The organism is Brucella pituitosa (assembly GCF_003049685.1).
GTDB lineage: Bacteria > Pseudomonadota > Alphaproteobacteria > Rhizobiales > Rhizobiaceae > Brucella > Brucella pituitosa.
Map to the genome: position 1 here is coordinate 56,845 of NZ_PYSY02000010.1, position 54,179 is coordinate 111,023.

Sequence of the window (54,179 nt, forward strand, 5' to 3'; positions counted from 1 at the left end):
CGATTAACATCCCGCCGATAAGTGACGATAGATAAGTGATCATTCTACGCCCTCCACGCAAAAGATGTCATAAAGGGCAGCGACCAGTTGCGCTGCCTTGTCTTCTGTGAGCCGATAGAAAATCTTTTTTCCATCCCGTCGCGTCTCGACTATCCCGGAGTTGCGCAACACAGTTAGGTGCTGCGACAGGTGCGGTTGATGAACCTCGATTTTTTCTTCCAGCTCCCCAACGGAATACTCGCTTTCCACCAGGCTGCAGACGATCATCAGACGCGCTGGATGGGACAGTGTCTTGAGCAGGTCTGCCACTTCGCCCGCGCGCAGAGATAGTTCAATGGAAGATCGCCCCGCTTTCATTATTGCCATCCTGTCCACGATCATTCCCATGCGGCCCCTTCCAACGCGTCCAGTGGAAACTTCAGATAGCGCTTACCGTTGGCTTCTGGCTCAGGCAGTCGCCCACCACGTATGTTCACCTGCAGCGCATGCAGGATGAGCTTTGGCATTGGCAGCGTCTTGTCGCGCTTGGTCCGTAAGGCAACGAACGCTTCTTCCGATACGCCCGCCAGGTGCGGATTGTGCTTCCTTTGAACAGCCCCTGTGCTTTCCCACCGAGGCTCACGACCGCACGGCTGGTAATCATGTCCGGTGAATAGCCGCGTCTCATCGGGAAGTGCTATGATATTCTGGATTGACTCCCACAATGCTCGCGCATCGCCGCCGGGAAAATCGGCCCGCGCCGTACCGCTGTCTGGCATAAAAACTGTGTCATGCACAAAGGCGGCATCGCCCACCACGTAAGTGATGGAGGCGAGCGTATGCCCCGGCGAGAACAGAACCCTGGCATCAATGGAACCGATCTTGAACGTCTCGCCATCGGCAAACAGCCGATCCCATTGTGAGCCATCGGTGGCAAGCTCGGGCCAATTATATATCCCCTTCCACAGCTTCTGGACGTCGGTTACATGCTCACCTATCGCTGTCTTGGCGCCGGTTTTCTGCTTGAGGTACTGAGCTGCGGAAAAGTGGTCGGCGTGTGGATGGGTGTCGAGAATCCATTCGACTGTCAGTCCACTATCACGAACGTATTCGAGAATTGTGTCTGCATTGATCGTAGCCGTTGACCCCGACTTTTCATCAAAGTCGAGAACGGGATCTACAATTGCGCACATACCGGTCATCGGATCGGACACCACGTACTGAACACTGGAGGTTCGCTTATCGAAAAAGCCTTTTACCCGCGGGCGACGGTCAGCGAAGCGTTTAAGCCATACTGCAGCGACACTGGTATCAAAGCCGAGCTGATGTCCGAAGTGTACAATATCGTCAACAGACATGCGTCCGTCCAATACTTCACCGATGAGATGAAGGGTGAGCGAACACGTACCTGTTTTGCAATGCGCAAGCACGGGACCCTCCGATTTTCTGACCACCGTCTGAAACGCATGCACATCGGCTTCCGTGATCGTATTCATCGTGACCGGAATATATGCATAAGAAAGATCACGTTTGTGAGCCACATCTCGTTCAGCCTGGTTTCCGGGCTGGTCTGCGCTTTCATTATCGGGACGGTTGTTGATTAGCGTTTTGAAGCCGCTTCGATCGAGTATACTGAGTTCTTGCGCGTTTGGCTGCGAAGATACCGACAGCTTCTCAGATATTCTGGTGACGGGCATTTATGCCTCCAACGTGACATTATATAATATATTATAATGTATAATGTTAACGTTTTCAAGCCTCCCTCGAAAATGCAGATTTTCAAAACCTGCGGAGAAACTATAACGAAAACGGCAAAAAGCCCGATCGCCGGAGAAGAATTCTATACTTCTAATTTTCAGGCCACTGGCAAAGGGTCTCGATAGAGGTATCATGATATGTATCCAATGTCCGGAGGTACCTCAATGAGCCGATTGCATACAGAGAACCACCTCGTATCCCGGATCGGTTGGCTGCGTGCGGCAGTTTTGGGCGCCAATGACGGTATTGTCTCAACGGCCAGCCTCATTATGGGCGTCGCATCCGCTTCAACGGGAACGACGCAGATATTGATCGCTGGCATCGCAGGCCTTGTCGCAGGCGCGATGTCCATGGCGGCGGGTGAGTATGTTTCTGTCAGCTCTCAATCCGATACAGAGTTGGCAGATCTTGCCAGAGAGCGCAAGGAACTCGAAACTCAGCCCGAAGCAGAGCTCGATGAATTGATGCAAGCCTATATTGATCGCGGCCTGACCCCGGAACTGGCGCGGCAGGTGGCAATACAGCTGACTTCGCACAATGCTCTGGAAGCACACGCTCGCGACGAACTGGGAATAGTTGAGCACTTGGAAGCACGACCTGTACAAGCAGCGCTGACCTCAGCGACCACCTTCTCGATCGGGGCCGCCCTACCCTTATTGATGACGGTCATCGCGCCTCCCTCCATCTTGCTTTACGCGGTTGCTATCTCTTCCTTGCTGTTTCTTGCGTTTCTAGGCGCAATCGGCGCCAAGGCGGGAGGAGCTAATATGCTTAAGGCAACCGTTCGCGTCACCTTTTGGGGGGCGTTGGCGATGGCAATCACGGCTAGTATTGGGGCCCTAGTCGGCACAGCGGTCTGACCGTCGATCTGAGTTTATAGGGAATACATATGTAAAGAAGAATTACTGTAGTCGGTCAGAGGCAGGGCTCTATAATTTGCTCATTCCTATAGGTCGGGGAGACTATGAAGATGCGGTTCTCGGTTGAAGATCGATCAAAAACAATCCTGCTGGTTTTTGCCTTGTGCGGACTTGTGATGGGGCTCGGCCTGCACTTTTCCGGCTACTCGTCGGGAGCACGGATAATCTGGGCAATTGCCACTTTGCCAGTGCTGGCATCTTTGCTCGTCGAGATTCTCCGGAGTTTATGCCGAAAGGAGTTTGGGCTGGATATCGTCGCCGCGATGTCTATGTCGGCCGCACTGGCATTTGGGGAAATGCTGGCGGCTTCGATTGTCGCCCTCATGTATACTGGCGGAGCCTTTCTTGAGAGCTTTGCCGAGGGACGAGCACGCCGTGAGATGCATGCTTTGCTGTCCCGCGCACCGCGAACAACAATGCGATATGTCGATGATCATCTCGAAGAGATTGCCGTTGAAACTATTCGTCCCGGTGACCGCCTTCTGATCCGTCAGGGAGATGTCATCCCCGTCGACGGAAGTATCACTTCCGTAAAAGCTTTCGTAAACATGTCTGCTTTGACGGGAGAGTCACTTCCGATTTCGCTTGCGTCGGGAGCAGAAGTGCTAAGCGGTTCAATGAATGCCGGCGATGCTTTCGATATCCTTGCTAAGCACGAAGCGAAGGATAGTACCTACGCTGGCATCGTTCGCCTCGTGGAAGAGGCACAGCATTCCAAGGCTCCAATGTCCAGACTGGCAGACCAGTGGTCTGTCGGCTTTCTGATCGTGACCGTCATAATCGCCTTCGGAGCATGGTGGTTCACGGGAGACCCGATAAGGTCGGTCGCCGTTCTCGTCGTGGCGACACCATGTCCTCTCATCCTGGCCGTGCCCGTCGCCCTTGTTGCGGGACTGTCGCGTTCCGCTCATTTCGGCGTGCTGGTAAAGGGTGCTCGTCCATTGGAGAACATGGCTCGTATCAACACGTTGGTGCTGGACAAGACTGGAACACTGACAGATGGCCGCCCACAAATTACTTCAATCAACGCGCAGCCAGGATTGAGTGAAAATGACCTACTGCGTTTCGCCGCCTCCCTTGACCAGGTGTCCAAACACCCAATGGCACAGGCTCTCGTGGTGGCCGCTCAGGAACGGGGTATAGAGATTGTAATACCGACCGACGTGAGCGAACTGGCCGGGGATGGTGTGACTGGCTTCGTCGATGGCAAAAGCGTCATTGTCGGCGGACACAGCTTCGTTGAGAGACAAGCCAACGCAAAGCTTATCGAAATCCCCAATGCTGAAGCTGGCGCAGTCCTGGTTGCAGTCGCAATAGACGGCAGGCTTGCGGGCTATATCATTATGGCCGATCCCTTGCGAGCCGATGTGATCGATACGTTACGCGGTATACGCAAGGACGGCGTAAAGCGAATAGTGCTGGCGACAGGTGATCGTGCTGCAGTGGCCAAACGCATCGCCAAGGGTTTGGGGCTTGATGCCATCTACTCCGAACTTTCACCCGATCAAAAGGTGCTGACCGTGCTCAGCGAGCGTAAGAACGGCCCCGTGATGATGGTTGGAGATGGGGTCAACGACGCGCCCGCACTTGCAGCGGCTGATGTTGGCGTTGCCATGGGTGCGAGGGGAGCGGCAGCCTCGGCAGAAGCGGCCGATGTCGTTCTCCTCGTAGATAGAATAGATAGACTTCGCGCTGGGATTGAAATTGCCAAGCGATCAAGGCGCATTGCTGTCGAAAGTGTAGTGGTTGGGATTGGTCTTTCTGTAGTCGCCATGATCGCAGCAGCGTTCGGTTATCTAAAACCTGTTCAGGGTGCATTGCTCCAGGAGCTGATTGACGTCGCTGTCATCCTCAATGCGCTTCGGGCGTTGAGAATCTCACCCAACATCGGCTAAAGGGCGTCATGGTACGCCAGAATGTGAACTGGTGAATAAGTCACCTACAGCTTCGCACCGAATTGTTGTTCCCCCAGCACGCAATAAGAACAGAGCATTGAAGCGTAACCGCCTTGCCAGTATCGCGCCGGTCTTCGGACCAAGTACCATTAGCGCTGTGGCCCATGCATCCGCTTCGGCACAGGTACGTGTCACGACGGTGACTGACGCCGGAGGCTCCATCAAGGGAGCACCGCGACGTGGGTCCATGGTGTGCGACAGGCGGTAATCGTTGACATTAATCCAATGCCGATAATCGCCCGACGTGGCGACCGCCGCATCCTGAAGAGCCAAAACCGAGTGGGTTGCGCGACGACCATAGTCAGGAGCTTCAACTGCAATCGACCAAGGACTCCCATCTGGCCGCAACCCGAGCGCCCGCATCTCCCCATCAACTCCGACGAGGCCGGACGAAATCCCGAAAGACCGCAATATCTCCGTCAGACGATCCACACCATATCCCTTGGCAATTCCATTGAGATCAAGCGTGATGGGAGCTAACTTTCGCACCATTCCCCCCTCGACGTCCAGTTCCAGAACGTCATGGGCTGGTCGGCGCTCGCGCTCAAGCGCTGCTCGTATCTGCTCAGGGGCCGCCTCTGACGCCCCGAAACCCCAGGCGCTTACGGCATCGCCCATGCCGAAATCAAACGCGCCGCCCGATGCACGGCCAATGTCGAGCGCAAGGCGCAAAACGTCCAGCAGTTGCTGCGGCACCTTTATCCAGTGTCCCACCGGCGCGGCGTTCACCTGCGTTAGATTACTATCCGGCTTCCATGTTGACATCTGCATGTCCACCGCGTCCACTGCCGCCTGAAGTGCGGCCCGAACGGATTGTGGATCGAACCCCGCTGCTTGGTAAAACAACGCTGACCAACGTGTACCCATGGTAGGCCCGCTCAAAGCGTGACGTTGCATCTCAGTAGACGTCTTCGACATAACGTCCCTCCGCCCTGAGTTTGGCTAATGTCAGCCCAGTGGGGCCCAGAATATCGGCAAGAACCAACGAGACTCCGTTGGCCATATCGCGTCCGCCACATACCATGATCCGCGCCCCCTCCTGAATCAGCCGAGTGACTTCATCGGCATCCTCCCGAAGAACATGCTGCACATAGCGCGGCATTTTCCCGCGTGAACAACAGGAGCTAATCTGCGCAACTTGCCCCTTCTGCTTCCATTCACGGAGTTCGTCGCCATAGAAAAAATCGCTATTCGTCTGGCGCATTCCAAAGAACAGATGGATCAGGCGATGCCGCGTATTGGCACGGATGAAACCCGTCAAAGGTGCGATTCCTGTTCCGGCGCCGATCAAAATCAGGGGCGTATGTGTCCGATCCTCCGCATGGAAACCTGGATTGCGACGCAGGCAAGCGCTGATCGTGTCCCCGGGCTCCAGTTCCAGGAGCTGGCAAGAGCATAGCCCACCCGGATGTTTTCTCACGACGATCTCTATAAAGCCGTCGTTGCGTCCAGAAGCCAGCGAGTAGAACCGGGGAACGGTCGATCCCGAAGGTACGATGGCGAGGAGATCGCCGGCCACAAAGCGCCCCAGTCTGCAGCCAAGGACTTGCTGCCAGAAGGAAAGCCTTGGCAAGGCAAAGCGCAGGATTGCTGCGGGTGCCTGTACTGCGGCGCCATAATCACGGCGCGACACAAGCGTGAGCGGGACGGCGGTGGGTTGAACGACCTGATGCGTGAGTTCAAGATTTATTGTCATCGCAGTACCGAGTGTCCGTCCCCATCGGGCAAAAAGCCTGCGGCGACTGACGGTCCACCGTGTCAAAGGGTATGAGCATTTTCCATCCGGCGGCATGCGCCGTCTCCGTCACCGCCCGCGCGAAAGCGCAGTAGGCAGGAAAGCTACTGTCGCCGAACCCAAGCACAGCCAGCGGAATTGCCGGATCCGCTGCCTGAGGTGAGAGCCGTTCAAGGAACCCCCTTGGCCGAAGCGGGCGCATCGCCGTCGCCATAGGTAGCGGCCAGGATGAGGATGCGCTGCGCCTGCCCGTAACGGGCCGGGTCGAAAGCCGACATCGGCGCGGCATGGACGGCCTGACCGGCGTCGGACAGCGCCGCATGCAGCGTAGCGGCAAAGCCCCATGTGCTACCGCCTTCACTGCCGACGAGAATGATCGTCTCCGCCTTTCCTGCGGAAACATTGCAGCGAATACGTGGCCGTCCGCGACGCCCGGCGAACCAGAGAACAACGCCCGTGCCCGCCATGACTGGCACACCAAGAGCCGCCAGGCCAAGGATCAGCGCCAGAACAGAAGCCCCCCGTCCCGTATGGAGCATATAAATGGTTTCCGACAGACGTTGCCATCCGGTCAGGCCGCTCCAGCCGAGAAGCGCGCCCGTGCCCTGATCGATATAGCCGGTGCCCCGGTCGGTCTTAAGGGTGAGAATGTCCATCGGGTTGGATGGATCGGCGAATGACAGGCTGCGCATTTCCGCAACCGGTATCTGCCGCAGCGGTTCCATCGTCGCCGGAACCGCTCCAGTCTGGCCGCTTGCCTCAGTCTGCATGACCGGCGAAACCGCACTATCAGGCAACAGATCGAAGGTGGAGGCCGTCATCCACAAAGCCGTGGCCGAGGAAAGCAGCAGGCCTGCGACGGCCAGTCGGGCGACCTCGACATGCAGGCGCCCGGAGAGCGGGCCACGCAGGCGCGAAAAACCAGTGCTGCCAACCCCCCGGCCCGACGTGCGACAAGCGCCACCCCGGACAGGCTCAGTACCAACATGGCGGCAGCGCCCGCAGCCATGACCATGCGACCGCTATCATCAAGAAAGAGCGAACGATGCAGGTTTGTCAGCCAGCGTTCGACTGGATTCGGATCGGCAGAAGCGATACCCTGACCGGTAATGGGATCGATGACCGCCGCCTGAGGCGCACCATTATCGAACCAATAGGCCGTCATCCGGCCAGACGGCGCCCGCCGGATTTGCTCCACCTGCGGATAGACCGCTTGAACACGCGCCGCCAGATCGGCGATCGTACGTGTCACATCTGCCTGCGGAGATGAGATACTTTCGACAGCGGGAAAAATTGACAGGGCTGCACCGCTGATACTGAGCACAATCAGTAGCAACGCGGCGAGAAGTCCCGGCCAACGATGGATAATGCGGAACATAGCAATCACCGTTTATAGAGAATAATCGGCTGTTGCGATGTAACGGTGTCCTTTGACTGGAACTTTCGCACCGCCGGACGTCAACGGGATAACCACCTCATTGGGACTGTCGCGCATGTCTTCCACGGCAGCATCGACATGCAATGTGTAGCCCGCATCAAAAAATGCGTCGGCCAGATCAACTGTGATTTCAAGCGTCCGACCCGCACCGACGCTCGCGCCGGTGATACCGTTGATCTCGCTCGTATTGCCACCCGTTGCACGATACCATCCGGACAGATGTTCGTAATATTTGGATTTGCCGCCAGCCATCCAAAGGCTACCGGCATATTTACCCTCAGCATCCATGACGTAATAAGCGAGATACGCGCCGTCACCGCCATAACTGTTCAGCGTCGTTGTCAGCGTTACGGGCCGCGCCATCGCGATATCCGGAAGCGTAAGCGCCGTGGTCATTGCCAATGCTGCAAAAAGTACTTTCATGCCAGTCTGCCTCTTTCAAAGAAACGGCACGCGGACCTCGATCGATCCGCGCTTATGCCCGCTACTCTCGCAAGAAGAGCTGAACACCACCTGACACCGATACGGTTTCTGCTTCAGCGCTCTGTAAGAAATGAACCGCTCCGATCTGCGATAAACGAAAGCGGCAGACCTGCCGGCAGATCCGCCACGTCGAGCATCAACGATGATCTAGTCGCTATCAGTGCAGCGACATGCGTTTAAGTGTTCCGTCCCGTAGAATGAATTGGTGCCATAATGCTATCAGCGCATGAAGACCGGCCAGATAAAGAATGATGGTGCCGGCATTCTCATGGAAGTCGGCGATCAGTCCTGGAGCGCCCTGCACGGGAGCAGCAATGGCGGGTATGGAAATGCCGAAGAAGGATATGGGAACACCTATCCGCGAGGCGGCATACCAGCCGCTGAGCGGCAAGGCGAGCAGAAACAGATAGAGTACTGCATGACCCACCTTGGCTGCGAGGGCTAGCATCCCTTGCGTCTGAGATGCTGACGGCGCAGCGCCAGAAAGACGCAAGAGAATGCGTGGGAAAACAAGCACGAGCACGGCAAGCCCTAGAGAAAAATGCAACAAAGGCGGATTTTCCGCCATGCGGCGTCCACCCACCGACGTCAACCATGCTCCGAGGATCAACGCTGCAGTGATCCAGTGTATCACAACCATGCTTTTTGAATAACGATCAGGACTGCGAGACATGACAAGTCTTTCCTTGAATGAAGGCGCTCTATAAGCGGAGCGCCGGTTGCTTATTTGGCAGAGAGTTTTCTCGATGCGGCGGCTGCAAGGCATGCCCGGCGCCGCACCTGACGGCTATCCCTCGTTATCCCTTGATTTGCGACGGCGGTCATCGTCATGGTCGGATTCGCCAACCTTGTGTTTTATCTTGACTATAACAAGCGTAGCCGGATCAACTTTAGCCCTGAAAGCCGTTCCGGCTTTGTCGGAGCCGCGGACCTCATAACAGCCGTCGTCGATTTTGATCCGCGCCACGGTCCAACCGCGAGAAGTAGCCATGGCCTGAACCGCGTCCCTAGATTGCCACTTGTCCATCGACACATGGCAGTCATCACCGGCTCGCGCCACGCCACTTCCTGCTACGATCATTAAAAAGCAGATTGCCGCAAGGTAATTTACCATCATATCATTGTTCCTGATCAATGCGCTTCGAAGTGAACAATGCCAGCCATTTCTGACGAACAGCTGAAGCTGGCAAGGATATGACGTCAGAGGAATGACAGATTACAGCTTCAGTTAGAATTTCACATCTGACTGAATCGGGTCGACACGGGGCCGCTTCTTATTGAATAAAGGTGCTGTTGTATGCGGGTTCTGATGATCGAAGACGATACAATCCTGGGCAAGGCCGTTCGCGACCATATCGCCGTCAACCATTCCGTGGATTGGGTGACCCGGCTCGACGAAGCAACCGAGCATGTCAACTCTGCAGTCTACGACCTAATCCTGTTGGACCTGATGCTTCCCGACGGGCTGGGTATCAATTTTTTACGCAACCTTCGCGCCAAAGGCAGTGTCACGCCTGTCATTATCCTCACGGCACTGGACCAGATTACCGACAGGATCGAAGGTCTCGATGCCGGGGCAGACGATTACATGATCAAACCGTTCGATCTGGCGGAACTGTCGTCAAGACTGAATGCCGTTGCGCGACGTTACAGCGGCAATCCCAACCCATTGATCGAAATGGGCGACCTCCAGATCGATCTGGCCGCCAAGACCGTGAGGCAGGACGGGCGCCCCGTTGAACTGACCGGTCGCGAATGGGCACTGCTAGAAAACTTCCTGCAGCGACCTGGTATTGCATTGACCAAGTCGCAACTCGAGGACCGGCTCTATGCCTTTGGCTCAGAAGTCGAGAGCAATACAATTGAGGTCCATGTCAGTCGTCTCCGCAAAAAGCTTGGACATGCGATCATCAAAACGGTTCGCGGCATCGGATACCGGCTTGGAAACAATAGATGATGCAGCCAAAGAGCCTGCAATGGAGACTTTCGCTCTGGCTCGGGCTCGGCGCGGCCCTGTTATGGGTTGTAACAACGATTGTGACTGCACAGCTTCTGCAACACGAACTGAATAAGGCCTTCGATAGTGCCCTTGAAGAAACGGCGCAGCGCATTCTGCCGGTCGCGGCGCTTGAGATATTGGGACGCGATGCCGACGACACCGACCAACGAGTGGCGACCCTCCGCAAGCACGACGAATATTTCACCTATGTGGTGCGTGACGCAGACGGAACCGTGCAGATGCGTTCGCATAATGCGGACGTGACCAATTTTCCGCCCTATTCAAAAATGGGCTTCAGCAGCACACTGACCCATCGGCTCTACTCCGACGCCGCCGTGCAGGGCAGCCTCACGATTACTGTCGCTGAACCCCTCTCCCACCGGCGCGAAACGGCGAAGCACATATTATACACGCTTGCCGTACCTCTCGCCCTAGCCGTCCTCCTTGGCCTGACCGGTGTCTGGCTCATCGTGCGGCTCTCCATGGCGCCGGTGCGCAGTTTTCGCGATCAGATTGAGGTGCGTGGCGGCAGAGATCTGGATGCGGTTGCCGTCGACAGACTTCCCTCAGAGATTGGTAGCATTGCCAAGGCCGTCAACCGGCTGCTGGACCGCTTGAAACTGACACTAGAAGCGGAGCGTAGTCTTGCGGCCAAGTCGGCTCACGAATTGCGCACGCCGGTGGCAGCGGCGCTCGCTCAGTCGCAAAGACTAATCGCCGAGGCGCCCGATGCTACCACGCGCGAACGTGCGCAGGACATGGAAACGGCGCTACGCCGCCTCTCCCGCTTGACAGAAAAGCTGATGCAGCTGGCAAGAGCTGAGGGCGGACGGCTCCTTGCCGAAAAGCCAGTAAATATTGCTGCAATCCTTCGATTAGTTGTAAGCGAGGTCAGCGGATTTACCGATGCTGTCGGTCGCATCGAAATGACTCTCCCCGATTGCCCGGTGCTTAAGAGCATCGATGCGGATGCCTTTGCCATACTGGCGCGAAACCTGATCGAAAACGCACTCAAACACGGTGCACAGGACATGCCTGTTCTCGTAAGTCTTAAAAGCGACGGGGAACTGCGTGTTGTTAATGGCGGCCCAGTCGTGCCGCCCGAAACGCTTGCTCGGTTGAGCGAGCCTTACGAGCGCGGTCAGGCTCTGGTACGTGGTGCGGGACTTGGTCTTGCCATTGCCAAAACAATCGCGGCTGGCATAGGCGGTCGGCTAGAGTTTTTCTCCCCGGCATCAACCAAGAAAGACGGCTTCGAAGCGAGGTTTTCTTCCATTACATGAACGCCGAGACGGTGCACCACTGACCATTGAGAAGCGCCTCGCTGTTTTGATAACCAGTCAAGATTCTCCCCTCGCTTAACGCGAACATCCGAGCTAAAATTGATACTTATATGGCTTTTTTGGGCGGTCCTGCTCGTAATAAGCATTCGGCCTATCTCATGAAAAATGCTGTATCATAATGCTGATGTCACGCCCGATTATGGATCGTTCATCGGAACCATTTGGACAGGTTTCTCGTTATTTCTGTTTCTCTGGCCTTAGCGCTAATATCTACCGAGAATGGTTTGGGTCCCATATGAACCCGAGAGAGCGACAATGAGAAATTTTGAGAAAACTCGTGACCAGATGGTGGAACAGCTGGTCCATCGCGGTGTTCACGACGTGGGCAAGCCGGAAGCAATGGGCACCGCGCATGCGGAAAATTCATTGATGAAGGCTCTATCGAATTTGCATATGAAGACTCACTCCATCAATTCAAATGGCCAGGCGATTTCACAGCAGGAATCTGGACCGCGAAGAAGGGGAGAAAGTCATGATAGAAAATGGTTACAAACTTCAGAGAAGAGGCGACGGCACCTGGTCCGTGATCGATGCCTTCAAGGGCAATCCGGTCACGTTCGAAGGGCGGTTGCAGATCGCATTGAACGAGGACGAGGCGCAGCGGGTCCTCGACTGCCTCAACCGCCAGAATCTCGAACGTCATCCCGAAGACGGCAGCGGTCGCCTGCCGTGATCCAGAGCATTATCGAAACATGAAGTGATCAAACGTGCCTATCTTAAATAATCAGGAAGCGTATTGCTGAGTTTTCGAAAGGAGTATTCCATGCCGCTCTTTAACGAAGCGAGCCGTATCTACAAGCCGGAAGAAGTGACCTTCATGCGCAACTGCTTTTCCCATGCCGCGATCATTCTTGAGGAGAGCGACCGGGAGTATGCTGCAGCCGATCTTTCGTCCGCGATCATCATGCTTTACCAGAACGGCCTGAGAGATCTGAACTACATTGCTGAACTGGCATCGCGGCTTGCCCACAAACGCTATCAAGACCGCCACGCAGAAGCGCCCATTGCCGCGAACCTGAACATTCTGCCGGATTCGGACGGTCCTTCCTGATGCGTCAGCCCTCGCCCAACGACACGCTCCCTTAGGCATTCTTGTCCGCATCAACAAACTTGTTGAAGCGGCTGTCGCCCGCGTCTTCATAGAGGAAAGCCAGATTACGATCATCGAAGATGGCGAAGAAATCATCCCAGTTGATCTCTTCCAGATTCTCGTCTTTCTCCGCGAAGTCGATGCGCAATATACCGACGTCATTACCCGTATCCACCACTGCCGGACGTCCGTTGCGGTCTTCCGCCCCACCGGCGGATTTTGTCGTGGTCCCGTGTGATCTGAGCCATGTCTTATCCTTCCGCTTTGAATTTCTTCGCTTCTTCCAGCAGTTTTTGCCGGTCTCTGCCAAAACACTCAATCAACTGGCGGGCCTGAAGCGGCGAAATATCGGAGTTCTCGGCGAGAAACTTTACTTCTTCATCGTCCGTCAGCGGGGTGGTGGTTTTCTCGTTCATGGTCAACCTCATTTCTGATCTTCTGGCGGGTTGCTCGGCTGGTCCCCGCCCGTACCGGTTTGTGGCCGTTCGTTTTCACCCGGCTGCTGGATTGCGGGCTGATCGACCGAACCCGTCGCGGGCAGTGTCTGTATGCCCTGTTTTTCCGATACGGACCCACCGCCAGTCAGGCTCCACCCAAGGAAGAGAAGCAGCAGAACCGCCAGCGTGGCCAAAGCGAAGCGCGAAAAATATCCGAGTGTTCGCGACGAAGACTGGTCCCGTCTGTCCCGCTCAGGTTTCGATTGCATATTCATCACCATACCCATGAAATTGCGAAATAACCAATGACGACCATTGCGATGATGAACCACCAGACGAGATAGGCCGGGCCTTCCCGCATCTTTGCTTTTCCTCTGGCGGGTAGCGCCTTTTTCTCGGATGCCCACGCACGCAAGCCGGAAGCATGGCTGGAAGCGTTGCTGTCCTCAGTCGCCACAGTGTTGACACGGGTAGGCTGGGAATTGCCACCTGCCTCCGCATCCGTCTCCATCGGCGCTGCCGCAGGATCAAAACCGGGAACCTTGTCGCCGGTCTCACCCCGTTGGATTGCGCCCCTTGCACGAGCGCCAATGCTTTTATCCGGTGAAACTGCTTTCATCATTTTAGCCTCCCTGTTCCAACCACGAGGCAGACCAATTGTTCCGCAAAACCTTGTTGCGGCAATCTGGTTGGTTTTTCGGTCGCCCTTCCCGTTTCGTCCAACGAAACAATCCACGGTTTGAAAAGTTGGGCCACCAGTTCCAACGAATTGAGGCTCTCATGAAACACGACCCGAAAGTCGGCACCACGGACCAGAAACCGAAATGGGAAGGCCCGCCGGAAAACAGGCCTCACGGCTATGAACCTGCCGTTGATAACCCGGCAAAAAAGCGCGACGCTGCTGGGCACAGGCTGTCCGATCCCGACCGCAAGAACCTTTCCGATGCGCAGAGTGAGCCTCAGCATGCGGAACGAAAGGGCGACGACGGATGACGTGCCCAACTGAACGGCCGTTCCTTCACCCCACTGCTTGCTGCATTGTCGGCTGGTCCGGACTTGCCGGGCCGGGCGAAGGATGTTCGGGTATGGGAAGCGGCGGTATCTGTTCCGGTTCGTCGGGGCTGAATGGCCCCTTGTCCGGTTGCGGAATGGTGTCAGGCGGCTGGACGGGAATACCTTCCGGCTCCTTTTCGGGTATTTCCGGTGGGTCGGAGGGCAGCTCGGAGTCTGCGAGCAGGACGAACGGCAACGCCGCTCCCCATTCTTCGATATGGATTTTCATTCGATTTCTCCCTTCAGCGGGTGTCAAGCGTGATCCGGCCTGCCATAAGCCTTGCGCAGTTCATCCTTGGCTGCTTCCAGTACCTGCTTGCGCTTCTCCGGCAAATTCTTGCCGGCGCGGTTGATATAGAAGGTCAGCATGGACATGGCCGAACGGAACGGCTCTGCCTTGCGTTTGTGGCTCTTGTCGGCTGAGCGTTTCAGGGAAGCGGCAATTTTCTTCGGATCGTCCTGCTCGAACACTTGCGGCTCGAGGTCCAGCGCATCGCTTTGCTCGGTCACTTCGGCTGACCACTTCTTTGTCGGGGCCATATCAAAATTCCTCTCTTGCGAGCTTCGATAACTGCCGAAGGCTGCCCATGTTCCTTTTACCCTGTCCGCGACATCGGCTGGTTTCGTTGCCTTGAGGGAACAAACCGCTCGCAAGCCGGTTCGGAAGCACGTTTCAGCCGTCATGGCACCCAACTGGAGGAATCATCATGTTCTACGATGCCGCAAGGATCAAACTGCCCTTTTTCGACAGGGATCGCGTCGGGGCGGGCGAACCATCCCAGCACGAACCGCGCGATCATCAGGCACGGCCGACGCATGAGCAGCCGAACGCGCCGGGCAACCCGCGCCCGCCACAGCCGGACAACCCGCAACAGGACTTCGATTTCGACAGCCCCAACAGCAAGCGCCCGAATGATCTGGCCAACCCCAGCGCGCGTGAACTGCGGCGGGAAAGCCGTGGTACCGAACAGAACTGACCATCCCAGGAGGTGAAGATGCCTGCAAAATCCAAAGCACAGCAACAGGCTGCCGGCGCGGCTTTGGCCGCGAAGCGCGGAGACAAATCGAAAAGCGAACTGCGTGGGGCGTCCAAGGAAATGGCCAAATCCATGAGCGAAAAGGAACTCGAGAAGATGGCCTCCACCAAGCAGAAGGGCAAGCCCGAGCACAAGTCGAAATCCTGACGGGACGTAACGATGACCACTTTGAAATGGCTTGCCGTCGTGATGTTCGCCGTGGCGCTGCAGGGGTTGGGCAGCCTGTTCATCACTTCCGACAAGGGGGACGTTTCGCCGGAGAGCCCCACCCAACCGGCCGGCTCTCCCACGCAGCCCTGACGTTTTGATTTTGCCCAATGGGCGAAACAAAACGGTCGCTGGCGGGTTAGGTGTTCCGTCGTCGGGATTTTCAGCCGAACGACATTGACAGTTTCGGAACTATAGGAGGCCTGCAATGGCCAGCACCAAACAACGCAATCTCGAGGACATTTATTATGCGGAGCGCAAAATCCTGAAAACTCTTCCCAAGATGTCCCGCGCGGCCAATGATGAGAAGCTGAAGAGCGCGTTCGAAAAACACCGGGAACAGACCGAAGGACATGTGGAACGTCTGCAGCAAGGTCGGCCGGCAGAGTCATAAGAACTCCTGAATGAAAGGGGCAGTCGTGTGCTGCCCTTTCTTAACTCAGTTGCGGATTGAAAAGGCTAAGACGATGTTATCCAAGCCAATACCCGAGTAGGCAATGTAACTTTAACCTATGCGCGAACACAGCTGTATCTATGATACTGATATCATGGGGATTTCAAGCATGCTATTTCACGCCAGGTCTGCATGGCAGACTGGCGGAGAAAGCGGTGGTTGGAGCGGGGAAAGTGATGAAGATTGTAAATTGGATCGTGTATGGACGCAAACTTTTGCAAATGGCGCGCTGATTTGAACCGCTTCATCATCCGCTCGCGTCGCCGTATAGGCTGGTGGGAATTCTCTGCCCGATTGTTCAAACTCTTATGCTGACGGTGATCACATTGAGTGAGACCAATCTCCCGCTTGGCGGCACCATAAGAGCCAAGCTTGTCTGTGACCATGACACGGGGAGAAACACCCTGACTTGCTTAGTAATTTACGCATGAAACGCTTGGCAGCCTGGGTATCACGGCGTTTCTGTACCAAAATATCAAGGACAAAGCCGTCCTGATCGACAGCCCGCCACAAAATATGCCGCTCACCTTTGATGGTAATGAAACCTCATCAAGGTGCCATTTACCGCCAAGGCGCGGCGTGCGGCAACGGATCTGATTGGCATAGTCCCGACCAAACTTCTCCGCCTATTCCCGCACCGTCTTATGGGTAACAATAATGCCGCGGTAAGCTAGCATGTCTTCAACCATGCGAAAGCTCAGTGGAAAACGGAAATACAGCCAAACCGCTTCAGCAATAATCTCGGCCGGAAAACGATGGCGGTGATAAAGCGAGGGCGGCTGTCGGTCATAACCAATTCTATAATCGCACAAACTTACGGAAACTTAAGGTTACGATGCCGCGCTCGGTCACCGTCAATGATTTTGGCGGCGGTGCAAAATCACTGCAGGCTTTGGTCGGCTCGGTCGACGTGGTCAGCGGGGCCTATGAACACACCATCCGCATGCAAAATCGCGGTCAGGATATCAAGGCGATCTGCGAACTTGGTCAGTTTCCCGGGATCTGCATCGCGGTGCGCAAGGACCTCGCAGGCGAGATCAAAACCATTGCCGACCTCAAAGGCCAGAATGTCGGGGTGACGGCACCGGGGTCGTCAACCTCGCTGTTCCTGCAATATGCATTGATCAAGAACGGCCTCTCAGCGGATGATGCATCCATTATCGGTGTTGGCGGCGGCGCCAGCGCTGTAGCAGCCGTCAAAAAGGGTGAAATCGCTGCCCTTGTGCACCTCGATCCAGTCATTACCCGTCTGGAGGTCGACGGTGATATCACCATCCTTCTCGATACCCGCACGGAAGCGGGAACCCGCGCCTTGTTCGGTGGCACACCCCGCCGCCGCCATCACCTATGTCCAGCAAAGCTTCATCGACGCCAACCCCGTCACCACCCAGCGCGTGGTCAATGCCTTTGTCAAATCGCTGAACTGGATCCACCAGGCATCCGCTGATGATGTGGCCGACGCCGTGCCGGAGGAATACCTGCTGGGTGACCGCGCCCTCTATAAGACCGGATTTGAGAAATCGCGCGCCATGTATTCCGAAAAAGGCATCATCGCAGCCGATGGTTTTGACAGCATGATGAACATGCTCAAGGCGCTTGATCCCGAACTCGCCGATTCAAAGATCAGCTTCGAGCAGACCTTTGACCCGCGATTTGCGCAAGCGGCCAAGACGTAACAGGGTTAAACCAGCATCATCTGTTCCGGCAAGCCTGTGCTGCCGGAACAGCCCGCAGCACCTTTGATCGAGCTTTGATCGCGAAAGCGACAATTCCGACACGACGGGTCAGCCGATCGAACCAATTGCTCCGACGCGCGTTTAAAAACCGAGAATTTCGCGCGAAGGAACATCAACTTGACGCAACAGGCAGTAACGCAGAAGCGACAATTGCGGCAGTCCCGGCCCTATTGGGAAACAACCCCGAAAATCACCCTGACCACCCGACAAAAGCCCGCGCACCGGCATTACGATGTCATCGTGGTGGGTGCCGGCATCAGTGGCGCGCTGATCGCCCAGGCGCTGATGGACGGCAAACGGAAAATCGCGATCCTCGATCGTCGGCGACCGGTGTTTGGCAGCACAATGGCCAGCACCGCGATGCTGCAGCATGAGATCGATGTTCCACTGTTCAAGCTCAAGAAGCTTTTGACAGCGAAAGCCGCCGAGCGCATCTGGCAACGCTCGGCCGACAGTGTCGATGCCTTGATCAAGCTGACAGGAGAGCTTGATATAAATTGTAGCATGCAGCGCAAAAAGACCCTCTATCTGGCCGGTGACGAGTATGGCGCACGCGCGCTCAAGGAAGAAGTCGAAGCGCGGCAGGCGATTGGCCTTCGTGCGGAACTTCTCGACGCCCACACATTGAAGCAACGCTTTGCGATCGAGCGGACGGCTGCGATTGAAAGCGATATGTCGGCCTCCGCCAATCCCGCCCAATTGACCGCAGGTTTGTTGCGGCACTGCGTGAAAGGCGGTATCGAAATCATTCGCGACACGGAAATCACCGATTTTCTCAGTCTCAACGATCAGATCGCTCTCGCCACCGCGCAAGGCGCGGTGATAAGCGCCGGCGCTGTCGTGTTCTGCACCGGCTATCAATTCCTCAAAGCGCTGGCGCATAAGAATCATCAGATCATCTCGACCTGGGCGATCGCAGGTACCAAGCAACAGCCCACACCCGCCTGGCTGCGTGATTATCTGGTCTGGGAGGCGTCCGATCCCTATCTTTATTTTCGCACGGCCAGCGATGGCAGACTGATCGCCGGTGGCGAGGATGAAGCCTCTGAGGACGCGTTTGAGGACCCACAAAAAGCCGCGGGGAAAAGCCAGACAATTGCCGGCAAAATTAGCGCATTGATCGGCTGTGACATACGCAAGCCCGCTTATCAATGGTCGGCGGCCTTCGGCTCGACGCCCACGGGTACGCCGATGATCGGGGCCATCGATGGCCATCCAAATGTCTATGCTGCGATGGGCTATGGTGGCAACGGCATCACCTTCAGCAAGATCGCTGCGGAAATTCTCGCCAAGGCGATCGGTGGCGGGGAAGATCGCGACGCAGCACTGTTCGCCTTTCTCTAGCCGCAGCACGTCGGCACCGGCAAACTGCGTGCAAGCCGCAGTCCGCAGGCGTGCCCGAAAGCCTGACGGAACAATCCGCAACGCGCGCGTTTATCCTTCTACGAGCCTTTGCAGCCGCTTGGTTTACCCTATCAAGGGTTGCGAAAGAATCAAGCTCCAGGCACGATCGCCTTGACAGTCGTGGCCTGGCGTAACGATCTTATAACCGGAGCAGGAAAACGCATGACGTCCCACCACACCGATCCCCTCACCCAGGATGAAGATATCAAGTTTCTGGCGAAAAACTCCGATCTGTCACCGCTTCAGGCCAAAGCGCTGATCGAAAAATTTGGCCGTGACCGCGAAAAATTGCTCGAGGAGGCCAAGCGGTTCAAAGCGGAAAGCTGATCCTCGCCGGGCTGAGCACCATTTCGCCTCTCACGCTGGAAGGAGGGGATGGCGTCCTGCGCAAACCATAAAGCATCGGCTGAATGAAGCGGGGCAGCGGTGCAACGCCCCGCGCGCCCGGTGTCTTATTTTTTGACGAAGACGGCGCCTCAACAGTCATTGGCTCGGGTTGTTGTGCCCACATGGCGCAGCCATTTCAAGGCGATCCGCTCATCCTGATCAAGCAGTGGTGCGACAACACGCAGGCGGGAGGCCGCTTGCACCATTGCTGTCAGTTGATCCTGCTCCCATTGCTCAAAAACCAACGGATGAATATAGGAGCGTCTGCAGACGACGCGTGTGTTGCAAAGCCGTTGCGCGATTCTGTCGATTTCCGCGTTCAACACCCGTTTCGACGCTGCCGCGCCTTCGGGACGCGGCAAGGCTGACAATCCCTTCACAGCCGAGGCCGTCGCTGCCCAGGTCCGGAAATGCTTTGACGTGAAATCAGCCTTCGTCACATCCCGCAGATAGTCATTGATATCCTGCGAGGTGATCGCATGGCGTTTCCCTTCATCACAGACATACTGGAACAGGTGCTGACCTGGGAGTTCCTGCAACGAGCGAATGATTGTGGCGATCCGTCTGTCGGAAATCTTCAGGTTCCAGTCCTTTCCGGATTTTCCCTTGAAGATCAGCCGCAAGTTGTTGCCATCATTTTTTTAGATGACGGTTGCGCAGGGTCGTCACGCCAAAGCTCTTGTTGGAGCGCGCATAGTCGGGGCTGCCGACGCGCACAAGCAACCGGTCCATCAGCCAGACAATCGTCGCAGTCACTTTTTTCACGACACAATGAGCGCCGCCGCATATCGGCCTCGACCTGCCGGCGCAAGCTGCTCAACACGGTTGCGAAATCACCCAGACTGGAGAACTTCGTCTCGCCCTGCATTGCTGACCATTCGGAATGATAGCGGTATTGTTTGCGCCCACGCAGATCCCTGCCCGTTGCCTGAATATGGCCGTTGGGATGCGCGCAGATCCAGACATCCTGCCAGGCGGGCGGAATGGCCAGCGCCTTGATGCGCTCAATGTCGCCGGCAGAGACGCGGCCTGCGCCAACGCCCTTATAACGGAAACCCGCACCGCAGCGCAGGCGTTGAATGCCGGGCTCACTGTCGCTGACATAGTGCAGGTCGCGCTCAAGCACCGGTGCGGGCTTTTCTGCAGCAGAAGCGTTCAATCGGTCAAGCAAGTGGCACCTCTTAGCGTTAGCGCAGCGAAAGCCTGCAGCCATCAACGCAGAGCGCCCGGCCGGGTTCCCGGTTATGCGACGCTGCGGAACCAAGCCACGATTGGCGAGTTCAATCCTGCAATCGGGCCTGCAATCGGGCCTGCAATCGGGCCTGCAATCGAAAGGGATAAAACGGTGCCCAGTGCGTTTTGGAAAGGCTATCTCAAACTCTCGCTCGTCACCTGTGCAGTTGAACTGCGACCGGCCACCAGTGACAGCGAACGCGTGCGCTTTCACACGCTCAACGAGAAGACCGGAAATCGGGTGATCAGTCGTTACGTCGATCAGCAGAGCCAGAAACCGGTGCGCGATCAGGACCAGGCGAAAGGTTTCGAGAAAGCGGAAGGTGGCTATATCATCCTGGAGGACGACGAGCTTGAAGCCGTCGCGCTGGACAGCACGCGAACCATCGATATCGACAGATTTGTCCCACGCGACACCATTGGCTGGATCTGGTATGACAAGCCACATTTTCTGACCCCCGCCGATAAGGTTGGCGCGGAAGCTTTTGCAGTTATTCGCGAGGCCATGGACAGCGCCGGCGTCTCCGGTCTGGCGCGTCTTGTGATGTATCGCCGCGAGCGTGCCGTTCTGCTCGAGCCACGCGACAAGGGCATTGTGCTCTGGACACTGCGCTACGGCGACGAAGTGCGTGATGAGAAAGACTATTTCAGTGCGATCGAGGCGAACAAGCCCGAAAAGAAAATGCTGACCATGGTGCGCAGCCTCATCAAGAACAAGACGGAAGACTGGAACGAGCAACTGCTGACAGATCCCGTGCAGAAAAACCTCAAGCGGATGATCGCCGCCAAGAAAAAGAAAACGAAACCGCATGCCGCAAGCAAGCGCCAGGCCAATCCGTCAGGCGGGGGCAATGTCATTGATATCATGGAAGCGCTGCGCAGGAGTCTGGAAAAAGACCGCAAGAAATAGCTTTGGGCGCAGCCCTGTCGCAAGACGCGCAAACCCGATTGGCCATCCGTTGAAAAATGCATCGCTTTAACGCGATATGCACTCAGGAGATTGCCCGCTTTCGTCACCTGCCGCAATCCTCCCAACATGCCAGCTATCAGCTGGCGCTTGCGTGGTTAAAGCCGAAGAGCCCGTGACAATTGCCGGTTTCATGTCCATTTCCATCGCCATCAGCGACCGGATTGCCCTGCCGTGATTGCTGGTTCCGGGCACAGTGAAACCCGTCGCCTTGCTTATCCGGACACATGGCTTGGGGCCAATCAGCCGCATCCTAGACATGCCCGACCCCTGCCTGCACAGTTGGGCCCTGCACTGTTGAGCCCTGCAATTGACGGCGTATTTTCAAGCGGCGGCAGCTGCCGGCTGCAATTCTTTTGGTCACCATACTTAAGCGATTTAAATATTATTATTCCCTTTATTATATAGTCTTGAATTTAAAGCATGCAAACCTGCAATAACTTGCCATTTTCGAACGCCACTTCGAAAGATATAAGCGCGTTAATTGGTTCTTTAACAAAATCTTAACCATCCTCTATAATAATAGGCATTATAACCACTCTTTCTATGCGCTAATATTTATATTTCTACTGTCTAATATTGCATTGTCTATTTTCGTATCAGAGTCGGTCCGAGAACTTATTCATGTTGAACAAAGTCTTCGTAGCATGAGGTGAATTGATGCCAATTCGAGAAAGGCGAGTGCATTTCTCGACAGGTTCTCAAGATCCTTTGCCAGTCTTCGACATCTCCCCAGCCACGCAAATGTGGGCTCAACGACCTAGCGCCGTGGCAATATCTCGAAGCCCTTGGCAGTATCGGACCGTTTCACGATCTCGATGGTCAGGCCGGGCATGGCCTTCTTCTGACCCTTGGCAAAGACCGCCCCCCTGATAACCGCCATCAGCAAACAGCTGCTTCAAAAAAGGATAACCCCAAACAGCGTCTTCAGGACCAGCACGCCGCCGTCGCGCTCCTGGATGTCGGCCGGATGGACTAACGCATGCAGCAAAAGCCCTACCGTATCAACGAGGATATGACGCTTCTTGTCTTTGATCTTTTTCTCAGCATCATACCCGAACGGGTCGACACAACGCCCCCTTTTTCCGCGCCTTTGACGCTTTGGCTGTCGATGACCGCTGCAGTTGGACTGGCTTCGCGGCCCATGGCTTCCCCTACATTTCAGGTAGAGTTCCTCGTGAATGCGAGCAAGCGTGCCATCCCAATTCCAGAGATCGAAATAGCCAAACAACGTGCTACGGGACGGCAGATCTTTCGGTACGGCGCGCCATTGGCAACCTGTCGACAGGATGTACATCAGGCCGTTGACAACCTCCCGCAACACAACCGTCCGTTTTCCCCCACCCCGCTTTCCCGCCGGGATCAACGGCTCGACAAGGGTCCATTCCTCATCCGTCAGGTCACTCGGACAACGCATTTGCTGCGATCATAGCGTCCGCGGCTCTCTGTCGTCCGCATTGAGCCTTCCTCACATGAAAAGATGCATTAAGGAATCACAACTCAGAGACAACTGCAAACCCTGTTGCAGCTAATTAATTCTGAATACAAATAAAGGGTCCGGACGGACACTCAGACCTGCGCGTAACAGTGCGTAGTGAAAAGTGGATTTCTCAGACATGCGACTGCGGTCAACCGGAACAATGCCCGCTGAGGCGATCATCTTAGAGGCTTGAATGTCAGCTCCCCTCCCGCGTCGCCGCACGCAGCTTTTGTGTTCTGCAGCCGTTGGTCTTGCAAGCCCGGTCGTGGCAAACCTGCCCGCGATGGCGCAGCCACAAATCACCTATACCGGCTCGGTGACACCCACACCACCGCCCGGGGCGACCGATTGGGACTTCTCTTCCAGTCAGACCCTCGTCGTTGGATTTCAGACTGCGGGCTCACTGAGCATCACAGGCGGTGCCAAAGGCACAGGTGATACGGTCCATGTGGGCGATCAGGGCTTCTTTGGCTCCGCTGATCTCTTGGTGGATGGAGCCGGCTCCAGCCTGCAGATCGCCGACCTCCGCATTGGCAACGAGAATAACAGCACTGGCACGGTGACGATCAGCAATGGTGGTGGGATCACCCTCAATTCAGTCGATCCGTTTTCTGTTACTGTTGGTAACTATTCAAACACCACTGCCGATGTGATTGTTTCCGGCGCTGGATCTTCGCTCACCGCCAATCAACGCATCATCATTGACGGCGACGGCACCGGCCATGTCACAATCTCCGGCCAGGGCTCAGCCTGGAATGGGCAGCATGGCATCTGGGTTGGACAATTCGGTAACGGCAGCGTGGACCTTTATGATGGCGGCACCATCAACGATAACACACTGGAAATAGCGTACAAAGCCGGAACCACGGGTATCGTCAAATTCGGCGGCGCCGCTGGGGCGCCAGCCAGGGCCGGCGGAGTCCTCAATGTCGCGACCATTGAATTCAATCGCGATGGCGGCGGCAGCAACGGAGTCCTAAACTTCAACACAACCGATACTGTTGCCGTCCACGCGGACATCAAGGGCGCAGGGACGATCAACCAGATCGCCGGAACGACGGTCTTCACTGGCAACGGCGATGATTTTACCGGCGTCACCAATATCACCGGGGGCGTGCTGCAGCTTGGCGATGGCGGCAACAGTGGCACCCTCGCTGGCAATATCAATACCGGAACCGATGCCGCCCATGCCGGCATGCTGGCTTTTAATCGTGCCGATAATGTCGAATTTTCAAACCCTGTCTCTGGCGCAGGTGCGGTCCGGCAGATGGGCACAGGCACGACCACGCTCGTGCAGGACAATAATTATGCCGGAGGCACCTGGATCATCGCAGGGACCTTGTCGGTGGCCTCCGACGCCAAGCGCGACCTTGCAACCGGCGCAGTCACATTGGATGGCGGCACGCTGCACGTGACCGGCAGTGCCGTTGGCAGCGCCGCGCGCAGTCTCACGCTCGGGAATCACGGCGGTGGCTTTGATATTGCTGAGACTTCCAACACAGTCACAGTGGCGCAAAGCCTGTCGGGAGCGGGTCAGCTGTGGAAACACGGTCAGGACACTCTGGTGCTTTCGGGCGATAACAGCTTCTCCGGAGGCTTGCATTTTGAATGCCGGTACCGCAAAGGCCGGCATGACCGATCATGCCTTTGGTTCGGGCATTTTGAATGTCGAGGCTGGGGCAACCGCTGATCTTGATCAATTCAACACTTCAACCGGCGGCCTTGCAGGCGCGGGCAGCGTGGCGCTCAATGCCGCAACGCTGACGCTTGCGCAAGACAGCAACACCCTGTTCTCCGGCACCATCAATGGCAGCGGTGGCCTTGTCAAGGATGGCGAGCAGGCGGTTGTCGGCGGCGCCTTCGCCTATACATTGCAGCAAGGTGGCGCCCAGGACGGCTCACAGGGCGCCAATGACGGCAACTGGTATCTGGTCTGCCATGCGCCGGATCCGGATACACCGCCTGTCGATCCGACCTGTCAGGACACCAACAGCTGTCCACCACCACCCAGCACACGCTACAGTAACGGTGCACCGGTGTATGAAGGCTATGAGCAGAACATGATGGCGCTCAACAAGCTGCCAACATTGCAGCAGCGGGTTGGCAATCGCTATTTTGCAGGGACCATCGCTTCTGATGCCGCTGCGACTTCCGGTGTCGGCGCTGGTGCTGGTGCAGGCGCGGAGCAGCCGGGCATCTGGGCACGCGTTGAAGGCGCGCATAACCGACTTGAACCCTCCACCTCGACCGCGCGCATGAAACAGGACATCAACACGCTTGAGATGCAGGCCGGTGTCGACGGACAGTTCTATGAGAATGACCAGGGCCGTCTGCTTGTCGGCATCACCGGCCAATATGGTCATGCCAAAGGCGATGTCTCCTCCATGCATGGCGATGGAACCATCACCACCGATGCATGGAGCTTCGGTGCCACCGCCACCTGATACGGCAATGACGGGTTCTATCTCGATGGTCAGGGCCAGGTGACATGGTTTGACAATGACCTTGTTTCCTCAACCGCCACTCAGTCGCTGGCCAATGGCCGCAAGGCGACCGGCCATGCGGTGAGCCTTGAAAGATGCAAGCAGATCCCTCTTGCAGGCAACTGGTCGCTGACCCCGCAGGCGCAGCTCTCCTGGTCGTCAATCAGTGCCAACAGCTTCCGTGATGCGTGGAATGCCCGGATTGGTGTCGATGATGGTGACAGCCTTGTCGGTCGCCTGGGACTCGCCGCCCAATATGCCACCGCCTGGAAAGATGATCAGGGCCGTGCAAGCCAGGCTTCGCTCTATGGCATTCCCAATCTCTATCAGGAGTTCTTAGGCGGAACCACGGACGATCCGTCGGGTGTTGATTTTAACACCGACAATGACCGGACCTGTGGTGGCATTGGTCTGGACGGTACCTATGCCTGGGCCGACAGCAAATATGCGCTTTATGGCGAAGGCTCGGTCAATACAGGCCTCACCCACTTTGCCGACAGCTACAGCCCCAGGGCCAATGTTGGCTTCAAGGTGAACTGGTAACGTCGCACCTCAATGAAGAAAAAGAGCGGTTACGAACGCCCTTTTTCCATGAGCTGCGGATTTCTCCACAGTGTCAGCTCTGCGCTATTGGCACACTCATGAACGCGAAGCCGCCGCAACTGTCGTTTTGTTGTGGTTATCGGTCGTCATCATCCGCTCTCACTCTGATCAGCTTCTGATCAGCTCAAGCAAAGCTTAAGTTTCACCGCGAAATCACACGATTGGCGAAAAGAAGAAGAAAGCAGCTGATCGTTGCAGCAAGCGGGTTTCAATTCTTTAGCTCGCCTTTTTGGCCCCACCCTGCTTCGCGGGCGTTTTCTTGGCAGCCGGTTTTCGGCCAACCGATTTCTTTTTTCCCACCTGCTCCTTCAGCGCTCTTACGCAGCGCTTCCTTGAGATCAATGACCTGCGCGGATTTCGCTGGCGCCGGTTTCTTGAACGGTTTGCCTGCAATTTTAGCCTTAATCAGATCGGCCAGCGCCGTATCATAATGGTCATCAAAACCGGCCGGATCAAAACTGCCCATCTTGGTATCGATAATATGCCTGGCGAGATCGAGCATTTCCTTGTCGAACTTGAAACTGCCAATGTCTGAAAACGCTTCCTTGGTCGAGCGCACCTCGTAGTCGAAATTCAGCGTGGTCGCGAGAAGCCCCTCACCATATGCGCGGATCAGCAGTTTGCGAGCGCGCCGAAACAACACCGCCTCGGCAATCGCCCCAACTTTTTGCAGTTGCATCGCCTCGCGTAGCAAGTTGTAGGCTTGCTGATTGTCGTCATTCGGCGCCAGGTAATAAGGCCGGTCAAGATAAACATCATCAATCGCGTCGCAGGCAATAAAGCACAGCACATTAAGCGTCTTGTCGCTTTCAGGCACAGCCGCAGCGATTTCGTCGTCGTTAAAACTGACATAGGTCCCCGAGGCGATCTCATATCCCTTGACCTGATCCTCGCGGTCGACCGGTTTGCCGGTGTCGCTGTCGACAAATTCGCGACTGAGCCGATTGCCCGTCTTGCGATTGATCAGATGAAAGGAAACCCGGTCCGATGTTGACGCCGCCGTGTAAAGCGCGACCGGACAGAGCAGTTCGTCGACCTTGATCTGTCCCTTCCAATTTGCGCGCGGTGCCATTGTTATGCTCCATCCTCGTGCGAACTCGCCCTGCCGATCCTTTTCAAAATTTTCTCAAAGGCAAAGCCAAAGCCCAGCAACAAGGGGAGACCCAGCAACACGATCCAGAAAAATAACCATCCCATCGATTTCCTCCCTCCTGCTGTAAGCATTTCGATCAGGCAGCGGCATTGATACCCCGCGCCAGTTTCCATGCTGAACAACCCATCCTGTTGAAAATGGTTCCCTCTCGCTGCAAACCATTCAACGCCCCTCTATTGCCGATATCGCCTGCGGATCAGGACGCATCGGCCGTCGACATCTCTCTGCCACAGGCACCATTGACACCGGTCTCTCCGTCTCGCCGAAACGATGTCTTTTTAGAAAGTTCGCCAGTTGCAGCTGTGGCGTTCCTGCGCGCTTTTTCACACTCTGCATCAACCCGGTCTCGGGTTGTCTCCATCGTGGTCGCTCATTCTTCTCAACAAGCTTGCGGGCGGCCTCCAACATTTCACCTATCTTCGCGCGAAACAAAGCAAGGGAACCAAGGCGTTCGCTGTTCGTTATGAGAAAATTCGCGGTGCATGGAGGCTTTGATGAGAAACGTCGACAGGAAAGATCGTTTGATCCTGGCGCTCGCGGCGCTACTGCGGGCTGAACGCGAAACCCGTGGCGCGCTGGAATCAGCCCTTCAAAACGAAACTGTGAGCATCGAGACATTGCGCGCCATCCTCTCCGATCCGGTCCCGGTGATCACGGAAGACGACATCTCATTTGCCGAGGATTTCGCCCGCTCACGACATCTTCCTCCGTTTCACCTCACAAACAAACCACTCAGCGCAGTGAAGCGAACGCCCTGACGATTAAGCCTATCCCTCTTTGCGCTCTTTGTTCTCCGGCGGGCGGAAATACTGTTGTCGTTTTCCAGAAAAGCGCTAATCTTCCGCCATCTCCTGTTAGATATTGTTTTGGAATTTCTCATCGGAGCGCACTGTGAGCGATAACAAATTTATGCAGGATGGAGCTGCGCCATTGACCTCCAACATGCATGCGGCAAGCCCAACCGCTTCCAACGCATCGGCGGGCGTCCCTGACTGTGTTAGCCTGCTTGGGACAATCAACTGGCCCACAAGTCCTCTTGGCCCGATGGATGGCTGGCCGCCTGCCCTGCGTTGCGCGCTGGATCTCGCCCTTCCCTCCGATGCGCAGATTGTCATTTTTTGGGGTCCTCAGTTCATCGCGCTTTATAATGATGCCTATCGTCCAACCATCGGTCACAAACATCCCGCAGCCTTCGGTCGACCGGCCCAGGAGAACTGGTCGGAATTGTGGGATGATCTTAAACCATTGCTTGAAACCGTGCTGGAAACAGGTCAGACCGTTTCCGCGCAGAACCGCCCTTTTCACATCGAGCGTTTCGGCTATCCCGAAACCGTTTATTTCGATATTTCCTATTCTCCGATCAGCGCTTCTGACAATGGTGCCCTGGGCGTGCTTTGCATCGTCAATGAAACCACCTCGCGCGTCATCGCGCAGCGCAAGCTCACCGAAAACCAGCAGCGGCTGGAGCTGCTCTTCTCTCAAACGGATGCCGGAATTGCCCTGAGCGAGCACACGGGCAGGCTGATCAAGGTCAATCCTCGGCTCTGCGCGCTTTCCGGCCATCGTGAGGAAATCCTGCTGGCTGGCGGGCTGGAGGCTGTGCTTGAACCCGCTGAACTGGACGCTTACCTTACTTCACTCAAAGCGCTGTTCACCAACGGAGAAAGCTTTCTTCATCGATTCAGCCTGCTCGGCGCCAATGGTCGCCACACGCCTGTCAGCTGTGCGGCAAGCCCGGTGCGCGACGACACCGGCCTCATAACCCATGCGGTCTGGACAATTATCGACATCACGGAACAATTGCGCGCGCAGGAACTGGAAAGTCAGCTGGCGGCAATCGTTTCTTCTTCCCATGACGCAATTCTGAGCACTGATCTCGAAATGCGCATTCTGAGCTGGAATCACGGCGCGGAACGTCTTTATGGCTACAGCGCTGACGAGGCTATCGGGCGCAAAGTCACCATGCTGCTCCCATCCGACAGGATGACCGAAGAGGTCGAAATCATCGAAAAAATCTCTCGCGGTCTCGCCATCGCACCCCATGAAACAGTGCGGCTGCACAAGAACGGCGCACGACTGGATGTTCAGTTGACGGTATCGCCGGTCCGGGATGGCAATGGACGCATCATTGGTGCGTCCAAAAGCGCCCATGATATCTGCGACCGAAAAAAGTCCGAACAATTGCAGCAGGCAATTCTGGGCGAGATGAAACATCGTATCAAGAATGTCCTGGCCACCGTCCAGGCTTTGGCACGCCAGACCTTTCGCAATCCCAGTCATAAAAGCGCCTATCAGACCTTCGAAGCCCGACTGGGCGCCATGGCCCGAACCCACGATCTTCTCACCGCCGATGTCTGGCAGGCGACAGAACTCAACAAACTGGTGGAGGAGGCGCTGCTGCCATTCGGTCTTTCCAATTTTGCGATCAATGGCCCGAAGATCGACGTTTCTTCACGCGCGGCCATGGCCTTTTCTCTCGGCCTGCATGAATTGGCGACTAATGCGTCGAAATATGGTGCGCTTTCAGTGCCGGGCGGCTCTGTTGACGTCACCTGGACCCACGACCCAGCATCGCAGCAACTCAATTTTGTCTGGAGAGAAAAAGACGGTCCCAGCATCTCCGCTCCCAAAAGCAGCGGCTTTGGCAGCAAACTCATCGAGCGCGTTCTCGCAGGAGAAATCAGTGGTAGCGTTGAGCTGAATTATCACCCCGACGGTTTGCACTGCCAGCTGAGCACAAAGATCACTCATCTCACCCAATAAACCTAAAAGCCCAATTTAAAATCTTCGGCTGTGCGTTCGGCTTATTATCTGCCGATCGCCGCGTCTTGCCTCGCCCGCCAAAGCGTCAGGCGCTCTGACGACGACCGCACCGCCTGATCCGCAAGGCCCATGTGCGCGCCTCCGATATTTCTTCATAAATTTAACCCGAGGCATGAAACAAAGCTGCCTCCTGGAGGTTCGGTCACCATGCGCATGCAACAGGCATCGCGCAACCACGCGCAATTTAATGGAGGAGCCGGAAAATGGCCAAAGCAAAGCAACGTAATCTTGATGATCTGTTTTATGACACTTTGAAAGATATCTACTATGCCGAACGCAAGATCCTCAAAGCGCTACCAAAAATGGCGCGCGCCGCAAATGATGACAAGCTGAAAGCGGCGTTCGAAACCCACCGGGAACAAACCGAAACCCATGTTGAGCGCCTGCAGCAATGTTTCGAACTGCTCGGCAAGCGCGCGCAGGGCAAAACCTGTGACGCCATCGAAGGCATCATCGCTGAAGGCGAGGAGATCATGGAGGAGTTTTCCGACAGCCCAGCGCTTGACGCGGGTTTGATCTCGGCTGCCCAGGCAGTCGAGCATTACGAGATCACCCGTTATGGCACACTCAAACGCTGGGCTGAAACCCTCGGCCATAAGGATGTCGCCAAGCTTCTTGATGCAACCTTGCAGGAAGAAGGCCAGACGGACAAGGATCTGACCTCGCTCGCCGAAACTTCGGCAAACGTCACCGCTCAGGCCGCCTGACCTCAAGGCTCATTCCAATGCTTGCCCGGGCGCGCGAGCGTCCGGGCCGACCAGAGAGATTGACCGACGCATATTCTTCAAAGGAAGGCGCAATGGCTTGTGTGAGTGGACTTTTTGACAGCTTTGATGAAGCCTATGATGCGATGTCAGCCTTGCGGGAAGCCGGAATAGAGGCAGAGCATGTGAGCCTCATCACCAACAATGTGGTTTTGCAGGGAGACCAGCAAGCAAGAATTTGCGGTGCCCCGCAATCGGTTGAGTGCCTGAACGATGCCGCAGCGCAACCGTCACCGCACGACAGTCACACCCTTGACTCACTTGACGCCCTGGCCATCATGTCGCTGCCGGGAATTGGCGAGGTGGCTGTGATTGGCTGGGTCACCGCCTCTCTTGTTGGCGTGGCTGGATCCACGCACAATGCATCCGAGCCCGCAAGCATCGTTAACACCCTGCAACAACATGACATTTCCGAACGCATGGCTGATACATACAGCGAAGCGCTGCGTCGCGGCAGTACGCTGTTGCTCACGCGTTGTGATGAAGCGGAGGTCAATAAGGTGGAAGCACTGCTCGATGAATGGGGCAGTGTGAAGATCGACGAGCGCCGCGATCTCTATGTGGCGGAGGGTTGGATAGCATTTGATCGTACAATGCCGCCTTTGACCTTTGAAGAGATCGAAAGGGATCGCCGTGCCAGGGGGCTCGACCGATGAAAAAGATTGACCCGACCAAGGCACGTCAAGGGTCTAAAGGCCGTCCGGTGCTGCTTGTTCTAGTGATGAGCCTTGTTCTCGCCCTCATTGTCTGGGCTGCGGTCGAATTCTACGGGCAGATGCGTCCCGGACGTGGCTTTATGGACGATGACGCCAAGCCGCCGGCTTCCGCTCCTTCGCAAACGCCGCCCTCGGCCACCGGCCGCCAATAAGCCTGTTACTCTTTGATGCCTGCCCTTGTTTGCCAGGGTTTCCCATGGCCTTAGCGACACAGATTCTCATTCCGCCTCTGCTCCCGCGATGTCCCGTCAATATTGACGCGGCGGCTGATGTCAGCCGCGCCGAACCGTCCCCACTTCCCGCGCCGCTGATTGCCCGGCTGCATTGTCGGGCTGACCAACCGGATGCTCCCACGGCTTGCCTTCTGTGGACGGCACGCTTGGAGGCTGGCCCTCTTGCCCGCATGTCAGACCCATCGATCGCCAGCTGCGGCCCCAACGCGCGGAAAGCCAATCGTGAACGATGTTACAACGGCAATTTCGGAACATCCAGTGTTGCGCCGGGTTAGACCCTCGTCACGCGCGACAAAACATCATCCTAAAACAGGAAATTGGGAAGGAAAAAACAATGGCACAGAATCATAGCCAGGGCGGCAGCCACGAACAGCACGTCAAGGCCGGCCAGCAGAGCCACAAAAACACCGGCAAGCAGGCCAGCAACCGGGACGATAACAAAGAGAACCCATCGTCTTCGCGTGGCGGCACACATGAGCAGCATGTGAAGGCCGGGCAACAAAGCCATAAAAATTCATAGACCCAAAAGGGCAGCTTCGGCTGCCCGCACCGGGCTGTACCCGGAAAGGCTGGAGCAATGTCTTGCAGAACCCCCGAAAATAGCACAACCGACTGCGTGCTTGAACCCGACGAACTCGTTGCCATGATCCCCGCATTGAGGGCATTCGCGCGCAAATTCTACAATCAAAGAGAAGACGCCGAAGATCTCGTTCAGGAAACACTCGTCAAGGCGATCGCCAACCGCGCGAAATACCTACCCTATGCGCCGCTCAAATCATGGTTGTTTACCATCATGCGCAATACATTCTGTACCCGCATTCGGATCCAGAGCCGCGAAGCACCCGGGATCATGGATTGTGTTTCCCAGGATATGGCGGTCAAAGCGTCCCAGGAATACGCGCTCGAAGCGCATGAGGTTCAACTGGCGCTTGAAACCTTGCCGGTTAAATATAAACGGGTGCTTGCCCTGGTGGTCTTTGAAGGCAAGTCCTATCAACGGACAGCCGAACTCTGTGACTGCTCGGTCGGTACAGTGAAAAGCCGCCTGCATCGTGCCCGCTACAAACTTCACACGATCGTCGACGGTCACCGCTAAAAAACATTTACCAGGTAAAATCTGTTCACGCGCATGACTTGTAATTTTCATCCAATCATGGCCAACTCACTGTAATGGTTCATTCAAAGCTTGGCACGCCGCATTTGTATCGCGGCAAGAATATACTAATTTTTGAGGATAGCTTCCTTCTGACCGAGGACGCAAAAACCAAGCTTGTGGAGCTGGGAGCCTCAATTCTCGGACCCGTCAGCACCCCGGAAACCAGCCTCACTCTGCTGGCAGGCGAAACGGTCGATGCGGTCATACTGGATGTTGCAATCGAACCCGAAGCGGTTCTGCCGGTGATAGCGGCGCTGGAAACCTATCGCATTCCCTTCATCTTCGCGCTCGCGGCCCATCCAGGTCTCGATGGGCAGCGCTTCGCAGGTTTTGTGCTCAGTGCCATGGATGACGATCTTGCGACGATCGCCACCGCATTGTTCGGTCAATCCGACCTGGTTCACTGACCCATGCGATCAGTCAGGGTGCAAGCATGCATTGCTACATGGCATCTTTGAACCTGCGACTTGCTTCAGCACTTGTCTTTCTTTTCTAACAACCCCACCACCATACTACGGCGCACGGACCAGTTTGTCTGCTATCGTACAGAAAAACCACGCCGGATCAGGGTGTTACAGATTGTTCCCCGTCAAACAGAATCGAGGGGGCAATGCCGTGCGGAGCGCGTTCCATGCCCAAAAGTAGGATACATGGACGGCGTCAGACAATTGCAGAACCGACTACTCAACAGCCTGCCCCCCGACATATTTTGCGAGATTTTTACGTCCCTTGAGCCAGTGACCCTGGAGCGCGGCCAGGTCATCGTCGCAGCAGACCAACCGATCGATTATCTCTATTTTCTTTGTAGTGGCATCGGCTCTGTCGTTACAGTGTCCGCAAGCGGACAACTTGCTGAAGCCGGCATGGTCGGTCGCGAAGGGTTTGGCCCAACCTCGCTTGCAGTCGGGGCTTACAAAAGCATCCATCAGATTGTGATGCAGGTTGGAGGACACGGCCACCGGATCGATGCGCGCGCCGCTCGCAGCCACATTAAACGCCATAGCCTGTTTGCCAATCTGCTGGCCCGCTACCTTCAGAGTTTTTCCTCGCAGGTCTCCTATACCGTCTGGGCCAATGTCAATTTGAACATTCATGAGCGCCTTGCCCGCTGGCTTTTGATGAGCCACGACCGCACTGACGGTGACGAGATTATCCTCACCCATGATTTTATCGCCCTGATGCTCGGCGTCAGGCGACCCAGCATCACCACCAGCCTGCATATGCTTGAGGGAAAGAAACTGGTTCGCTCCGAGCGGGGACGGATCACCATTCGTGACAGAAAAGGATTGGAGGAATTTGCCGGTGAAGCCTATGGCAAGCCGGAGGAGGAATATCATGAACTCTTCGGCACAAAGCTCTGACACCCCAAACAAAGCTTTTCCGTTTCGGCGGCGCAAAAACAAACGGAACCGGAAACAGATTCCGCTTGTGCAAGCCTTGGTTGCTCCAAAAGAGAAGTGACATCGTTTCCTCGGGGCTCCGCCGAACCTACGGGGTTGCCTGAGGAACGCGGTTTGTCTCCGCCCAGGCCAGCCTGACGGCTGGAAAAACGCACAGCCCTTCATCGGCGTCATTTCCGTCCACGCAGAGCGGAAACCGAGAAATCTTACGCGGGCAATCCTTGGTGTGCTTTCGCAGCTCCATGCCTTATTATCGGCCGTTACCTGCGAAGAACAACCCATCCCGCGTGGATCGGCCGCGTGCTTATGCGGGCTGGACGCTGGCTTTCGTATTCAGATCCTGCATTAACCGGCGATATTCCTGTTCCGCCCAACCATAGGCTCCGCCGGCATAGGCCTCGAGTGCTTTGCGGTCCCGGATCACGATATTGTGGCGCAAGGAGCGGATCAGTCCCAGACCCTCAAGCACATGAAGCGAAGTCGTGACGCTTGGCCGGCGCACGGCAAGCATGATGGAGAGAAACTCATGGGTTAATGCGATTTCCGAACCTGAAATGCGGTCATCACACATCAACAACCAGCGCGCGAGGCGCTGATTGATCTCGTGGACGGCGTTGGTCACCGCTGTCGAAGCAAGCTGCACTGAAAAGGCTTCGATCGCCCGGATCATCACCCGGGAAAAGCTGCGGCTCGTCTCCATGCGTTCACGAAAACGATCATAGGCAACCGCGTAGCCCTGTCCCGCCACCTGCATGGTGACATCATAGGAGCTGGTCTCAACACCGGCCACCGCTGAAGTCGGGACATATCCATCAAATCCAAACAGCCCGGCTTCCGCCCGGTGCCCTTCGCGCGTGGTGACGATTACCGAGCCAATTCCAGCCGTCAGGAAATAGACGCTCTCTATTTGCTTGCCAGCCTGCGCCAATATGTGCCCGCGCGGAAGTTCGAGAAAACGCGCATGACCGGCAATCGCGTCGTAATCAGCTTGCGAAATGAGCGAGAGAAGCCGGTTTTCCATATTCTGCAGCTGCGGGAATGTCATTTCAATTTGCCTCGTTTTGCCGCCCTCAACGCAAAACAAGCCAGGCAGGCTTTTGTTCCGCCTGGCAACCTTATCGCTTAGAGCGGTTAATGAGGGCCTTTGTACGCTATCGGACGAAAAAAGACCGCGTTGCTTTATCCGTTATGCTTGATTTCTGTCCACCAACGGGTGGCGGATAACAGCGAGGAGTTTGCCGTGCCCCTTTTTAACGAAGCGAGCCGAATATACGCACCCGATGAAATCGATTTCATGCGAAACTGCGTGGCTCTTGCTTCCCTCAAACTATCCGGTCCGCAACTCGATGAAGCCGTTCTGGCCGAGCGGGTGTTGCGGCTTTACGAAAGTGGCCTGCGGGATTCATCCGCTATCTGCGATCTGGCGATCCGCCTGATCAGTCCAGCGCAACAGCCTCAGGACGTTTTCGCCGCCAATGGCAATGCTTCGCAGGAAAAAGACAGGATCCCCGAATAAACACCCGTTACGAGGCTGAATTCAGATCCAACTCCAATTGCATTCGAGCGCGACACAGCCTGCTTTTTATCGTGCCAATAGTACAGCCGCTTTGGGTGGCGGCATGTTGATAGCTCAGACCATTGAAGACAACCATGTCGATGACGTTGCGGTGGCTCTCCGAGAGTTTGGTGTAAGCGCGCCCAACGTCCTGGAGTTCAATCGCCATTTCCTGCGGCGCGTTGATGACCGGACCCCGTTCATCGCCCAAAGCTGTCTCCCGACGCCCGCGTTTGAACCGGCTGCAAAAGCTATTTTTCATGATCGTGAACAACCAGGATTTCAGCGAGCCGTAGGGCTGGTATTTTTCCCGGTTTTTCAGAGCCTTGACCAAAGTCTCCTGAACAAGATCTTCTGCATCGGCAGATTGGCGGCATAAGGACCGCGCGAACTGTGTCAGTGCCGGTAGCAGCTGCATCAACTCATCTTCGAAATTTGGCTGCGATAACATCATCTCTCTCCTGTCCCGCCTTTGATTTAAGGCCCGACTGGGGCTTTGGTTCCGAGAGACAGTCCAACCGTACGATATCGTACAGGGAATATCTCAGCCGCAGTTGCGCTGTGGCTGTTGGGTTCACGACCCGGAACGGCTGCAGGCCGTGAAAAGCGGGAACGAAAACAGAATGGCGGAGTTTGGTGGGTAAACCGGCAACCAACTCAGAGCGAATTTGGCGGATGATTGGAGCCGGCCGCACAATTGAGAAGAAAGCGCGAGATCAAAATGCTGCCTGAAACCGGGATCACCAAAGGGAACCTCCGTGCTGGGAGCATACATCTTTGCGTCGACATGCAAAAATTGTTCGGCCCCGGAGCGCCGTGGCACGTGCCCTGGGCGGAGGCGGTTCTTCCCAACATTGTCAGTCTTTGCGGGATCTGCGGCGAGCGGACTGTCTTCACGCGCTTTATTCCGCCGCACTCTCCAGACGACGCCGTCGGCGCCTGGAAACGCTATTACCGCAAATGGCAGAGCGTGACGCTCGAATTTCTGGACCGTGATCTGCTCAATCTTGTTGATCCCTTACAACGCTTTGTCCCGCCGGCCACTCTTCTGGACAAGGGCGTCTATTCTCCCTGGACGCAAGGTCTGCTCCAGAAATTCCTCTATAAAAAACGTGTCCACACCTTGATCGTCAGTGGTGCGGAAACCGATCTCTGCGTGCTTGCGACCCTTCTTGGAGCCGTAGATCGCGGCTATCGCGTCATTCTTGTGACGGATGCGGTCTGCAGTAGCTCCGATCCAAGTCATGACGCAATCCTCGCACTCTGCCATCATAGGCTGGCAGAACAATTGGAGCTTGCGACAACGCAGGAGCTGATCGATGCATGGTAGCAACCACCAAGAAAAGGATCACGGCCCCTGCAATGGTGTCCGTGTCTGTCATCAGCCGGGGCGCCCACAAGCTTTTGCTCACCTCCTGTGAAGAAGTGGAGCTGGCGCCGGCAGGCGTTGGTCAAAGCTTTTCCCCGATATGGCTATCGCTTATCGTAACCGCTCATGCATGAAACGGCACCGCAGCTCCGGCCGGCGCAGCGCGACGTTCACGAGAGCCGCGATAAAAGCGATTTCGCATGAGCGACTACAGCGCAAGTTTTTCTGGATTGAAAGGGGGCGGGGGTGCCTCCTCTGGCATCGGAACCTCGGGTGCTGGATCGGGACGATCAGGAATATCAGGTCCCAGCGGTTCGGGTAGACTGTCTGGCTGCTGCTCGGGGACGGTAGCCGGAGGGATTTCCCGGGATTTCCGGCGAATGCTCCGGCACCGGAACATCAGGCGTCGGCTCGGGCCGGTCAGGAATGTCAGGTCCCAGCGGTTCGGGTAGACTATCTGGCTGCTGCTCGGGCACGGTAGCCGGAGGAATGTCCGGGATTTCTGGCGACTGTCCGGGCTGCGGTAAATTGGACGGATTGCTATTGTCCTGCGGAAGCGGTTGTGTCGTTATGGTTTTCTCCTCAAAGCTCTCAAAACGCCAACCCTTTGCCGGTTGCTTTGTTCCAAAGCGAAATTTCCACAGCGTCACCCATTCTGGCGGTTCGATCAATCACCGGTTTGCTGATTGCTGGCCTGCACTGGCTTGGATTCGGGCGAACTCTTCTGACGCAAATAAATCGATAAGAGAACCAGCGCGGCCGTCGACATAAATTCAGACTGCCAGTTTTGGAACGATTCAAACCATAGGCCCGAATCCAGCAAGTAAGGCCAGAATGCCGCCAGAGCTGCGCCATGCTGTGCCGCTTCTTCACGCGCTGCGCGAAAACTAGCAATTACGTGGAAAACAAAACTGATAGCAAACAATGCAAGGAGAGCAATGCCCAGCGAATGGGCGTAGAGAAACTCTATAGCAGGGTAGAATCGGCTGGCTGCGGGCGATGACCTTTGCGATGAGGGCGCCCGATCCTGATCGGGATCTCTTGACTCCGCTGAACCACGCTGAAACAGCATCGCGGTCAGGACGACATAGACCCCCATCTGCAGAAATTCACTCTCCCAGTTTTCAAACAGAGCAGAAAGAAATTCCCCGCTCTTAAGATACTCGAACAGCCCAAGCGGTGCCCGGTGATGACGCATGAGCGTTTCGTTTACATGGGAAAGTCCTGCAACAACCATACCCACCAGCGACAGAAGAAACAGCGCGATAAGAGCGATCGTTAGCCCATTATCTTTGAGAAAGCGGCGCATCGGCTGCAGCCGCTTACTGTCGTTGCGGCTCTTCAGACATTGAGCCTGCGCCAGATTTTCTTCTGTCGGGATTTGGTCTCCGCCATCTGCTCGAACGGCGCCTGGCCCTATTTGGTCCCTCGGCCCAGCGAGACCGTCAGCAATGGATGACGGCAAGTTCGATCTTGTTCTCCTGTTCATTTTTTGCAATCATCGGTCACTTCCTCCGCATCCCGAACTCGCCGGGTCGAAGCTTGTTCCAGATGTTTCGCTGATGGCCTTCCGCTCCCCTTCTTTGCCCCTCGGCCAATCTATCGAGAGGTGGCTTCATCAACAGCGACCGAATGGGTGACGGGGGGAAAGGCCGGTAATTTGCACGAAGGGGCCCTTGAGATAGGCCTGCAAAGTTGTAAGTTGGCTCGCAGATCTGCCTGAATCCCTCAGAAAGTGCTGGATGAGCGCGTCTGATCCTTTCTCGAACCGACCTGGTGCGATTTCTGCAGTGGGGAAGCTCAGGGAAAAAAATGCTGGGAGAGTTCTGTCCGGATGCGTCTCTCTTCCTGCGTGTCGGCGTCGAATTCCTGAAACGCAACGCGGTCCATCAACCCGGCTTCGAGCAATGCAAGACGCAGTTTAAAGCAATAGGGACAGCCCGCTTTCAGATAGATGACCGGCTTGAATCCGCAAGCTCCCGGGTGCGGAACATCACTCTGCCCGGACGAATCCTGAAGCGAAGGCGGCGGATGTTGCACTGCCAAAGCCCCAGTGGCACCGCCGGTTTCTTCGTCGGCTTTAGGAAGTGTCGTTGCCCTGTCGGATGTCCTTTTACTATTCTGGCTTGCCGGGTTCTTCATCCTCTCATACTCCTGTCATTGGAAACACCCAACAGGAAAGCGAAGACACTGTTCCCTCAATTTTGAGAACCACCGACATTTTTGAATCCTTCGTGCATGGCGACCCGCCAACCCCATGGAGGAGAGCGGACAGTCACTCAGCAAAGCCTCGCTGCGACGAAACCCTCAACAATTCAAGGTTCAATATAGCTTACCACGCGCAGCTTCGGCGCGCGATTGCGCGGATCGTTCGAGAAAAACAGTGCGCCCGAGGTTCGAGCTTGTGATGCCACATAATCGAAGATTGCGGTCGCCTGTTCCGCGCCCCCTTGCGGTTCGTCAATGGTTCCCACAACACGAACCTGGGCGGCGCTTGATCGCGACGAGTTGAAAATTGCAAAAGCGACCCGATACCCATTTTCGACCGCAGTATAGCCGGTCATTTCGACACGGAAATCGGCTTTGTCTGGCTGATATTGATAACTATGATACCCCAACCAGCAAAGCAGCGAGGCGATAAGCAAAGCGGATAGGCCACCCGCGAGCCACTCGCTCCAATGGACTTCAACGGTCGCTGCTTCATTGTTCTTCCTGTTAATTTGCTTGTTCATGTTGCTGCCTCACAAAACCAGGCGGGCGGATGCCGCCCCAATCGCCGTGGGAAACGACAGCACAATAATCGTTGTGACCATCTGGGCGAATGAGGTGTCATCCAGCCGTTCAAATGTCCACAATGTGTATGCACTGGTCGCAAATGCCAGCACATAGCCCGGCAGCGTGAACCGGACCAAAGAGCTCCACCACGGCGCGCCTTCCTGCACCCGATGCCCGCCTTTGAAATGAACGCTATAGACAAAGCCATGCATGATGATGATCGACACAAGCAGGATCAGCACGGCCTGGCCAGGCACAATCTTGTAGGCAATCAGGATCATTTCTTCGGTGGGGGCCACATTCAACCCCAGAAAAAGTGCTCCAACGATCATCATGAACAACTCATTGAAATAGCCGCTCTCTCCATCATATTCTCCATCTTCTTCGTCAGCCTCTTCCGACCGCATGCCGAGTTGGCTGCGTCCCAGCAAGGCGCCGATACTGGCTGGAACAGCTTGCAGGGCAATCATCGCTATCATGTGGTCCAGCGGCAATTCACGGCTCAACAGGCCAAACAGCCAAAGGATCGTGCCGCTCAACACAATACCAAGAGAGAAGGCGATCGCCGCGTCACGCAGCGTCTGTGACCAGGTCGACATGCGCTCAAACCCAATACGGTAAGCAAGCCCGATCAGCAACGGAATGTTCAACAGGCAAAGCAACAGCAACCGCATCGGGTTGGCGTAAAGACCAAGCTCCCACATTTCCATCGTCATCAGCATCGGCAGCGCAAATAACAGTGCACCCCCTAAGCCGCGCGCAAGGCCTGTAAAAAAGTCAGGGTGGATATTGGCAGAAGGAATTGTTGACGTGGAACGCACAATTAATACCTCATCATCGCGACCAGACAGATCTGAAACTTCCACGCCTGCAACATGTTCCCAGTTGTTCCCTTCGCATGCCGCCCATCAGGAATTCTTGGGCTCTGTGGAAGTTTTTTTTGGAACTTAACCTCTGGGCGGGAGTTCGGTAGGTGTAGACATTACATCAGTGGAGAAAAACCATGAAAATCAGCGTTTTAGCGCTTGCTGGCGCTTTCCTTGTCGCGCCGTCTTTTGCCTTTGCACAGGATAGTGGTGCCACTTCACCGGAAACCCCGGCAGTCTCGACCCCGGATAGCAAAAATCCAGATGCACCGGTGAAGGGCGCCAATAGCTTCACCGAAGATCAGGCCAAGAGCCGCATTGAAGAAGCAGGTTACAAGGATGTCACCGCTTTGAAACTGCGGGACGATGGTATCTGGGAAGCCTCGGCGATGAAGGGCACTGAAAAGATGGAAGTGCAGCTTGATTACCAGGGTAACGTCACCAAGAAGGCGATGTAACCCACCCCCCTCGTAATAACACCTTCATGAACCAGGGAGAAGAATATGCGAACTGTTACTGGACTTTTTGATAGCTATTCCGCAGCGCAGGATGCGGTTGCACGCCTGGAAAGCGCGGGCTTCCCTTCAGACGATATCTCGATCGTCTCCCACCACGATGACAGAGAAAGCAATGCCGGCTCCGGAGCGGGTGTGGGCGCTGGCATCGGTGCTGCTGTGGGCGGTGCGGGCGGACTTCTCGCCGGTTTAGGCATCATGGCTATTCCTGGCGTCGGACCCGTGGTTGCTGCCGGTTGGCTCGCAGCGACCCTGACCGGTGCAGTTGGCGGCGCCGTGGTTGGCGGTGTGGCGGGTGGACTGATTGGTGCCCTCACTGAAAGCGGTGTGTCGGAAGAGGATGCGCATGTTTATGCTGAAAGTGTGCGTCGTGGTGGCTCGCTTGTGACTGCGCGTGTCGCCGACGAGCGCTATGCGGAAGCAGACGCCATCCTGGCCGGGACCAACAGAGTGGATGTCGCGACGCGTCGCAAGCTTTATACCGAGGAAGGCTGGCAGCGTTTTGACGCCGATGCTGATCCTTACACGCCCGAGGAAGTCGAGCGCGAACGCAGTCGTTACCTGTAAATGAGAAAGCGGGCGAAAGCCCGCTTTTTTGCTATTTGGAAGAAACGAATTGAATTTCCATTTCTTCCTCATTCGCAAAGGAAGAGAAAATGTCTGATAATCCGACACTCCAGGATCCACGTAGCCTTTATCCGGCCCCACCGTTTCCCCAGCAACGCCAGGCAAGACCCGGCATTGCTGAAAAGATGCAGCCCGAACCCGATCACGGTGAACAATCCTATCAGGGTCACAATCGATTGGAGGGACGGCGCGCACTGATCACCGGCGGCGATTCAGGCATCGGGCGAGCTGCAGCGATCGCTTTTGCCCGCGAAGGAGCCGATGTGGCAATTTCCTACTTGCCGGAGGAAGAAGAGGATGCGCAGTCGCTCATCGCTTTGATCCGCGCCGAAGGCCGCAAAGCGGTTGCCCTGCCCGGTGACATCAGTGACGAAGTCTGGTGCCGCGAAATGGTCGCACAGGCAGCGCATCAACTCGACGGGCTCGACATACTGGTTATCAACGCCGGCCGGCAGCAGTTCCGTGAAGAGATATCCGAGTTGACCAGCGCGGATTTCGACAAAACCATGAAGACCAATCTTTACGCTCTGCATTGATCGCTCAAACGGCAGAACCATTGCTGCCGGCTGGTGCAGCGGTAATAACTACCGCCTCCATACAGGCATACCAGCCTTCGGAAATCCTGCTTGATTATGCCACGACCAAGGCCGGTATCGTTGCCTATACCAAAGCCCTGGCCAAACAATTCATCAAAAAGGGCATTCGTGTGAATGCGGTGGCTCCCGGACCCGTCTGGACAGTGCTGCAGCCTTCTGGCGGGCAACCCGATGAGAAGGTCGTTCATTTTGGTGAGAACAGCGATTTCGGTCGACCGGGTCAACCCGTCGAACTGGCCCCCATCTATGTATTGCTTGCTTCCAATGAAGCAAGTTTCATCAATGGAGAAGTCTATGGTGCCACAGGCGGCAAGGGCATCGGCTAGATTCTGCCTTCCGGGTTTTCAGATGACTATCCACTATCACAACAAGGGTGCCGGTCGGCACCCTTTTTCCCGGTATGTCCAACCAGTCAACGGCATGGCGGGAACCAATAGTTATACCCGCCGTTGCCGTCCGTCATGACTTTGCAAGCAGGCAAGTTCTGCAAAGCAGAAATGGCGCCCTCTTCTACCTGGCGACAGCGGATAGCGAACAACAGTCGATGCACAACCCACTCTCTGGCTCATTCGCTGGCCCGATTGGCGTTGTCTCCGAAGGCTGTGGGCTCACCGCAAGCATCATGCAAAGCGCTGATCACCGCTCCATTGCGGGCCTTGTTCGCCGTCAACACACAGCCAATGGGTCTCATCACAACCTTGATGCAGCCATCCTGTTTGTCGCGAAACCTTTTATAGGCCTCAGGACCGTTTTCAAGGCCCAGGCGGTCGGTGATTAAAAAGGATGGGTCGATCTTCCCCTCTATGATCAATTGCAACAAGGGCTCAAGATAGCGCTGCACATGGGTTTGTCCGGTCTTCAAGGTAAGACCCTTGCCCACCACTGCCCCCAGCGCCGTCGGAACTTGAGACCCCACGAATACGCCGGGGATCGACACAACGCCACCCGGACGACAAGCGAGAATTGCCTGGTTAAGGGCATAGGGCCGCTCACTGGCAGTAAGGCTTGATTGCAGGGTTTCGATCACCCCGCCCGCTCCATGACTTTCCATGCCCACTGCTTCGATCACCGCATCCGGTCCCTGACCGTTGGTCAGATCGATAATCTGCTGCTGAAGCTCCTCATCTGTGTAATCCAACACGTCTGCTCCTGCCTGCCGAGCCAAAGCGAGACGTTCTGGAATGGTATCAATCGCTATGACTTTCTCCGCACCCAATAAAAAGGCCGACTTGATTGCAAAAAGGCCGACTGGACCACAACCAAAAACCACCACGCTCTGTCCGGGCCGAATGTCGCAACTCTCCGCCGCCATATAACCGGTTGGAAAAATATCTGACAAAAAGAGGACCTGGTCATCGCTGAGCCCGTCCGGTATCACGACCGATCCGACATCGGCGAAAGGCACCCTGAGATACTGCGCCTGCCCACCTGGGAAACGTCCGTAAAGCTCGGAATAACCAAAGAGACCCGCCGTTGGATAACCGATCTGCTCAGCCTGCAAGGCAGCTTTTGGATTCGAGCGCTCACAGAGCGAAAAAAGACCACGGCTGCACATTCGGCACCCACCGCACGAAATCGTAAAGGCACAACAATGCGGTCGCCCACCTTCAACTTGCGGCTTCCTTTGCCGACCTCCACCACCTCGCCCATGGTCTCATGGCCCATAATATCGCCGGCATGCATCCCTGGCACAAAGCCACCATAAAGATGCAGATCAGAGCCGCAGATGGCACAGCTTGTCACCTTGATGATCGCATCGCGCTCATCCTGGATGATTGATCGTCTACTTCCTCACAACGTATGTCGCCAGTACCGTGCCACGTTAACGCCTTCATTGTCTTCTCCCTGTTTGCAACTGCGAGCATGCCCGCCCACGAGATGGCTGACTGGACGCCCGGGTTTCCGTTCCCATTGTTCTCATTTTCATCCCCCGAACTCGTCCGCGCGGGAACTGTTCCATTTGCACAGGCTTTTGGTTGGGTGGTTTCGCAAAGCAAAGGGAACAAGTCCTTTTCAGCCGGGTTCGGCCATCAAGGCATCACGCCAAAAAGGAGTGTCCCATGCGATATCGAGATATCAATCCACCCAATGAGTGGGGCGAAGCACCAGATCAACGCATTGCCGTCACACCCTCGACCGAAATGTACCTATTTGCCCTGCTTCCCCAGAAAGGAGCCGAAGCACAGGATCGAGCCCCGATTTCAGGCGGGCGGCTGGTCGCGGCCGCCTCTCCCGCCGATGCGAGACTGGTCGCCGCCGAAACAGAGTTCATGCAGGAAACAGATCAGCAGCCAATGCCCGGCTTAAGCCATAGTTCAGCGTTTCGCGACGAAAAGCTCTACCGTGTCGAGCAAATCGACCAACGCCCCGTCGAAGCGGCTCGCGGTCTGATCGCAACCGAGTTTGATGAGCAATGCCAGTCATTTCTCTCGCTGCCCAACCCGCGTCGTTAGCTGCGAAAAAACCTAAACGCGGTTGCGATTATTCACGCTGCCGCGGATTTAAGGAGCGCGGAACTATCATTGCTTCGCAATGTGTTTGGTGGCTTTGACGACCAAGCCAGCCCTATGAGTGCGCACCCATCCATCAACTCGTATAGTCATCGTTGCGCAAACAAGGGTTGGATTGCGCAATGCATAAGCCGCTCCCGTTAAGGAGGGTTCAATATGGGGGCTGCGTGGTGACGGCACCAAAATTTGCGCCTCCCGCTATCGTCAACGCGCGGGCGGAAGGCGCTTTGCTTATCCCAGTTTGACCGCAGTTTCCCTCGCCCAGACGCGCAATTTTGCGCAGGACGCGTAGAAATTCTGGATCGCCTTCTCGTCTTCAAGCAAAATCAGCCCTTCATCCATATCTGGATCAATTCCGGCACGTTGCAGCAGCGGCAGGGCACCATGCGTGAAAGCGATGTATTTGCAATGCGCAAAGGCATCCGACACGAAATCCCGCGCTGTCGCTTCACCGCATAAGCGCTCTGCAGCCTGTTCCGATAGCACGAGTGCGACTGCGTCAAACAGAACCGATGGACCTCCATCGACCATATAATCCGCAGCAATCAAGCTGCCATCCTCTGCCTCGACACCACCCACCTGCGGGGCAACGACCTCGACCATGGCATCGCCGCCTGCAAACCGATCTCTAAGCGTGTTGAAGATTCCGGCATCACATCCTGCGCCCACCAGAACGCCGAGTTTCCGTCCCGCGAAGCTCTCGGGGCCATTTTTGATAATACTGAGCGCTGGCGAGGGCTCCAGATCCTGTCGCGGCGTAAGCGCGGGGTCCGCAGCAGCGGGCAGCGCCTGAATACCAAGCTTATCAGCGACGTTGGTTGCCAGACCCTCATCAATGTTAAGCAGGTGTGAAACCATCCTCTCCCGGATCTTCACATTCTCGCATCGACTTAATTCAAACGTCAGCGCGGCGGCGATATGATGCTGTTCCACTGCTGTCTGACTGATAAAAAACTGTCGTGCCTGACTGTAGTGATCCGCGAAGCTTTCCGGACGCAGTCGAAGCTTTTCCCCGCGCACCTCTGCGGGCTGGGTCGCAAACCCCGTCTGCGGATCTTCACGCGGCTCTTCCTGCCATGAATTGGGCTGATAATTCACCCGCCCCACGGGATTTCGCATCGCCATGTGCCCATCCTGCTGAAAATGATGAAACGGACATTTGGGAGCGTTGATCGGCAGATGTGTGAAATTGGTGCTGCCAAGTCGTTTAAGTTGCGTATCGAGATAGGAGAAGTTGCGCCCCTGAAGCAGGGGATCGTCTGAAAAATCGATACCCGGGGGCACGTTTTGCGTCATGAAGGCAACCTGTTCCGTCTCGGCAAAGAAGTTATCCGGCATGCGATTCAGCACCAATCGGCCGACCGGTATCGGAGCGAGAATCTCTTCAGGAATAATCTTGGTGGGATCCAGCACATCAAAATCAAAACTGTCGGCAAATTCCTGGTCGAAGACCTGCAGATTGAGTTCCCATTCCGGGAAATCCCCGGCCTGTATGGCGTTCCAAAGATCGCGGCGATGAAAGTCCGGATCCGCCCCATTGATCTTGACGGCCTCGTTCCACAGCACCGATTGCAATCCGAGCTTTGGCTTCCAGATGAATTTCACGAATGTGGATTCGCCCCTGGCATTGACCAAACGGAAGGTGTGGACCCCAAATCCTTCCATGAAACGGAAAGAGCGCGGTATGGCGCGGTCAGACATCACCCACATGATCATATGCATGGATTCCGGCGTAAGGCTGATGAAATCCCAGAAATTGTCATGCGCTGATTGCGCTTGCGGGAAACCGCGATCCGGCTCCGGCTTCACCGCGTGAATGATGTCCGGGAATTTGATCGCGTCCTGAATGAAGAAGACCGGTATATTGTTGCCGACAAGATCCCAGTTTCCTTCCTGGGTGTAGAATTTGACCGCGAAACCGCGCACGTCCCGCGCCAGATCAAACGATCCTTTTTGAGCCCGCCACCGTGGAAAAGCGGACAAAAAACCGGCGTTTTCTCGCCAGCACGCTGAAAAAGATCTGCCCGTGTATAGGCAGCCAGCGACGCATAATTCTCGAAATAGCCATGCGCGCCATATCCCCGTGCATGAACCACGCGTTCGGGAATGCGCTCATGATCGAAATGAAAAATTTTCTCCCGAAAATGAAAATCCTCCATGAGAGCCGGGCCGCGCGACCCGATCTTGAGACTGTTCTGATCGTCGGCTATCGGTACGCCCTGGGCGGTGGTCAGCCGCGTCTTGCCCTCCTCGACAGTCTGATGAAGCTCTCCTCCCGCCCCTCTTTCAAGCTTCTGGTCGTGAATCGTGGCGGTTGCAGGCTGGCTTTTCTTGGCTGGCATTCGCTCTCTCCCTTCAAGAACTGCGCTCCTAACCCGCCGATTGGTTCAAGGTTCCCTAACCTTCAAGCCAAAGCTGCTTTTCGTTGTCATATCCTACCTAGCCAGGAGGTTCAGCGGACATCTCATCCCAAATTGCGACCAATGCAGTGGAGGGAGCGCGAAACATTTTGCAGTTGCTGTGGTTAGGTCAACCGCGACAATGCCGATCCATAACCGGTCAATAGCGGGGGTATGGCCGCCCCCCGACACCAAGAAACAGTCCGGTGCGCCCGGTGCTGGTGTAGACAATAAAGGAATAATCATGAGCAGCCGATCACAGAAGCCGTTGAAAGCTCTCGCTCTCAACGCGACATTGAAAACGTCTGACAAGCAGTCCTCGACAAAAAAGCTGTTATCCTATGTCGAAACTGAGCTTCATCCGTTTGGTGTGGAAACCGAGCATGTGCTTCTGACAGATTTTACCATTGCGTCTGGCGTCAGCTCGGATGAAGGTGGGGATGATCAATGGCCCGAGCTGCGACAGAAAATCGTCGAAGCCGATATTATTCTGATCGGCACGCCGATCTGGCTCGGCCAACCATCCAGCGTCTGCAAACGCGCTTTGGAACGTATGGACGCGTTTTTATCGGAAGCCGATGACAGAAACCGCATGCCCTCCTACGGACGCGTCGCGGCTGTCGTTGTGGTAGGAAACGAGGACGGAGCGCATCATGTTTCGGCCGAGCTTTTTCAGGCGCTCAATGATGTTGGCTTCACATTGCCTGCCAACGCCGTCACCTACTGGGTGGGCGAGGCCATGCAGTCCACCAACTTTATCGATCTCGACGAGATCCCCGAAGCCGTTGTGACCGCCACTAGGCTGCTGGCAGCCAATTGTGTTCACCTGGCTGCATGTTTGCGAGACGAGCCCTACCCGGGCTTCACGTGATACAGGGGCGAAACTCCGATAGCCGCTTTCTTAGCCGGAACGCGATGTTGGGATGGCCGTAACCATCACGTCAGTCTGCGGGCAGGCGGGCGGCTGACATAAGGACTTCCTGAAAGCCAAAACCGCCAGGCAACGTCCTGCGCGCGGCTGATCCCGATGCGAGGGCCTGTTTCAATGCGTGGATCCGCCTGTGAAGCGATCAGTTCGAACGGCTGATCAAAAAGTGGCGCGCCGTCAAGCTCAGCGGTAACCCCCATCGCCTGGGCAAGTTTCGCAGGTCCTGAGCCCAAAGCCAACTCATTGCTGGTCCCTCTTCTTTGTTGCATGAAAGCAAGACCCTTGGCGGGTGCTAGCGCTCGCAACAAGACAGCAGAACCATCCAGGCAGACAAAGTTCAAACACCAATGCAGACCGTATATTCGGTAGACATAAGCATGGCCAGGAGGTCCGAACATCGAACGATTTCTTCGGGACGGGCCTTTGAAGCTGTGGGAGGCGGGATCCATCCGGTTATAGGCTTCGGTCTCCACAATCATGCCCCCAACTCCCTCAAGCGTTAGCCCCCAGCCGATGAGCTGCGGTGCCACTACACTCGCATCGCGGGCAAAGAAAGATTGAAGATCATTATTTTTCAATTGGGAACATCTCCCTAAAGCCGGCGGCGTTCCGTCTTAAGTTGGCGCGACGGGATTGCACGTTCCCGGCAAAACATCAACTGTTCCGACGCTTCCTTGTTCCCTGGCTGCTGACCCTATCGCCCCTCTGCCGAACCGCAATGGCGCACATTTTCTCATCGGTCGAGAAATTTGCCTGTCAATTGGAGCGGTAGTCAAACGGGCTTGCGCGCCAATTCGCTGCAGGAAAGTTTTTGAACGCCAAAGCGGAAGCGCGGCAATTGTGAATATGCGCAATGAAAACTCTCCCAAAAGCCAAGGGTTTATCTTCGCGCTTCCGCAGCCCGCGCACGATCCAGATCGTAAGCCACGCGACCAAGGTCGCTCATTGCCGATGTCATGCGCATCGCGGGTTCATGTCGGGGAACAAAGCTGCTTCGCAGTGGTTGGGGGCATGTTCCACAAGAGGAGATTTAGACATGACAGAAGCAAAAGAATGGCTCGTGCAGTGGCTGCGTGACGCCCATGCCGTGGAGGAACAGGCGGAGACAATGATGAATGGCCTCTTGTCCCGGATTGAGAACTATCCGGTGCTGGCCGAACGCATTCAACAGCATGTCGAGGAGACCAAAAGACAAGCTTCGCGTCTTGATCAATGCCTTAAGATTCTCGGCGAGGATTCCTCGGCGCTTAAGGATGCGGGTGGTAAGATGATGGCGATGGCACAATCGCTGAGCGGGGTATTTGCAGGCGACGAAATATTGAAAGGTTCTCTTGCCAGCTATTCGTTCGAGAACATGGAGATCGCCTCCTACCGTATTCTGATTTCGGCAGCCACCTTTCTCGGTGAATCCGACATCGCGCGGCTTTGTGAGGAAAGCCTTCGAGAAGAACAGCAAATGGCGAAATGGCTTGAAGATCATCTCGATGAGACGACGCAGATGTTCCTCAACCGCAGCCTACACGAAGGCGTTTCCGAAAAGCGATGACCCCTGGCTCTGCGAAAGTGCGGTTGCAGGTCGTGCAACCGCATCGCGTCCAACAAGCCTGCGCAACACGCGGCACAGCCTGCATGAGATTGTAAACGCGATCTTTATTGGCAAATGATGAAAACATAATGGGAGTCTCAAACATGCCTGCCAAGTCAAAAGCGCAACAACAAGCAGCGGGTGCGGACCTTGCCGCAAAACGCGGAGACAAACCCAAAGCAGAGCTTCGGGGAGCCTCGAAACAAATGGAAAACACGATGAGTAAAAAAGAGCTCGAGGAACTCGCTTCAACCAAACACAAGGGCAAGCCTTCGCATAAGAAAAAGCAATCCTGATCGGGAACAGTCTGAAGGCATCCAGTTCAAATTATGGCCTAGGGATCAATTATCGATCAGTGTGTCTCGCGCTCCTACGCATTCGTTGAAGTTCGCCACGCTTAAATTGCCATAGGCCGTCGCCCGCCTTCCGTTGTAGGACGCATGGCGTGTGATTTATCGAAATGCTAATCTATGTCCTGCTGTAAAGCGGGTTCATTTCTTGCTGTGTTTCACATTATATTCACGACATGCTTTGGCATCCTGTCCCGGCGCGCATTTCCTTAGCTTTTCTGCCTTGCGTTGCGCATCTTCCTGCTGCTCCTGCGGAGATTTCGGCGCCGATTTGCTGTTGGGTGGAACAGGTTTAGCGCCCGTAGTGGAATTGTTGCCAGGGACCTCGGGTTCTTGTCCACTTGATTGATTGGGAAGGCCGGATTCTTCAGCCGATACGGCACTCGGCAGATGACACAGTGCCATGGTGAAGAGGACCGCAGCAATGGTGGCAGGTTTCATGGTTCACTCCTTAGGCTGGGCTAGCCTTGACTGCGCTTGCTCCCCATCTAACATCCCAGCGGTTAGAATGTTCCGCGCCGCTTCTGGCAACGATAATCATTTTGGGTATAGCCCAAGACCTCCAGCGTCGATGGATTGATCGTTCTCCTTATCGACAACGCGTGGGTTGAAGCCTTCTGCGGACAATGGTTGCGACAAAAAAATCATTGGCAGAGAACAGAGCCTCATGATGTTTTTCGCTTTGCCTTCCTCCGCTCACCTCAACATTTAACCAAACGAGAAGGATGACTGCGACCCCGAGCACTGCAGACAGCACTATGGAAGCTGCATGAAGGCCGCTATCAAGCCGCGTGGAAAGCTTTGGCTTGCCAAATCTGTCTCGGCTCTGGATCATTTTAACACATTGAAACATCACCAGATAAGCAACCATTGCCAGAAGACCCGAGGTCCATGCAAAATCCTGCCCAAGCGTTGGATTGCCCGGTACGCCCAGAATCTACGGCAACAGCAGCAAACCGCATAGACAAGCGGCGAAACTGGCAAAGTAGCGTCTGAAGAAGCGAGGAACCATCTGAAATCCGGATGCGTTATTTTGCAATCAGTTGCTTATAGCAACAATGGTGCGATGGATGGAAACGACATCGTGACGGGGGCAGTGTAACTTTAACCTATGCGCGAACAGAGCTGTATCTATGATACTGATATCATGCGGATTTCAAGCATGCTATTTCACGCCAGGTCTGCATGGCTGGAGTTTCATGTGGCTTAGGTCCTTTAAAAATCCTGTTGGATGAAACCGGGAAAACAATCTGGCTTAGATTGGGGATGTTTCTGGTCACTCCCACTATGTTTCTACTCTGGAGATGGATTAAGAAGTGCTTTCTTCCATTTAATTAGCTGGAAAAGTCATAATTACATCAATCTCCGTGCCCCTTGATCGGCCGGTCGAGACGACGTTGATTGGCACCAATGGCGCCAGTTCCGGTGTTTGCTATTGTCAGATGGCGGGCAAGGCCGGTCAACGCATGGCGCAGGATATCGAAGGGGGTTGTGCCCAAGGGTCCCCTTGTCAAACTGGAAGCCGGAAGTCTGATCGGCGTGTTGTTTCTTGAGAGCGTGCTGCAACCCTCGTCTGGCCTAGCATCACGGAACGAAGCAATGCCATGAATAGGGACGAGGATCTTTACGGCCGGACCATCATGTGGCGGGAAACCATGCGCACTCCCTCGTTTTTCCTGCTCGACGCGCATTGCATTTTTGTCCTGCCGCTGTTCCTCTTCCATAAAAGGTGGTGGACATTCGCAGTGCTGCTCGTCACAGTTCTGTCTTTCGCTGCCATGCGATTGTTTCAGTATCGCCCGTCAAGTGCTGTGCGCGCATTCAGATCGGTGCTTGCCGGTCCTCTGCGCCAGCCCTTTGGCGACAGCAGACTGCGTCCTGGCGTGGATTACGGTTTTGAATATCGCATTGAAGGCAAAAAAAAAGCGCTTCAGACATTAAGGCGTATTCGCTGTTTGTTGCGGATGTCCCCCGTGCAAAGCTCCACGCTTTTGCAGGGTTTTTTGAGTGCGCAGAGCACGGCAGGAACAAAAACCATCTTTCGCGGTTGTTGTCTCAGTGATCAGGTGCCGAGGAGACCGCGGGGCCAGCGACGGTCAAGTTCTTCCTTCTCTCGTCTCGCGGCAGCAAGACGCTGCGGGTCAGAATTGAGCAGTCTGGCATCACCGCTTTATAGTGGACGTCTCGATGTGGCACTGACAGCTTGATGAGGACAGTCATGGCCCGCGATAAACTCGCAACCTACAAAAAAAAGCGCGACTTTGAAAAGACGCAGGAGCCAAAAGGCGCGAACCGGCCAAAGGCCTCGAAGAAGCTGCGCTTCGTTATTCAGAAACATGCTGCGACGCGACTGCATTACGATCTGCGTCTCGAACTTGACGGTGTTTTCAAATCCTGGGCCGTAACCAGAGGACCCTCTCTTGATCCCGGCGACAAGCGCCTGGCGGTCGAGGTCGAAGACCATCCGCTTGATTACGGGGATTTCGAGGGAACGATCCCCAAAGGTCAATATGGCGGCGGCACTGTGATGCTCTGGGACCGTGGTTACTGGACACTAGAAGGAGAACTGACCGCCGGCGAGGCGCTTGCCAAAGGCGATCTGAAATTCACGCTGGAAGGTAAGCGACTGCATGGCAGCTTTGTGCTGGTGCGCATGAAAGCGGATCACAACGGCTCCAAGCGCACCAACTGGTTGCTGATCAAGCATCAAGACGCGTTTTCCGTGTCCGGCGACGGTGCTGCCGTTTTGGACGACAATGACACCTCTGTCGCATCCGCTCGTTCCATGCAGATGATAGCAACCGGCAAAGGCAGAAAGCCGCGCCCCTTCATGGTTGAAACTGACGCTATCGCGGCAGACGCCGTTTGGGAAAGCGGTCATGGCCTTGCTGCTAAAAAGCGCGAAAAGAACAAAAGGATGTCGGAGACCGCCAAGTCAAAGCCCGCCACCATGCCGGACTTCATCCCACCCCAATTATGCGAAACCCGCGAGAGGCCGCCGGCTTCGAAAAACTGGATTCACGAAATCAAATTCGACGGCTACCGCATCCAGATGCACGTCAATTCTGGCATAGTCACCTTGAGAACCCGAAAGGGTCTCGACTGGACAGAAAGATTTCCAGCCATTGTAAAAGCGCGGCAGCACTCCCCGACGGCATCATCGATGGGGAAATCTGCGCCCTGGACGAAAGTGGAGCACCTGATTTTGCAGCGTTGCAGGCAGCTTTGTCCGAGGGCAAAACCGATGCCCTGGTTTATTTCGCGTTTGATCTGCTTTTTGACGGCAGCGAGGACCTGCGGCAACTTCCGCTCACCCACCGCAAGCAACGACTCGATCAGATGGTAGAAAGCGTCAGTGAGGATCCGCTGATCCGCTATGTGACACATTTTGAAACAGGCGGGGAAGCGGTTCTGCGTTCCGCCTGTCGTCTTTCGCTGGAAGGCATCGTTTCCAAACAGGCGGACGCCCGCTATGTCTCAAGTCGTTCCGACAGCTGGGTCAAGTCCAAATGCCGTTCAGGCCATGAAGTGGTGATTGGCGGCTATGCCGCGACCAAGGGCAAATTCCGTTCTTTGCTCGTCGGCGTCAATCGCGGCAGACATTTCGTATATGTTGGTCGTGTCGGCACCGGCTATGGCGCAAAAACCGTTGCGGGCATTCTACCGAAACTTCGTGCG

The 54,179-nt window shown here is 55.6% G+C and carries 61 protein-coding genes and 9 pseudogenes (2 of these 70 only partly in view); 37 read left to right on the forward strand and 33 right to left on the reverse strand.

Going from position 1 to position 54,179, the window contains the following annotated elements:
• The 3 genes in view from C9380_RS26275 to blh are tightly spaced (each overlapping or abutting the next) and all read right to left on the reverse strand, a layout consistent with a single transcriptional unit that may run on beyond the window.
• A protein-coding gene (locus tag C9380_RS26275) for a YeeE/YedE family protein (RefSeq protein ID WP_128095129.1) crosses the window boundary here: on the reverse strand, window positions 1-43 show its 5' end (the start). The gene continues 368 nt to the left of window position 1, outside the view; only the first 43 of its 411 coding nucleotides appear in the window; its start codon is at window positions 41-43; its stop codon lies beyond the left edge, outside the window.
• Window positions 40-387, reverse strand: coding sequence for a sulfite-sensing transcriptional repressor BigR (gene bigR / locus C9380_RS26280; RefSeq protein WP_128095130.1), 348 nt, complete (start codon window positions 385-387; stop codon window positions 40-42). The genes C9380_RS26275 and bigR overlap by 4 nt, the downstream gene beginning before the upstream one ends.
• Window positions 378-1,676, reverse strand: coding sequence for a bifunctional sulfur transferase/dioxygenase Blh (blh, locus tag C9380_RS26285; RefSeq protein ID WP_128095131.1), 1,299 nt, complete (start codon window positions 1,674-1,676; stop codon window positions 378-380). The genes bigR and blh overlap by 10 nt, the downstream gene beginning before the upstream one ends.
• 225 nt (window positions 1,677-1,901) lie before the next feature.
• Here blh and C9380_RS26290 point away from each other — a divergent pair, with 225 nt between their 5' ends.
• Complete coding sequence (locus C9380_RS26290; protein ID WP_105535299.1) at window positions 1,902-2,597, forward strand: VIT1/CCC1 transporter family protein; 696 nt, start codon at window positions 1,902-1,904, stop codon at window positions 2,595-2,597.
• A gap of 110 nt (window positions 2,598-2,707) precedes the next feature.
• The gene (locus tag C9380_RS26295; RefSeq protein ID WP_128095132.1) at window positions 2,708-4,552 is read left to right on the forward strand and encodes a heavy metal translocating P-type ATPase; all 1,845 of its coding nucleotides are present in this window, start codon (window positions 2,708-2,710) and stop codon (window positions 4,550-4,552) included.
• A gap of 6 nt (window positions 4,553-4,558) precedes the next feature.
• On the opposite strand, the gene C9380_RS26300 is transcribed toward C9380_RS26295, so the two are convergent.
• The 5 genes and pseudogenes from C9380_RS26300 to C9380_RS26320 all read right to left on the reverse strand — a co-directional run bounded on the left by C9380_RS26300 (window position 4,559) and on the right by C9380_RS26320 (window position 9,385).
• Window positions 4,559-5,530 carry an FAD:protein FMN transferase gene (locus C9380_RS26300; protein WP_128095133.1) on the reverse strand — a complete coding sequence of 324 codons (972 nt, stop codon included), beginning with the start codon at window positions 5,528-5,530 and terminating at the stop codon, window positions 4,559-4,561.
• A pseudogene (locus C9380_RS28820) lies at window positions 5,511-7,725 on the reverse strand (PepSY domain-containing protein). Before C9380_RS28820 ends, C9380_RS26300 begins: the two are co-directional and overlap by 20 nt.
• Window positions 7,726-7,737: 12 nt before the next feature.
• A complete protein-coding gene (locus C9380_RS26310) occupies window positions 7,738-8,208 on the reverse strand; it encodes a DUF2271 domain-containing protein (protein ID WP_128095134.1) in 471 nt (156 codons plus the stop codon).
• 217 nt (window positions 8,209-8,425) lie between these two features.
• Complete coding sequence (locus C9380_RS26315) at window positions 8,426-8,941, reverse strand: cytochrome b (protein WP_128095135.1); 516 nt, start codon at window positions 8,939-8,941, stop codon at window positions 8,426-8,428.
• 114 nt (window positions 8,942-9,055) lie between these two features.
• Entirely contained in the window at window positions 9,056-9,385 is a 330-nt protein-coding gene (locus C9380_RS26320) for a PepSY domain-containing protein (protein WP_235889938.1), read from the reverse strand.
• Between the two features lie 180 nt (window positions 9,386-9,565).
• On the opposite strand from C9380_RS26320, the gene C9380_RS26325 reads away from it, so the two are divergent.
• From C9380_RS26325 to C9380_RS26345, 4 genes are all read left to right on the forward strand, one after another.
• Window positions 9,566-10,225, forward strand: a complete 660-nt coding sequence (locus C9380_RS26325) for a response regulator (protein WP_128095136.1) — start codon at window positions 9,566-9,568, stop codon at window positions 10,223-10,225.
• Window positions 10,222-11,550: a sensor histidine kinase gene (locus C9380_RS26330; RefSeq protein WP_128095137.1), complete on the forward strand. Its 1,329-nt coding sequence runs from the start codon at window positions 10,222-10,224 to the stop codon at window positions 11,548-11,550. The genes C9380_RS26325 and C9380_RS26330 overlap by 4 nt, the downstream gene beginning before the upstream one ends.
• A 532-nt stretch (window positions 11,551-12,082) precedes the next feature.
• Window positions 12,083-12,283 (forward strand): hypothetical protein, encoded by a 201-nt coding sequence (locus C9380_RS26340; protein WP_094574821.1) that lies wholly within the window; start codon window positions 12,083-12,085, stop codon window positions 12,281-12,283.
• A 90-nt stretch (window positions 12,284-12,373) separates the two neighbouring features.
• Window positions 12,374-12,661, forward strand: coding sequence for a hypothetical protein (locus tag C9380_RS26345; protein ID WP_094574817.1), 288 nt, complete (start codon window positions 12,374-12,376; stop codon window positions 12,659-12,661).
• A 31-nt stretch (window positions 12,662-12,692) separates the two neighbouring features.
• Here the strand turns inward: C9380_RS26345 and C9380_RS26350 are convergent, their stop codons facing one another.
• The 4 genes from C9380_RS26350 to C9380_RS26360 all read right to left on the reverse strand — a co-directional run bounded on the left by C9380_RS26350 (window position 12,693) and on the right by C9380_RS26360 (window position 13,756).
• Window positions 12,693-12,878 carry a hypothetical protein gene (locus tag C9380_RS26350; protein WP_328587911.1) on the reverse strand — a complete coding sequence of 62 codons (186 nt, stop codon included), beginning with the start codon at window positions 12,876-12,878 and terminating at the stop codon, window positions 12,693-12,695.
• 73 nt (window positions 12,879-12,951) lie between these two features.
• Window positions 12,952-13,116 (reverse strand): hypothetical protein, encoded by a 165-nt coding sequence (locus C9380_RS27045; RefSeq protein WP_164844756.1) that lies wholly within the window; start codon window positions 13,114-13,116, stop codon window positions 12,952-12,954.
• A gap of 8 nt (window positions 13,117-13,124) precedes the next feature.
• Window positions 13,125-13,406, reverse strand: a complete 282-nt coding sequence (locus tag C9380_RS26355; protein WP_235818724.1) for a hypothetical protein — start codon at window positions 13,404-13,406, stop codon at window positions 13,125-13,127.
• Window positions 13,407-13,411: 5 nt separating this feature from the next.
• Window positions 13,412-13,756, reverse strand: a complete 345-nt coding sequence (locus C9380_RS26360) for a hypothetical protein (protein WP_094574874.1) — start codon at window positions 13,754-13,756, stop codon at window positions 13,412-13,414.
• Window positions 13,757-13,917: 161 nt separating this feature from the next.
• On the opposite strand from C9380_RS26360, the gene C9380_RS26365 reads away from it, so the two are divergent.
• Window positions 13,918-14,130: a hypothetical protein gene (locus C9380_RS26365; protein ID WP_094574813.1), complete on the forward strand. Its 213-nt coding sequence runs from the start codon at window positions 13,918-13,920 to the stop codon at window positions 14,128-14,130.
• Window positions 14,131-14,155: 25 nt separating this feature from the next.
• Here C9380_RS26365 and C9380_RS26370 read toward each other — a convergent pair whose 3' ends face one another.
• Both C9380_RS26370 and C9380_RS26375 read right to left on the reverse strand, forming a co-directional pair.
• Entirely contained in the window at window positions 14,156-14,419 is a 264-nt protein-coding gene (locus C9380_RS26370; protein WP_128095138.1) for a chitin-binding protein, read from the reverse strand.
• Window positions 14,420-14,442: 23 nt separating this feature from the next.
• Complete coding sequence (locus tag C9380_RS26375; protein ID WP_094574809.1) at window positions 14,443-14,730, reverse strand: DUF3175 domain-containing protein; 288 nt, start codon at window positions 14,728-14,730, stop codon at window positions 14,443-14,445.
• A gap of 167 nt (window positions 14,731-14,897) precedes the next feature.
• Here C9380_RS26375 and C9380_RS26380 point away from each other — a divergent pair, with 167 nt between their 5' ends.
• The 4 genes and pseudogenes from C9380_RS26380 to C9380_RS26390 all read left to right on the forward strand — a co-directional run.
• Window positions 14,898-15,167 (forward strand): hypothetical protein, encoded by a 270-nt coding sequence (locus C9380_RS26380; protein ID WP_094574807.1) that lies wholly within the window; start codon window positions 14,898-14,900, stop codon window positions 15,165-15,167.
• A gap of 18 nt (window positions 15,168-15,185) precedes the next feature.
• Window positions 15,186-15,374: a DUF3008 family protein gene (locus C9380_RS26385; protein ID WP_094574805.1), complete on the forward strand. Its 189-nt coding sequence runs from the start codon at window positions 15,186-15,188 to the stop codon at window positions 15,372-15,374.
• A 12-nt stretch (window positions 15,375-15,386) separates the two neighbouring features.
• Window positions 15,387-15,527, forward strand: coding sequence for a hypothetical protein (locus C9380_RS27050; protein WP_158447766.1), 141 nt, complete (start codon window positions 15,387-15,389; stop codon window positions 15,525-15,527).
• Window positions 15,528-15,642: 115 nt separating this feature from the next.
• Window positions 15,643-15,807: pseudogene (locus C9380_RS26390) on the forward strand (YciE/YciF ferroxidase family protein); the annotation flags it as partial.
• A gap of 173 nt (window positions 15,808-15,980) precedes the next feature.
• Here C9380_RS26390 and C9380_RS26395 read toward each other — a convergent pair.
• Window positions 15,981-16,685, reverse strand: a pseudogene (locus C9380_RS26395) (IS6 family transposase).
• 53 nt (window positions 16,686-16,738) lie between these two features.
• Here C9380_RS26395 and C9380_RS26400 point away from each other — a divergent pair.
• The 3 genes and pseudogenes from C9380_RS26400 to C9380_RS27055 form a co-directional block, all read left to right on the forward strand.
• A pseudogene (locus C9380_RS26400) lies at window positions 16,739-17,564 on the forward strand (ABC transporter substrate-binding protein); the annotation flags it as partial.
• A gap of 177 nt (window positions 17,565-17,741) precedes the next feature.
• Window positions 17,742-18,968: an NAD(P)/FAD-dependent oxidoreductase gene (locus C9380_RS26405; RefSeq protein ID WP_128095139.1), complete on the forward strand. Its 1,227-nt coding sequence runs from the start codon at window positions 17,742-17,744 to the stop codon at window positions 18,966-18,968.
• A gap of 222 nt (window positions 18,969-19,190) precedes the next feature.
• Window positions 19,191-19,355: a hypothetical protein gene (locus C9380_RS27055; RefSeq protein WP_164844759.1), complete on the forward strand. Its 165-nt coding sequence runs from the start codon at window positions 19,191-19,193 to the stop codon at window positions 19,353-19,355.
• Between the two features lie 149 nt (window positions 19,356-19,504).
• Here the strand turns inward: C9380_RS27055 and C9380_RS28290 are convergent, their stop codons facing one another.
• Both C9380_RS28290 and C9380_RS29015 read right to left on the reverse strand, forming a co-directional pair.
• Window positions 19,505-20,038 carry a hypothetical protein gene (locus tag C9380_RS28290; RefSeq protein ID WP_252869931.1) on the reverse strand — a complete coding sequence of 178 codons (534 nt, stop codon included), beginning with the start codon at window positions 20,036-20,038 and terminating at the stop codon, window positions 19,505-19,507.
• Window positions 20,029-20,586, reverse strand: a complete 558-nt coding sequence (locus C9380_RS29015; protein WP_435373160.1) for a hypothetical protein — start codon at window positions 20,584-20,586, stop codon at window positions 20,029-20,031. The genes C9380_RS28290 and C9380_RS29015 overlap by 10 nt, the downstream gene beginning before the upstream one ends.
• Before the next feature lie 174 nt (window positions 20,587-20,760).
• On the opposite strand from C9380_RS29015, the gene ku (C9380_RS26415) reads away from it, so the two are divergent.
• The gene (ku, locus tag C9380_RS26415; RefSeq protein ID WP_128095140.1) at window positions 20,761-21,558 is read left to right on the forward strand and encodes a non-homologous end joining protein Ku; all 798 of its coding nucleotides are present in this window, start codon (window positions 20,761-20,763) and stop codon (window positions 21,556-21,558) included.
• A gap of 817 nt (window positions 21,559-22,375) precedes the next feature.
• Here ku (C9380_RS26415) and C9380_RS28435 read toward each other — a convergent pair.
• Window positions 22,376-22,498, reverse strand: coding sequence for a hypothetical protein (locus tag C9380_RS28435; protein ID WP_268876667.1), 123 nt, complete (start codon window positions 22,496-22,498; stop codon window positions 22,376-22,378).
• Between the two features lie 15 nt (window positions 22,499-22,513).
• Entirely contained in the window at window positions 22,514-23,032 is a 519-nt protein-coding gene (locus tag C9380_RS26420; RefSeq protein ID WP_247877694.1) for an IS5 family transposase, read from the reverse strand.
• A 256-nt stretch (window positions 23,033-23,288) separates the two neighbouring features.
• Between C9380_RS26420 and C9380_RS26425 the strand changes: the two genes are divergently transcribed.
• Both C9380_RS26425 and C9380_RS26430 read left to right on the forward strand, forming a co-directional pair.
• Complete coding sequence (locus C9380_RS26425; RefSeq protein WP_128095141.1) at window positions 23,289-24,785, forward strand: autotransporter-associated beta strand repeat-containing protein; 1,497 nt, start codon at window positions 23,289-23,291, stop codon at window positions 24,783-24,785.
• Window positions 24,727-26,121, forward strand: a pseudogene (locus C9380_RS26430) (autotransporter family protein). Before C9380_RS26425 ends, C9380_RS26430 begins: the two are co-directional and overlap by 59 nt.
• Before the next feature lie 268 nt (window positions 26,122-26,389).
• On the opposite strand, the gene ku (C9380_RS26435) reads toward C9380_RS26430, so the two are convergent.
• Window positions 26,390-27,253, reverse strand: coding sequence for a non-homologous end joining protein Ku (gene ku / locus C9380_RS26435; protein WP_128095142.1), 864 nt, complete (start codon window positions 27,251-27,253; stop codon window positions 26,390-26,392).
• A gap of 2 nt (window positions 27,254-27,255) precedes the next feature.
• Window positions 27,256-27,447, reverse strand: coding sequence for a hypothetical protein (locus C9380_RS26440; RefSeq protein ID WP_128095143.1), 192 nt, complete (start codon window positions 27,445-27,447; stop codon window positions 27,256-27,258).
• Between the two features lie 381 nt (window positions 27,448-27,828).
• Here C9380_RS26440 and C9380_RS26445 point away from each other — a divergent pair, with 381 nt between their 5' ends.
• The 9 genes from C9380_RS26445 to C9380_RS26485 all read left to right on the forward strand — a co-directional run bounded on the left by C9380_RS26445 (window position 27,829) and on the right by C9380_RS26485 (window position 34,387).
• Window positions 27,829-28,092, forward strand: coding sequence for a hypothetical protein (locus tag C9380_RS26445; RefSeq protein ID WP_128095144.1), 264 nt, complete (start codon window positions 27,829-27,831; stop codon window positions 28,090-28,092).
• A 133-nt stretch (window positions 28,093-28,225) separates the two neighbouring features.
• A complete protein-coding gene (locus tag C9380_RS26450) occupies window positions 28,226-30,097 on the forward strand; it encodes a PAS domain-containing sensor histidine kinase (protein ID WP_247877695.1) in 1,872 nt (623 codons plus the stop codon).
• Between the two features lie 263 nt (window positions 30,098-30,360).
• Entirely contained in the window at window positions 30,361-30,864 is a 504-nt protein-coding gene (locus tag C9380_RS26455; protein WP_094574795.1) for a YciE/YciF ferroxidase family protein, read from the forward strand.
• Window positions 30,865-30,956: 92 nt separating this feature from the next.
• Window positions 30,957-31,577 carry a hypothetical protein gene (locus C9380_RS26460; RefSeq protein ID WP_128095145.1) on the forward strand — a complete coding sequence of 207 codons (621 nt, stop codon included), beginning with the start codon at window positions 30,957-30,959 and terminating at the stop codon, window positions 31,575-31,577.
• Window positions 31,574-31,789, forward strand: a complete 216-nt coding sequence (locus C9380_RS26465; protein WP_128095146.1) for a hypothetical protein — start codon at window positions 31,574-31,576, stop codon at window positions 31,787-31,789. Before C9380_RS26460 ends, C9380_RS26465 begins: the two co-directional genes overlap by 4 nt.
• Window positions 31,790-32,204: 415 nt before the next feature.
• Complete coding sequence (locus tag C9380_RS26470; protein WP_094574787.1) at window positions 32,205-32,390, forward strand: hypothetical protein; 186 nt, start codon at window positions 32,205-32,207, stop codon at window positions 32,388-32,390.
• Window positions 32,391-32,447: 57 nt separating this feature from the next.
• Complete coding sequence (locus C9380_RS26475; protein WP_128095147.1) at window positions 32,448-32,966, forward strand: RNA polymerase sigma factor; 519 nt, start codon at window positions 32,448-32,450, stop codon at window positions 32,964-32,966.
• A 74-nt stretch (window positions 32,967-33,040) separates the two neighbouring features.
• Window positions 33,041-33,433, forward strand: coding sequence for a response regulator (locus C9380_RS26480; protein WP_128095148.1), 393 nt, complete (start codon window positions 33,041-33,043; stop codon window positions 33,431-33,433).
• 243 nt (window positions 33,434-33,676) lie between these two features.
• Window positions 33,677-34,387 carry a Crp/Fnr family transcriptional regulator gene (locus C9380_RS26485; protein ID WP_164844760.1) on the forward strand — a complete coding sequence of 237 codons (711 nt, stop codon included), beginning with the start codon at window positions 33,677-33,679 and terminating at the stop codon, window positions 34,385-34,387.
• Between the two features lie 343 nt (window positions 34,388-34,730).
• Here C9380_RS26485 and C9380_RS26490 read toward each other — a convergent pair whose 3' ends face one another.
• A complete protein-coding gene (locus tag C9380_RS26490) occupies window positions 34,731-35,471 on the reverse strand; it encodes a Crp/Fnr family transcriptional regulator (RefSeq protein ID WP_128095149.1) in 741 nt (246 codons plus the stop codon).
• Window positions 35,472-35,666: 195 nt separating this feature from the next.
• Between C9380_RS26490 and C9380_RS26495 the strand changes: the two genes are divergently transcribed.
• Entirely contained in the window at window positions 35,667-35,942 is a 276-nt protein-coding gene (locus tag C9380_RS26495) for a hypothetical protein (RefSeq protein WP_128095150.1), read from the forward strand.
• Window positions 35,943-35,949: 7 nt separating this feature from the next.
• Here the strand turns inward: C9380_RS26495 and C9380_RS26500 are convergent, their stop codons facing one another.
• The gene (locus C9380_RS26500) at window positions 35,950-36,399 is read right to left on the reverse strand and encodes a sigma-70 family RNA polymerase sigma factor (RefSeq protein WP_247877696.1); all 450 of its coding nucleotides are present in this window, start codon (window positions 36,397-36,399) and stop codon (window positions 35,950-35,952) included.
• Window positions 36,400-36,702: 303 nt separating this feature from the next.
• On the opposite strand from C9380_RS26500, the gene C9380_RS26505 reads away from it, so the two are divergent.
• Complete coding sequence (locus tag C9380_RS26505; RefSeq protein ID WP_128095182.1) at window positions 36,703-37,311, forward strand: cysteine hydrolase family protein; 609 nt, start codon at window positions 36,703-36,705, stop codon at window positions 37,309-37,311.
• 338 nt (window positions 37,312-37,649) lie between these two features.
• On the opposite strand, the gene C9380_RS26510 is transcribed toward C9380_RS26505, so the two are convergent.
• The 5 genes from C9380_RS26510 to C9380_RS26530 all read right to left on the reverse strand — a co-directional run bounded on the left by C9380_RS26510 (window position 37,650) and on the right by C9380_RS26530 (window position 40,946).
• Complete coding sequence (locus tag C9380_RS26510) at window positions 37,650-38,021, reverse strand: hypothetical protein (protein WP_128095151.1); 372 nt, start codon at window positions 38,019-38,021, stop codon at window positions 37,650-37,652.
• Window positions 38,018-38,659 carry a DUF6766 family protein gene (locus C9380_RS26515; RefSeq protein ID WP_128095152.1) on the reverse strand — a complete coding sequence of 214 codons (642 nt, stop codon included), beginning with the start codon at window positions 38,657-38,659 and terminating at the stop codon, window positions 38,018-38,020. Before C9380_RS26515 ends, C9380_RS26510 begins: the two co-directional genes overlap by 4 nt.
• A gap of 491 nt (window positions 38,660-39,150) precedes the next feature.
• On the reverse strand, window positions 39,151-39,492 hold the full coding sequence (locus C9380_RS26520; protein WP_128095153.1) for a glutaredoxin family protein: 342 nt from the start codon (window positions 39,490-39,492) through the stop codon (window positions 39,151-39,153).
• A gap of 173 nt (window positions 39,493-39,665) precedes the next feature.
• Complete coding sequence (locus C9380_RS26525) at window positions 39,666-40,082, reverse strand: TIGR02588 family protein (protein ID WP_128095154.1); 417 nt, start codon at window positions 40,080-40,082, stop codon at window positions 39,666-39,668.
• Window positions 40,083-40,091: 9 nt separating this feature from the next.
• Window positions 40,092-40,946, reverse strand: a complete 855-nt coding sequence (locus C9380_RS26530) for a TIGR02587 family membrane protein (RefSeq protein WP_247877697.1) — start codon at window positions 40,944-40,946, stop codon at window positions 40,092-40,094.
• Window positions 40,947-41,128: 182 nt separating this feature from the next.
• Here C9380_RS26530 and C9380_RS26535 point away from each other — a divergent pair, with 182 nt between their 5' ends.
• From C9380_RS26535 to C9380_RS26545, 3 genes and pseudogenes are all read left to right on the forward strand, one after another.
• Window positions 41,129-41,449 (forward strand): hypothetical protein, encoded by a 321-nt coding sequence (locus C9380_RS26535; protein WP_079211041.1) that lies wholly within the window; start codon window positions 41,129-41,131, stop codon window positions 41,447-41,449.
• A 45-nt stretch (window positions 41,450-41,494) separates the two neighbouring features.
• Window positions 41,495-42,073 carry a general stress protein gene (locus C9380_RS26540; protein ID WP_128095156.1) on the forward strand — a complete coding sequence of 193 codons (579 nt, stop codon included), beginning with the start codon at window positions 41,495-41,497 and terminating at the stop codon, window positions 42,071-42,073.
• 296 nt (window positions 42,074-42,369) lie between these two features.
• Window positions 42,370-43,055, forward strand: a pseudogene (locus C9380_RS26545) (SDR family oxidoreductase).
• Window positions 43,056-43,411: 356 nt separating this feature from the next.
• Here the strand turns inward: C9380_RS26545 and C9380_RS26550 are convergent.
• Window positions 43,412-44,564 (reverse strand): annotated as a pseudogene (locus tag C9380_RS26550) (zinc-dependent alcohol dehydrogenase); the annotation flags it as partial.
• 225 nt (window positions 44,565-44,789) lie between these two features.
• Between C9380_RS26550 and C9380_RS26555 the strand changes: the two are divergent.
• Entirely contained in the window at window positions 44,790-45,182 is a 393-nt protein-coding gene (locus C9380_RS26555) for a hypothetical protein (RefSeq protein WP_128095157.1), read from the forward strand.
• Window positions 45,183-45,470: 288 nt separating this feature from the next.
• Here the strand turns inward: C9380_RS26555 and katE are convergent.
• Window positions 45,471-47,581, reverse strand: a pseudogene (gene katE, locus C9380_RS26560) (catalase).
• A 301-nt stretch (window positions 47,582-47,882) separates the two neighbouring features.
• Here katE and C9380_RS26565 point away from each other — a divergent pair.
• Window positions 47,883-48,509 carry a flavodoxin family protein gene (locus C9380_RS26565; protein WP_094574755.1) on the forward strand — a complete coding sequence of 209 codons (627 nt, stop codon included), beginning with the start codon at window positions 47,883-47,885 and terminating at the stop codon, window positions 48,507-48,509.
• 65 nt (window positions 48,510-48,574) lie between these two features.
• Here the strand turns inward: C9380_RS26565 and C9380_RS26570 are convergent, their stop codons facing one another.
• Window positions 48,575-49,144, reverse strand: coding sequence for a DNA-3-methyladenine glycosylase (locus C9380_RS26570; RefSeq protein ID WP_094574753.1), 570 nt, complete (start codon window positions 49,142-49,144; stop codon window positions 48,575-48,577).
• A 458-nt stretch (window positions 49,145-49,602) separates the two neighbouring features.
• Between C9380_RS26570 and C9380_RS26575 the strand changes: the two genes are divergently transcribed.
• On the forward strand, window positions 49,603-50,112 hold the full coding sequence (locus tag C9380_RS26575) for a ferritin-like domain-containing protein (RefSeq protein WP_128095158.1): 510 nt from the start codon (window positions 49,603-49,605) through the stop codon (window positions 50,110-50,112).
• Window positions 50,113-50,255: 143 nt separating this feature from the next.
• Window positions 50,256-50,447 carry a DUF3008 family protein gene (locus tag C9380_RS26580; protein ID WP_128095159.1) on the forward strand — a complete coding sequence of 64 codons (192 nt, stop codon included), beginning with the start codon at window positions 50,256-50,258 and terminating at the stop codon, window positions 50,445-50,447.
• Between the two features lie 195 nt (window positions 50,448-50,642).
• Here the strand turns inward: C9380_RS26580 and C9380_RS26585 are convergent, their stop codons facing one another.
• Window positions 50,643-50,942 (reverse strand): hypothetical protein, encoded by a 300-nt coding sequence (locus C9380_RS26585; RefSeq protein WP_094574747.1) that lies wholly within the window; start codon window positions 50,940-50,942, stop codon window positions 50,643-50,645.
• A 917-nt stretch (window positions 50,943-51,859) separates the two neighbouring features.
• Window positions 51,860-52,192, reverse strand: coding sequence for a hypothetical protein (locus C9380_RS26590; RefSeq protein WP_128095160.1), 333 nt, complete (start codon window positions 52,190-52,192; stop codon window positions 51,860-51,862).
• Here C9380_RS26590 and icmT point away from each other — a divergent pair.
• Both icmT and ligD read left to right on the forward strand, forming a co-directional pair.
• Complete coding sequence (icmT, locus tag C9380_RS28830; protein WP_353954677.1) at window positions 52,157-52,708, forward strand: IcmT/TraK family protein; 552 nt, start codon at window positions 52,157-52,159, stop codon at window positions 52,706-52,708. The two genes, C9380_RS26590 and icmT, sit on opposite strands and share 36 nt — an antisense overlap.
• An 11-nt stretch (window positions 52,709-52,719) precedes the next feature.
• Window positions 52,720-54,179, forward strand: a pseudogene (ligD, locus tag C9380_RS26595) (DNA ligase D); it runs 1,188 nt beyond the window's last position.

What these genes read in the sequence shown, in the direction of transcription:
- C9380_RS26575 (WP_128095158.1), top strand. Translation starts at nt 49,603, where the DNA reads ATGACAGAAGCAAAAGAATGGCTCGTGCAGTGGCTGCGTGACGCCCAT.
- C9380_RS26320 (WP_235889938.1), bottom strand. Translation starts at nt 9,385, where the DNA reads ATGATGGTAAATTACCTTGCGGCAATCTGCTTTTTAATGATCGTAGCA.
- C9380_RS26355 (WP_235818724.1), bottom strand. Translation starts at nt 13,406, where the DNA reads ATGCAATCGAAACCTGAGCGGGACAGACGGGACCAGTCTTCGTCGCGA.
- C9380_RS26300 (WP_128095133.1), bottom strand. Translation starts at nt 5,530, where the DNA reads ATGTCGAAGACGTCTACTGAGATGCAACGTCACGCTTTGAGCGGGCCT.
- C9380_RS26345 (WP_094574817.1), top strand. Translation starts at nt 12,374, where the DNA reads ATGCCGCTCTTTAACGAAGCGAGCCGTATCTACAAGCCGGAAGAAGTG.
- C9380_RS28435 (WP_268876667.1), bottom strand. Translation starts at nt 22,498, where the DNA reads ATGGCGGTTATCAGGGGGGCGGTCTTTGCCAAGGGTCAGAAGAAGGCC.
- C9380_RS26525 (WP_128095154.1), bottom strand. Translation starts at nt 40,082, where the DNA reads ATGAACAAGCAAATTAACAGGAAGAACAATGAAGCAGCGACCGTTGAA.
- C9380_RS26520 (WP_128095153.1), bottom strand. Translation starts at nt 39,492, where the DNA reads ATGAAGAACCCGGCAAGCCAGAATAGTAAAAGGACATCCGACAGGGCA.
- C9380_RS27050 (WP_158447766.1), top strand. Translation starts at nt 15,387, where the DNA reads ATGACCACTTTGAAATGGCTTGCCGTCGTGATGTTCGCCGTGGCGCTG.
- C9380_RS27045 (WP_164844756.1), bottom strand. Translation starts at nt 13,116, where the DNA reads ATGAACGAGAAAACCACCACCCCGCTGACGGACGATGAAGAAGTAAAG.
- C9380_RS26580 (WP_128095159.1), top strand. Translation starts at nt 50,256, where the DNA reads ATGCCTGCCAAGTCAAAAGCGCAACAACAAGCAGCGGGTGCGGACCTT.
- C9380_RS26535 (WP_079211041.1), top strand. Translation starts at nt 41,129, where the DNA reads ATGAAAATCAGCGTTTTAGCGCTTGCTGGCGCTTTCCTTGTCGCGCCG.
- C9380_RS26565 (WP_094574755.1), top strand. Translation starts at nt 47,883, where the DNA reads ATGAGCAGCCGATCACAGAAGCCGTTGAAAGCTCTCGCTCTCAACGCG.
- C9380_RS26290 (WP_105535299.1), top strand. Translation starts at nt 1,902, where the DNA reads ATGAGCCGATTGCATACAGAGAACCACCTCGTATCCCGGATCGGTTGG.
- C9380_RS26585 (WP_094574747.1), bottom strand. Translation starts at nt 50,942, where the DNA reads ATGAAACCTGCCACCATTGCTGCGGTCCTCTTCACCATGGCACTGTGT.
- C9380_RS26425 (WP_128095141.1), top strand. Translation starts at nt 23,289, where the DNA reads ATGTCAGCTCCCCTCCCGCGTCGCCGCACGCAGCTTTTGTGTTCTGCA.
- bigR (WP_128095130.1), bottom strand. Translation starts at nt 387, where the DNA reads ATGGGAATGATCGTGGACAGGATGGCAATAATGAAAGCGGGGCGATCT.
- C9380_RS26440 (WP_128095143.1), bottom strand. Translation starts at nt 27,447, where the DNA reads ATGGAAACTGGCGCGGGGTATCAATGCCGCTGCCTGATCGAAATGCTT.
- ku (WP_128095142.1), bottom strand. Translation starts at nt 27,253, where the DNA reads ATGGCACCGCGCGCAAATTGGAAGGGACAGATCAAGGTCGACGAACTG.
- C9380_RS26505 (WP_128095182.1), top strand. Translation starts at nt 36,703, where the DNA reads ATGCTGCCTGAAACCGGGATCACCAAAGGGAACCTCCGTGCTGGGAGC.
- C9380_RS26385 (WP_094574805.1), top strand. Translation starts at nt 15,186, where the DNA reads ATGCCTGCAAAATCCAAAGCACAGCAACAGGCTGCCGGCGCGGCTTTG.
- C9380_RS26340 (WP_094574821.1), top strand. Translation starts at nt 12,083, where the DNA reads ATGATAGAAAATGGTTACAAACTTCAGAGAAGAGGCGACGGCACCTGG.
- C9380_RS26465 (WP_128095146.1), top strand. Translation starts at nt 31,574, where the DNA reads ATGAAAAAGATTGACCCGACCAAGGCACGTCAAGGGTCTAAAGGCCGT.
- C9380_RS26380 (WP_094574807.1), top strand. Translation starts at nt 14,898, where the DNA reads ATGTTCTACGATGCCGCAAGGATCAAACTGCCCTTTTTCGACAGGGAT.
- C9380_RS26490 (WP_128095149.1), bottom strand. Translation starts at nt 35,471, where the DNA reads ATGACATTCCCGCAGCTGCAGAATATGGAAAACCGGCTTCTCTCGCTC.
- C9380_RS26485 (WP_164844760.1), top strand. Translation starts at nt 33,677, where the DNA reads ATGGACGGCGTCAGACAATTGCAGAACCGACTACTCAACAGCCTGCCC.
- C9380_RS26370 (WP_128095138.1), bottom strand. Translation starts at nt 14,419, where the DNA reads ATGAAAATCCATATCGAAGAATGGGGAGCGGCGTTGCCGTTCGTCCTG.
- C9380_RS26555 (WP_128095157.1), top strand. Translation starts at nt 44,790, where the DNA reads ATGCGATATCGAGATATCAATCCACCCAATGAGTGGGGCGAAGCACCA.
- icmT (WP_353954677.1), top strand. Translation starts at nt 52,157, where the DNA reads ATGCGCACTCCCTCGTTTTTCCTGCTCGACGCGCATTGCATTTTTGTC.
- C9380_RS26295 (WP_128095132.1), top strand. Translation starts at nt 2,708, where the DNA reads ATGCGGTTCTCGGTTGAAGATCGATCAAAAACAATCCTGCTGGTTTTT.
- C9380_RS26590 (WP_128095160.1), bottom strand. Translation starts at nt 52,192, where the DNA reads ATGCGCGTCGAGCAGGAAAAACGAGGGAGTGCGCATGGTTTCCCGCCA.
- C9380_RS26475 (WP_128095147.1), top strand. Translation starts at nt 32,448, where the DNA reads ATGTCTTGCAGAACCCCCGAAAATAGCACAACCGACTGCGTGCTTGAA.
- C9380_RS26540 (WP_128095156.1), top strand. Translation starts at nt 41,495, where the DNA reads ATGCGAACTGTTACTGGACTTTTTGATAGCTATTCCGCAGCGCAGGAT.
- C9380_RS26420 (WP_247877694.1), bottom strand. Translation starts at nt 23,032, where the DNA reads ATGCGTTGTCCGAGTGACCTGACGGATGAGGAATGGACCCTTGTCGAG.
- C9380_RS26330 (WP_128095137.1), top strand. Translation starts at nt 10,222, where the DNA reads ATGATGCAGCCAAAGAGCCTGCAATGGAGACTTTCGCTCTGGCTCGGG.
- blh (WP_128095131.1), bottom strand. Translation starts at nt 1,676, where the DNA reads ATGCCCGTCACCAGAATATCTGAGAAGCTGTCGGTATCTTCGCAGCCA.
- C9380_RS26375 (WP_094574809.1), bottom strand. Translation starts at nt 14,730, where the DNA reads ATGGCCCCGACAAAGAAGTGGTCAGCCGAAGTGACCGAGCAAAGCGAT.
- C9380_RS26310 (WP_128095134.1), bottom strand. Translation starts at nt 8,208, where the DNA reads ATGAAAGTACTTTTTGCAGCATTGGCAATGACCACGGCGCTTACGCTT.
- C9380_RS26445 (WP_128095144.1), top strand. Translation starts at nt 27,829, where the DNA reads ATGAGAAACGTCGACAGGAAAGATCGTTTGATCCTGGCGCTCGCGGCG.
- C9380_RS26365 (WP_094574813.1), top strand. Translation starts at nt 13,918, where the DNA reads ATGAAACACGACCCGAAAGTCGGCACCACGGACCAGAAACCGAAATGG.
- C9380_RS26455 (WP_094574795.1), top strand. Translation starts at nt 30,361, where the DNA reads ATGGCCAAAGCAAAGCAACGTAATCTTGATGATCTGTTTTATGACACT.
- C9380_RS27055 (WP_164844759.1), top strand. Translation starts at nt 19,191, where the DNA reads ATGACGTCCCACCACACCGATCCCCTCACCCAGGATGAAGATATCAAG.
- C9380_RS26470 (WP_094574787.1), top strand. Translation starts at nt 32,205, where the DNA reads ATGGCACAGAATCATAGCCAGGGCGGCAGCCACGAACAGCACGTCAAG.
- C9380_RS26325 (WP_128095136.1), top strand. Translation starts at nt 9,566, where the DNA reads ATGCGGGTTCTGATGATCGAAGACGATACAATCCTGGGCAAGGCCGTT.
- C9380_RS26460 (WP_128095145.1), top strand. Translation starts at nt 30,957, where the DNA reads ATGGCTTGTGTGAGTGGACTTTTTGACAGCTTTGATGAAGCCTATGAT.
- C9380_RS26500 (WP_247877696.1), bottom strand. Translation starts at nt 36,399, where the DNA reads ATGCAGCTGCTACCGGCACTGACACAGTTCGCGCGGTCCTTATGCCGC.
- C9380_RS26515 (WP_128095152.1), bottom strand. Translation starts at nt 38,659, where the DNA reads ATGCGCCGCTTTCTCAAAGATAATGGGCTAACGATCGCTCTTATCGCG.
- C9380_RS26360 (WP_094574874.1), bottom strand. Translation starts at nt 13,756, where the DNA reads ATGAAAGCAGTTTCACCGGATAAAAGCATTGGCGCTCGTGCAAGGGGC.
- C9380_RS26480 (WP_128095148.1), top strand. Translation starts at nt 33,041, where the DNA reads ATGGTTCATTCAAAGCTTGGCACGCCGCATTTGTATCGCGGCAAGAAT.
- C9380_RS26315 (WP_128095135.1), bottom strand. Translation starts at nt 8,941, where the DNA reads ATGTCTCGCAGTCCTGATCGTTATTCAAAAAGCATGGTTGTGATACAC.